General features: G+C 71.8%; 44 protein-coding genes (1 of these 44 running past the window's edge). 14 read left to right on the forward strand and 30 right to left on the reverse strand.

Annotation, left to right across the window (positions count from 1 at the left end):
• The 7 genes from NQU54_RS29475 to NQU54_RS29505 all read right to left on the reverse strand — a co-directional run.
• Positions 1-692, reverse strand: partial view of a type III pantothenate kinase gene (locus NQU54_RS29475; protein ID WP_020870373.1) — the 5' portion only. Its footprint begins 106 nt before the window's first position; the window shows 692 of its 798 coding nt (coding positions 1-692); its start codon is at positions 690-692; its stop codon lies beyond the left edge, outside the window.
• 3 nt (positions 693-695) lie between these two features.
• Complete coding sequence (gene nadC / locus NQU54_RS29480) at positions 696-1,736, reverse strand: carboxylating nicotinate-nucleotide diphosphorylase (RefSeq protein ID WP_257633700.1); 1,041 nt, start codon at positions 1,734-1,736, stop codon at positions 696-698.
• Positions 1,733-3,604, reverse strand: coding sequence for an L-aspartate oxidase (locus NQU54_RS29485; protein WP_257633701.1), 1,872 nt, complete (start codon positions 3,602-3,604; stop codon positions 1,733-1,735). Before NQU54_RS29485 ends, nadC begins: the two co-directional genes overlap by 4 nt.
• Positions 3,601-4,572 carry a pantoate--beta-alanine ligase gene (panC, locus tag NQU54_RS29490; RefSeq protein ID WP_257633702.1) on the reverse strand — a complete coding sequence of 324 codons (972 nt, stop codon included), beginning with the start codon at positions 4,570-4,572 and terminating at the stop codon, positions 3,601-3,603. Before panC ends, NQU54_RS29485 begins: the two co-directional genes overlap by 4 nt.
• A complete protein-coding gene (locus NQU54_RS29495) occupies positions 4,569-5,504 on the reverse strand; it encodes a Rossmann-like and DUF2520 domain-containing protein (RefSeq protein WP_069860872.1) in 936 nt (311 codons plus the stop codon). The genes panC and NQU54_RS29495 overlap by 4 nt, the downstream gene beginning before the upstream one ends.
• A 217-nt stretch (positions 5,505-5,721) precedes the next feature.
• Positions 5,722-6,921, reverse strand: coding sequence for an RNA-guided endonuclease InsQ/TnpB family protein (locus NQU54_RS29500; protein ID WP_257633703.1), 1,200 nt, complete (start codon positions 6,919-6,921; stop codon positions 5,722-5,724).
• Positions 6,922-6,965: 44 nt separating this feature from the next.
• Positions 6,966-7,286, reverse strand: coding sequence for a hypothetical protein (locus NQU54_RS29505; protein ID WP_257633734.1), 321 nt, complete (start codon positions 7,284-7,286; stop codon positions 6,966-6,968).
• 99 nt (positions 7,287-7,385) lie between these two features.
• Here NQU54_RS29505 and NQU54_RS29510 point away from each other — a divergent pair, with 99 nt between their 5' ends.
• Complete coding sequence (locus tag NQU54_RS29510) at positions 7,386-8,468, forward strand: DUF5937 family protein (RefSeq protein ID WP_257633704.1); 1,083 nt, start codon at positions 7,386-7,388, stop codon at positions 8,466-8,468.
• A gap of 67 nt (positions 8,469-8,535) precedes the next feature.
• A complete protein-coding gene (locus NQU54_RS29515; RefSeq protein WP_257633705.1) occupies positions 8,536-8,859 on the forward strand; it encodes an ArsR/SmtB family transcription factor in 324 nt (107 codons plus the stop codon).
• 77 nt (positions 8,860-8,936) lie between these two features.
• Here NQU54_RS29515 and NQU54_RS29520 read toward each other — a convergent pair whose 3' ends face one another.
• Positions 8,937-9,641 (reverse strand): response regulator transcription factor, encoded by a 705-nt coding sequence (locus NQU54_RS29520; protein ID WP_257633706.1) that lies wholly within the window; start codon positions 9,639-9,641, stop codon positions 8,937-8,939.
• 94 nt (positions 9,642-9,735) lie between these two features.
• Positions 9,736-10,932, reverse strand: coding sequence for a sensor histidine kinase (locus NQU54_RS29525; protein ID WP_257633707.1), 1,197 nt, complete (start codon positions 10,930-10,932; stop codon positions 9,736-9,738).
• Between the two features lie 108 nt (positions 10,933-11,040).
• Here NQU54_RS29525 and NQU54_RS29530 point away from each other — a divergent pair, with 108 nt between their 5' ends.
• Both NQU54_RS29530 and NQU54_RS29535 read left to right on the forward strand, forming a co-directional pair.
• Positions 11,041-12,063, forward strand: coding sequence for an SAM-dependent methyltransferase (locus tag NQU54_RS29530; protein WP_257633708.1), 1,023 nt, complete (start codon positions 11,041-11,043; stop codon positions 12,061-12,063).
• A 500-nt stretch (positions 12,064-12,563) separates the two neighbouring features.
• A complete protein-coding gene (locus NQU54_RS29535; protein WP_069860880.1) occupies positions 12,564-13,706 on the forward strand; it encodes an NADH-quinone oxidoreductase subunit D in 1,143 nt (380 codons plus the stop codon).
• A 51-nt stretch (positions 13,707-13,757) separates the two neighbouring features.
• Here the strand turns inward: NQU54_RS29535 and NQU54_RS29540 are convergent, their stop codons facing one another.
• The 4 genes from NQU54_RS29540 to NQU54_RS29555 form a co-directional block, all read right to left on the reverse strand.
• Positions 13,758-14,891 (reverse strand): hypothetical protein, encoded by a 1,134-nt coding sequence (locus NQU54_RS29540; protein ID WP_257633709.1) that lies wholly within the window; start codon positions 14,889-14,891, stop codon positions 13,758-13,760.
• 141 nt (positions 14,892-15,032) lie between these two features.
• Positions 15,033-15,992, reverse strand: coding sequence for an ABC transporter substrate-binding protein (locus NQU54_RS29545; protein ID WP_257633710.1), 960 nt, complete (start codon positions 15,990-15,992; stop codon positions 15,033-15,035).
• A gap of 221 nt (positions 15,993-16,213) precedes the next feature.
• Positions 16,214-16,951, reverse strand: coding sequence for an ABC transporter permease (locus NQU54_RS29550; RefSeq protein WP_257633711.1), 738 nt, complete (start codon positions 16,949-16,951; stop codon positions 16,214-16,216).
• Complete coding sequence (locus NQU54_RS29555) at positions 16,951-17,634, reverse strand: ABC transporter permease (protein ID WP_167502188.1); 684 nt, start codon at positions 17,632-17,634, stop codon at positions 16,951-16,953. The genes NQU54_RS29550 and NQU54_RS29555 overlap by 1 nt, the downstream gene beginning before the upstream one ends.
• Before the next feature lie 141 nt (positions 17,635-17,775).
• Between NQU54_RS29555 and NQU54_RS29560 the strand changes: the two genes are divergently transcribed.
• Positions 17,776-18,933: an ABC transporter ATP-binding protein gene (locus NQU54_RS29560; protein WP_257633712.1), complete on the forward strand. Its 1,158-nt coding sequence runs from the start codon at positions 17,776-17,778 to the stop codon at positions 18,931-18,933.
• A 114-nt stretch (positions 18,934-19,047) separates the two neighbouring features.
• Here the strand turns inward: NQU54_RS29560 and NQU54_RS29565 are convergent, their stop codons facing one another.
• Positions 19,048-20,190 carry an alpha/beta hydrolase gene (locus NQU54_RS29565; protein ID WP_257633713.1) on the reverse strand — a complete coding sequence of 381 codons (1,143 nt, stop codon included), beginning with the start codon at positions 20,188-20,190 and terminating at the stop codon, positions 19,048-19,050.
• A 168-nt stretch (positions 20,191-20,358) separates the two neighbouring features.
• On the opposite strand from NQU54_RS29565, the gene NQU54_RS29570 reads away from it, so the two are divergent.
• The 6 genes from NQU54_RS29570 to NQU54_RS29595 all read left to right on the forward strand — a co-directional run bounded on the left by NQU54_RS29570 (position 20,359) and on the right by NQU54_RS29595 (position 25,307).
• Positions 20,359-22,191, forward strand: a complete 1,833-nt coding sequence (locus NQU54_RS29570) for a phosphatidylglycerol lysyltransferase domain-containing protein (protein ID WP_257633714.1) — start codon at positions 20,359-20,361, stop codon at positions 22,189-22,191.
• A gap of 35 nt (positions 22,192-22,226) precedes the next feature.
• On the forward strand, positions 22,227-23,105 hold the full coding sequence (folP, locus tag NQU54_RS29575; protein WP_257633715.1) for a dihydropteroate synthase: 879 nt from the start codon (positions 22,227-22,229) through the stop codon (positions 23,103-23,105).
• Positions 23,102-23,587, forward strand: a complete 486-nt coding sequence (locus NQU54_RS29580) for a nuclear transport factor 2 family protein (protein ID WP_257633716.1) — start codon at positions 23,102-23,104, stop codon at positions 23,585-23,587. Before folP ends, NQU54_RS29580 begins: the two co-directional genes overlap by 4 nt.
• 208 nt (positions 23,588-23,795) lie before the next feature.
• Positions 23,796-24,155, forward strand: a complete 360-nt coding sequence (gene folB / locus NQU54_RS29585) for a dihydroneopterin aldolase (protein WP_257633717.1) — start codon at positions 23,796-23,798, stop codon at positions 24,153-24,155.
• On the forward strand, positions 24,152-24,745 hold the full coding sequence (folK, locus tag NQU54_RS29590) for a 2-amino-4-hydroxy-6-hydroxymethyldihydropteridine diphosphokinase (protein ID WP_257633718.1): 594 nt from the start codon (positions 24,152-24,154) through the stop codon (positions 24,743-24,745). Before folB ends, folK begins: the two co-directional genes overlap by 4 nt.
• Positions 24,746-24,806: 61 nt before the next feature.
• The gene (locus NQU54_RS29595; RefSeq protein ID WP_069860892.1) at positions 24,807-25,307 is read left to right on the forward strand and encodes a DUF3180 domain-containing protein; all 501 of its coding nucleotides are present in this window, start codon (positions 24,807-24,809) and stop codon (positions 25,305-25,307) included.
• A 66-nt stretch (positions 25,308-25,373) separates the two neighbouring features.
• Here the strand turns inward: NQU54_RS29595 and folE are convergent, their stop codons facing one another.
• The 6 genes from folE to dacB all read right to left on the reverse strand — a co-directional run bounded on the left by folE (position 25,374) and on the right by dacB (position 33,164).
• Positions 25,374-25,979 (reverse strand): GTP cyclohydrolase I FolE, encoded by a 606-nt coding sequence (gene folE / locus NQU54_RS29600; protein ID WP_167502192.1) that lies wholly within the window; start codon positions 25,977-25,979, stop codon positions 25,374-25,376.
• A 127-nt stretch (positions 25,980-26,106) separates the two neighbouring features.
• A complete protein-coding gene (ftsH, locus tag NQU54_RS29605) occupies positions 26,107-28,149 on the reverse strand; it encodes an ATP-dependent zinc metalloprotease FtsH (protein ID WP_069860894.1) in 2,043 nt (680 codons plus the stop codon).
• 243 nt (positions 28,150-28,392) lie between these two features.
• A complete protein-coding gene (hpt, locus tag NQU54_RS29610; RefSeq protein ID WP_069861363.1) occupies positions 28,393-28,932 on the reverse strand; it encodes a hypoxanthine phosphoribosyltransferase in 540 nt (179 codons plus the stop codon).
• A 61-nt stretch (positions 28,933-28,993) separates the two neighbouring features.
• Entirely contained in the window at positions 28,994-30,139 is a 1,146-nt protein-coding gene (tilS, locus tag NQU54_RS29615) for a tRNA lysidine(34) synthetase TilS (RefSeq protein ID WP_257633719.1), read from the reverse strand.
• A gap of 196 nt (positions 30,140-30,335) precedes the next feature.
• Positions 30,336-31,478: an Rv3626c family coenzyme F420 biosynthesis-associated protein gene (locus NQU54_RS29620; protein ID WP_257633720.1), complete on the reverse strand. Its 1,143-nt coding sequence runs from the start codon at positions 31,476-31,478 to the stop codon at positions 30,336-30,338.
• A gap of 87 nt (positions 31,479-31,565) precedes the next feature.
• Positions 31,566-33,164, reverse strand: a complete 1,599-nt coding sequence (dacB, locus tag NQU54_RS29625) for a D-alanyl-D-alanine carboxypeptidase/D-alanyl-D-alanine endopeptidase (protein WP_257633721.1) — start codon at positions 33,162-33,164, stop codon at positions 31,566-31,568.
• A gap of 86 nt (positions 33,165-33,250) precedes the next feature.
• Between dacB and NQU54_RS29630 the strand changes: the two genes are divergently transcribed.
• Positions 33,251-33,742: an inorganic diphosphatase gene (locus NQU54_RS29630; RefSeq protein ID WP_069860898.1), complete on the forward strand. Its 492-nt coding sequence runs from the start codon at positions 33,251-33,253 to the stop codon at positions 33,740-33,742.
• A gap of 119 nt (positions 33,743-33,861) precedes the next feature.
• Here the strand turns inward: NQU54_RS29630 and NQU54_RS29635 are convergent, their stop codons facing one another.
• The 3 genes from NQU54_RS29635 to NQU54_RS29645 all read right to left on the reverse strand — a co-directional run bounded on the left by NQU54_RS29635 (position 33,862) and on the right by NQU54_RS29645 (position 37,471).
• Entirely contained in the window at positions 33,862-35,565 is a 1,704-nt protein-coding gene (locus tag NQU54_RS29635; RefSeq protein WP_257633722.1) for a threonine/serine exporter family protein, read from the reverse strand.
• Between the two features lie 213 nt (positions 35,566-35,778).
• Positions 35,779-36,486, reverse strand: a complete 708-nt coding sequence (locus NQU54_RS29640) for a DedA family protein (RefSeq protein WP_079258114.1) — start codon at positions 36,484-36,486, stop codon at positions 35,779-35,781.
• Between the two features lie 226 nt (positions 36,487-36,712).
• Complete coding sequence (locus NQU54_RS29645) at positions 36,713-37,471, reverse strand: MerR family transcriptional regulator (RefSeq protein WP_257633723.1); 759 nt, start codon at positions 37,469-37,471, stop codon at positions 36,713-36,715.
• A gap of 125 nt (positions 37,472-37,596) precedes the next feature.
• Here NQU54_RS29645 and leuE point away from each other — a divergent pair, with 125 nt between their 5' ends.
• Together leuE and gad are read left to right on the forward strand one after the other, a co-directional pair.
• Entirely contained in the window at positions 37,597-38,292 is a 696-nt protein-coding gene (leuE, locus tag NQU54_RS29650; RefSeq protein ID WP_257633733.1) for a leucine efflux protein LeuE, read from the forward strand.
• 67 nt (positions 38,293-38,359) lie between these two features.
• Positions 38,360-39,769, forward strand: a complete 1,410-nt coding sequence (gad, locus tag NQU54_RS29655; RefSeq protein WP_257633724.1) for a glutamate decarboxylase — start codon at positions 38,360-38,362, stop codon at positions 39,767-39,769.
• Positions 39,770-39,807: 38 nt separating this feature from the next.
• Here the strand turns inward: gad and NQU54_RS29660 are convergent, their stop codons facing one another.
• The 7 genes from NQU54_RS29660 to NQU54_RS29690 all read right to left on the reverse strand — a co-directional run.
• Complete coding sequence (locus NQU54_RS29660; protein WP_257633725.1) at positions 39,808-41,343, reverse strand: hypothetical protein; 1,536 nt, start codon at positions 41,341-41,343, stop codon at positions 39,808-39,810.
• A gap of 72 nt (positions 41,344-41,415) precedes the next feature.
• Entirely contained in the window at positions 41,416-42,201 is a 786-nt protein-coding gene (locus NQU54_RS29665) for an ABC transporter permease (RefSeq protein ID WP_069860904.1), read from the reverse strand.
• A complete protein-coding gene (locus tag NQU54_RS29670) occupies positions 42,198-43,247 on the reverse strand; it encodes an ATP-binding cassette domain-containing protein (protein ID WP_257633726.1) in 1,050 nt (349 codons plus the stop codon). The genes NQU54_RS29665 and NQU54_RS29670 overlap by 4 nt, the downstream gene beginning before the upstream one ends.
• Positions 43,248-43,395: 148 nt before the next feature.
• The gene (locus tag NQU54_RS29675; protein ID WP_147966547.1) at positions 43,396-44,025 is read right to left on the reverse strand and encodes a PadR family transcriptional regulator; all 630 of its coding nucleotides are present in this window, start codon (positions 44,023-44,025) and stop codon (positions 43,396-43,398) included.
• A 155-nt stretch (positions 44,026-44,180) separates the two neighbouring features.
• Positions 44,181-44,747 carry a DinB family protein gene (locus NQU54_RS29680; RefSeq protein ID WP_257633727.1) on the reverse strand — a complete coding sequence of 189 codons (567 nt, stop codon included), beginning with the start codon at positions 44,745-44,747 and terminating at the stop codon, positions 44,181-44,183.
• A gap of 113 nt (positions 44,748-44,860) precedes the next feature.
• Entirely contained in the window at positions 44,861-46,318 is a 1,458-nt protein-coding gene (locus NQU54_RS29685) for an aldehyde dehydrogenase family protein (RefSeq protein ID WP_257633728.1), read from the reverse strand.
• A 91-nt stretch (positions 46,319-46,409) separates the two neighbouring features.
• Positions 46,410-46,816, reverse strand: a 407-nt coding sequence (locus tag NQU54_RS29690) for a DUF5753 domain-containing protein (protein WP_257633729.1), incomplete at its 5' end; no start/stop codon positions are given.

Raw genomic sequence — 46,816 nt, forward strand, 5'->3', positions numbered from 1 at the left:
AGCCCACCGGTGGCGATCACGGTGACGTCCTCCGGATCCTGGGCCAGCTCCCGCGCCATCCGGCGGACGATCCCGTCCACCTGCCCGGCGAATCCGTAGAGGATGCCGGACTGCATGGCCTCCACCGTGTTCTTCCCGATCACGCTGCGCGGGCGGGCCAGCTCGATCTTGCGCAACTGCGCCCCGCGTACGCCCAGCGCCTCGACCGAGATCTCGATACCCGGCGCGATCACCCCGCCCACGTACTCACCGCGGGCGCTGACCGCGTCGAAGGTCGTCGCGGTGCCGAAGTCGACGACCACGCACGGGCCCTCGTACAGCTCGACGGCGGCCAGCGCGTTGATGATCCGGTCGGCGCCGACCTCCTTGGGGTTGTCCACCAGGATCGGCACACCGGTCTTCACGCCCGGCTCGACCAGGACGGACGGCACATCGCCGTAGTAGCGGCGGGTCACCTCGCGCAGCTCGTGGAGGACCGAGGGGACGGTGGAGCAGATGGAGATGCCCGCGATGCCGTCGCCCAGCTCCTCGCCGAGCAGCGGATGCATGCCCATCAGGCCCTGGAGCAGGACGGCGAGTTCATCGGCGGTGCGGCGGGCGTCGGTGGAGATCCGCCAGTGCTCGACGATCTCGTCCCCGTCGAAGAGGCCCAGCACCGTGTGGGTGTTCCCGACGTCGATGGTGAGGAGCATGGGTCAACTCACCTCGGCGCCGCGCAGGTCCAGGCCGATGTCCAGGATCGGGGAGGAGTGGGTGAGCGCGCCCACGGCCAGATAGTCGACGCCCGTCTCGGCGTACGTACGGGCGCCTGCGAGCGTCAGCCGCCCCGAGGACTCCAGCGCGGCGCGCCCGGCCACCAGCTCGACGGCCTCGCGGGTCCGCTCCGGGGTGAAGTTGTCCAGCAGGATGAGGTCGGCGCCCGCCGCCAGGACCGGCGGGATCTGGTCGAGGGTGTCGACCTCCACCTCGATCGGCACGTCCGGGAACTCGGCCCGCACCGCGCCGAACGCCTCCGCGACGCCGCCCGCCGCGATCACATGGTTGTCCTTGACCAGCGCCGCGTCCGAGAGCGACATACGGTGGTTGGCCCCGCCGCCGCAGCGCACCGCGTACTTCTCCAGGGCGCGCAGCCCCGGAGTGGTCTTACGGGTGTCACGGACCTTGGTCCTCGTCCCCTCGAGGGCGTCGGCCCACGCACGGGTCGCGGTCGCGATGCCGGAGAGCCGGCACAGGAGGTTGAGCGCGCTGCGCTCACCGGTGAGCAGGTCGCGGGTGCGGGTGCGGACGCTGAGCAGCTTCTGACCGGCCGCCACCCGGTCGCCGTCCTCGACATGCCGCTCGACCTCGAACTCGTCGGTGCAGACCACGGACAGGACCGCCTCGGCGATCCGCAGCCCCGCGACGGTGCCCGCCTCCCGGGCCGTGAAGTCGCCGGTGGCGAAGGCGTCCTCGGGGACGGTGGCCACGGTGGTGACGTCCACGCCCTGGTCGAGGTCCTCCTCGATGGCCATATGGGCGATGTCCTCGACCTGCACGGGGTCGAGTCCGGCGCCGGTCAGCAGCTCGGCCAGATCGGGGTCCAGACCGCACTCCATCGGGTCGAGCCCCATGCCGTCGGCGTCGTCACCACCGCAGCCGCAGGCGTCGCCGCAGCCCGCCCCCTCACCGGGACCGCCGATCTGGAGCAGCGGCAGGGGCACGGGTGGTTGACGGTCTTCGGAAGTGCTGCTGCTCACGGGCGGGACTCCGTCTCGGCTCTGGGGGTGGTCGGTGGGGGAAACGCTTCGGAGTCCGTGGAACGGACATCGAGGGCGCCGTCCGGGCGGAGGGTGACCAGGAGGTGGCGGCGCCAGACGGCGTCGTCCCGCTCGGGGCGGTCCTCGCGCCAGTGGCAGCCGCGGGTCTCCTCACGGCGGAGCGCGGCGGCGACCAGGACCCGGGCGACGAGATGGAGGTTGGTGGCCTCCCAGGTCTCCACCCCGGGCTCGGCCGTCTTGCCGTCCCGCCTCAGCTGCGCCGCGGCGTCGTCGTGGACGCGGTCCAGCCGGTCGGCGGCGCGGGCCAGGCTCTCGGCGGAGCGGAGGACTCCGGCGCCGTGGGTCATGATGTGCTGGATCTCGGAGCGGGCCTCGGAGGCGAGCAGGGGCGCGCCGGCGGGGGACCCGAGGGCGTCGGGAGTATCGGTGGCATCCGGGTCCGACGGCCCCGTCCGCTCGTCCGGCCCCTCGGTCCGCTCGGCGGCCCCGGCGGGCTCCGCCGCGGCGGCGATGCCTTCTGTGATGTCCTCTGTGACGCCTTCTGTAATGCCCTCTGTGATGTCCTCCGCGATGCGCTCCGCGAAGACCAGGCCCTCCAGAAGGGAGTTGGAGGCCAGGCGGTTGGCGCCGTGGACGCCGGTGCAGGCGACCTCCCCGCAGGCGTAGAGACCGGGGACGGTGGTGCGCCCGCGCAGATCGGTGCGGACCCCGCCGCTCGCGTAGTGCGCGGCCGGGGCGACCGGGATGGGCTCGGACACCGGGTCGATGCCGTGCGTACGGCAGGCGGCGAGGATGGTCGGGAAGCGGCGCTCCCACATCTCGGCCCCGAAGTGGCGGGCGTCCAGGTACATATGCTCGGCGCCGCGCTCCCGCATCCGCCGCATGATGCCCTTGGCGACGATGTCACGGGGCGCCAGCTCGGCCAGCTCGTGCTGCCCCCGCATGAAGCGCACCCCGTCGGCGTCCACGAGATGGGCGCCCTCGCCCCGCACCGCCTCCGAGACCAGCGGCTGCTGGCCCTCCGCCTCCGGGCCCAGCCACAGCACCGTGGGATGGAACTGCACAAACTCCAGATCGCTGACCTCGGCCCCGGCCCGCAGCGCGAGCGCCACCCCGTCGCCGGTGGAGACGGCGGGGTTGGTGGTGGCGGAGAAGATCTGGCCCATGCCGCCGGTGGCGAGGACGACCGCGCCCGCCCGTACCGCGCCCACGCCGTCCCGCCGGCCCTCGCCCATGACGTGCAGGGTGACCCCGGCCGTCCGGCCGGCGCCGTCCTTGAGGAGATCGAGCACCAGGGCGTTCTCCACGGTGTCGATACCGGCCGCGCGCACCGCCTCGACCAGGGCCCGGGAGATCTCCGCGCCGGTCGCGTCGCCGCCCGCGTGGGCGATCCGGCGGCGGTGGTGGCCGCCCTCGCGGGTCAGCAGGATCTCGCCCGTGTCGTCGTCGGCGTCGAAGCGGGCGCCGGTGGCGATGAGCCGACGCACCGCGTCGGGCCCCTCGCTGACCAGCGTCCGCACCGCCCGCTCGTCACAGAGCCCGGCGCCGGCCACCAGGGTGTCGTCCAGATGCTGCTCGGGGGTGTCGCCCTCGCCGAGGGCGGCGGCTATGCCGCCCTGGGCCCAGCGCGTGGAGCCGTCGTCCAGGCGGGCCTTGGTGACCACCGTGACCCTGGCCCCGGCCGCGGCACAGCGCAGCGCCACGGTCAGCCCGGCGACCCCGGAGCCGACGACCACGACATCGGCCTCGATGGCCCAGCCGGGGGCGGGGGCGCGCAGGGCGGTGGCGGGGGTGGCGGCGCGCGGAGCGGGGGCGGCGGCCGACGGCCGCCCGGTCGGACGGCTCATCGGGCGGCTCCGATCCACAGGCGGATGTTGTCTATCAGGCGGGTGGCGCCGACCTTGGCGGCGACGGCCAGCACGGCCTCGCCGGTGTGCGCGTCGGAGACCTCGGTGAAGTCGGCGGGGTCGACCAGGCCCAGATAGTCCAGGGCCAGCGGCGGTTCGAACCCCGCCGCCTCGTCGAGCACCGCACGCACCGCGGACCGCACCGCGGCGGGCGACGCGACCCGTATGAGCTCGTGCTCCTCGGCGCCGGCCGGGCCCTCCCCGGCCGCCAGCAGCCCCGCGTCACGCCCCGCGAACAGCGCCCGGGACAGGGCCAGCGCGGTGTCCCGCTCCTGGGCCGACAGATAGCGGTTACGGCTGGAGAGGGCGAGCCCGTCGCCCTCCCGGACGGTGGGGACGCCGACGATCTCGACCGGGAAGTCCAGATCGCGGGTCATCCGGCGGATCAGCGCCAGCTGCTGGGCGTCCTTCTCGCCGAAGAAGGCGACATCGGGGCGGGTGATGTGGAGCAGCTTGGCGACGACGGTGAGCATCCCGTCGAAGTGGCCGGGGCGCGAGGCGCCCTCATAGCGCTCGCCCATGGAGCCCGCCGTGATCCGGATGTGCGGCTCACCGCCCGGATACACCTCCTCGGCGGACGGGGCGAAGACGATGTCCGCGCCCGCCTCGGCCGCCACCTTGAGGTCGGCGTCCAGGGTGCGCGGATAGCGGTCGAGGTCCTCGCCCGCGCCGAACTGCAAGGGATTGACGAAGACGGTGACGGTCACCAGGCCCTTGGCGCCCACCCGGGCGCGGGCGGTGCGGATGAGCGAGGCGTGTCCGTCGTGCAGCGCGCCCATGGTCATCACGACGGCCGCCCGCCCCGGTACGGCGAAGTGGGCGAACGCCGCGTCCAGCTCCGGGCGATGGCGGAACAGCTCCACATCAGGCTCCCCGGGCAGCGCCTTGGTCCACAGCTTCGGGCTCATGCCTCGCCACCTCCCCGGCCGCGTGCGTCGGTGACGTCCGAGAGCACGCCCAGCAGGTCCTCCGCGAGCTCCGGCTTGAGCAGGCCGTGGGCGAGCGCCCGGTCCGCTGTCGTACGGGCCATGGCCAGATAGCCGGCGACGGCGTGCGGGGCGTGCCGCCGCAACTCGGCGACATGGGCGGCGACCGTGCCCGCGTCACCGCGCGCGACCGGGCCGGTCAGCGCGGCGTCGCCGCTGCGCAGCGCGTTGTCCAGCGCGGCGCCGAGGAGCGGGCCGAGCATCCGGTCGGGGGCCTCGACGCCGGACTCGCGCAGCAGCTCCATGGACTGGGCGACCAGCGTCATGAGGTGGTTGGCGCCGATGGCGAGGGCCGCGTGATAGAGCGGACGGGACTCCTCCGCGATCCACTCGGGCTCCCCGCCCATCTCGATGACCAGCGCCTCGGCCGCCAGCCGCAACTCCTCGGGGGCGGTGACGCCGAACGAGCAGCCGGCCAGCCGCTGGACGTCCACCGGGGTGCCGGTGAAGGTCATGACGGGGTGCAGCGCGAGCGGCAGCGCACCGGCCCGCAGCGCGGGCTCCAGCACGCCGACGCCATAGCGGCCTGAGGTGTGCACCAGCAGCTGGCCCGGTCGCACCGCGCCGGTTTCGGCGAGGCCGCCGATCAGCTCGGGCAGCGCGTCGTCGGGGACGGTGAGCAGCACCAGCTCGGCCCGCGCCAGCACCTCGGAGGGCGGGACGATCGGGACTTCGGGGAGCAGGGCGGCGGCCCGGCGCACGGAGGCGTCGGAGACACCGGAGGCGGCGACCGGACGGTGCCCGGCCAGCCGGAGGGAGGCGGCGAGGGCGGGGCCGACACGGCCCGCGCCGACGACCCCGACCGTGAGCCGGGCAGGGCGGTCCCGAGGCTCGGGGAGTGGTTGAGCATTCACGCGACAGCGGCCTTCCGTTCCAGTCCTCAGGGGGTACCGGACGATTCCCCGCCATGCTACGCGAGTGGTTCCGGGGGGTTTGGCCGCACGCCCGGGCCTGTGGACAACTCTGTGGTCCGAAGGACAGCCCGCCCCATGCCCGGTGCCCGGTCGGCGGCCGACCGGCCGGCGACATGATCTGCCCTTGACTTCCTCCCCCTCATAGACGAGGGGGTTCCTACGGCTCGCGCTGTAGGGCTTCCTGCTTCATCACCGGCTGCCCCGTCCGGGAGGACTCCCGTTGAGGTCTTACACCGGCTCCACAGGCCGACACCGCCAGCCCGGCGGCCAGAAGGTTCTTCGCCGCGTTCACGTCCCGGTCATGGGTCGTGCCGCAAGCGCACGTCCAGGTGCGGACACCGAGCGGCATCCTCTTTTGCAGGGCGCCGCACACGGAGCACAACTTGGAGGAGGGGAACCAGCGGTCGACCGCGATCACTTCGCGGCCGTACCAGGCGGCCTTGTACTCCAGCATGCTCCGGAACTCCGACCATGCCGCGTCGGAGATCGCCCGGGACAACTTGCCGTTCTTCAGCATGTTCCGGACGGTGAGATCCTCGATCACGAGCGTTTGGTTCTCACGCACGAGTCGGGTGGTCAGCTTGTGCAGATGGTCACGACGGCGGTCGGCGATACGGGTGTAGACCCTGGCGACCTTGCGGCGCGCTTTGGCCCGGTTGGCGCCGTCGCCCCTGGCCTTGCGGGCGAGGTCGCGCTGGGCACGGGCGAGGCGGGCGCGGTCGCGCCGCTCGTGCCTGGGATTGGTGATCTTCTCACCCGTGGACAGGGTGAGCAGGTGGTCGAGTCCGGCGTCGATACCGACCGCCGAGCCGCCGGCGGGCAGCGGCTGGACGGTGGGGTCCTCGACGAGGAGGGAGACGAACCAGCGCCCGGCCGCGTCCTGGGAGACGGTCGCCGTGGACGGGAGCGCGCCTTCGGGCAGGGGACGGGACCAGACGATGTCCAGCGGCTGGGCCATCTTCGCCAGCGTCAGCTTCCCCTCCCGGAACCGGAAGGCGCTGGAGGTGTACTCGGCGGACTTGCCGGACCTCTTGCGCGACTTGAACCGCGGATACTTCGACTGCTTGGCGAAGAACGCGGTGAACGCGGCCTGGAGGTGCCGCAGGGCCTGCTGGAGCGGAACCGAGGACACCTCGTTGAGGAAGGCCAGTTCCTCGGTCTTCTTCCACGCCGTCAGCATCGCCGACGTCGCGTTGTAGTTGACCCGCTCCTGTCGCAACGTCCACGCCTCGGTACGGGCCGCGAGCGCCATGTTGTAGACCTTCCGCACGCATCCGAACGTGCGCGACAGCTCCGCCGCCTGCGCATCGGTCGGATAGAAGCGGTACCGATACGCCCGCTTCACGTGAGTGGCCATGACTCACAAGCTAGCACATCAGCTTGTGACTGCCTGACGAACTGTCAGTGACGGCCGACGACGTCACGGCCGCGGTCGACGCCTTCCTCGCACGGGTCCGGAAGCTCATGAACGGGGACGGCGGACCGGCGCCGCAGGGCGGCCAGGCCCTCCCGTAGCTCCCTTACGGCGCGCAGGGTGTCCGTAAGGCGGCCATGGCGGCCGCGGCGGCGGGCCGCGCGGCCGGCCACCGCGGCCCGGACGCCGCGGTACTCCCGCAGTTCCCGGAGGGTGCGCCAGTCGTGCCGGCCCGGTGCGGGCGGGGCGGGTTCGCCGCGCCGGGCGGCCCGGTACAGGTCGAGTGCGTACTGCTCGGTGAGGGACATGGCTCGACGGTCCGCCCGGCCCCAGGCTCCGGTCACGCCGTTTGACGATGGACGTCAAACGAGGGCGGCACGGGTGACGGGCTCCCGCACCATGGGCTCATGGCCAATGTCATCGACATCGCCGGGCTGCCGTCCGAGCGCATCGTCTTCAGCCCGTCCCCGCTCGCCGAGCTGGGCGCGGCGCTGCATGTGCTGTCCGAGCCCGCCCACCACCCCGGGCTGCACGGCTGGGCCACCGCCACCGCCTCCGGGCTGAAACCGGATCTCGCGGACCGGCTCTGCGAGGCGGACTTCCTGTGGCGCTCCGCCCGCTCCGATCTGCTGCTCCCGGCCGCCCCCGGGGCGACGCTCGCGGAGGAGCTGGACGCGCTGGACCGGATCGACGACGAGACTTTCGTGGCGGCCGCCTTCGAGATCGCCTGCTCCACCTCGTACTCCCGGCAGACCCCCTCGCCGCTGGTCGACGCGGGCGAACGGGCCCGGGTCCGCGAGATGGCGGCCGCCCGGGGGCCGCGGCAGGCGGCCTTCACCGACCGCATGCTGGAGGACCCGGACGGGCTGCGGGTGTGGTTGCGGCGGCTGCTGGAGGACTGCGACCGGGCGTTCTTCGCCGACACCTGGCGGCGGGTGCGGATCCAGCTGGCCGCCGACGCCCGCCACAAGGCCGAGCTGCTGCACCACAAGGGGCCCGCGGAGGCGCTGGTGGCGGCCTCCGCCGCGCTGTCGCTGTCGGAGGACGGGGGCAGCATCGTCGTCGACAAGCTGGCGGGCGGCCGTACGAGGGCGTACGGCGACGGCATCACCTTCATCCCGACCACCTTCGGCTGGCCGCATCTCATCGTCGTGCACGCGCCCGGCTGGCGCCCGGTGATCCAGTACCCGGTGGCCACCCCCGAGCTCCCGCCGCCCGCCGCCCTGGAGCTCGTCCAGTGCCGCCTGGAGGCCCTGGCCCACCCGATGCGGATGCGGCTGTGCCGCACCCTGGCCCGCGGCCCGCACACCACCGGTGAGCTCTCCGAGTCGTACGGCATCACGCCCCCGGAGGTCTCCCGCCATATCGCCGTGCTGAAGAAGGCCGGTCTGCTCACCACCCGCCGCCGCGGCCGCTATGTGCTGCACCAGCTCGACCTGGCGTCGGTGGCCCGGCTGGGCAGCGACTTCCTGGAGGGCGTTCTGCGGTAGCTCCGCCTAAAATATTCAACCGAGCGCGAACGGAGCGGGGCCATGAGCGCCGAGGAGCGGAGCAGCGATGAGCGACCGAAGCCACCGGACCGCACCCGCGCACACCCACCCCGACGATGTGGCCGTGCGGACCGCGCTCGCGGCGCTCGCCGACCCCGTACGGCTCCAGCTGGTCCGCGAGCTGGCCGCGGCGGCCGACTGGGAGCACGCCTGCGGCACCTTCGACGTGCCCGTGGGCAAGGCGGCCCTCAGCCACCACTTCTCGGTGCTGCGCGCGGCCGGGCTGATCGAGCAGCGCGACATGGGCCCCAGGCGGGTCAGCCGGCTGCGCCGCCCCGAGTTCGACCGGCGCTTCCCCGGACTGCTCGACCTGGTGCTGCGCGAACGGTAGGACGGGGCGAGGACGGGCGGCAGGGCGAGCGTCCGCCGAAGCGGTAAGGCGGCCGCGTCAACCGTAAGGACGCCGCCTCAGCGAGCCGATCCGGCCGGCCCCGCCGGGCCCCCGGCCCGCACCAGCCCCGTCTCGTAGGCCATCACCACCACCTGCACCCGGTCCCGCAGCTCCAGCTTGGTGAGGATGCGCCCCACATGGGTCTTCACGGTGGCCTCGGACAGCACCAGCCGCGCCGCGATCTCGCCGTTCGACAGCCCCTGCGCGACCAGCAGCACCACCTCGCGCTCCCGGTCGGTGAGCCGCTCGAGCCCCGGACGGGCCCGGCCCCCGGAGCCACCGGCCCCGCCACCCGGCAGCATCGGCGCGAACCGGTCCAGCAGCCGGCGCGTCGTACTGGGCGCGACCACCGCGTCACCGCTGTGCACCGCGCGGATCGCCGCGAGCAGCTCACCCGGCGGCACATCCTTGAGCATGAAGCCGGCCGCCCCGGCCTTCAGCGCCGAGAAGGCGTATTCGTCCAGGTCGAAGGTGGTCAGGATGATGACCTTCGGCGCGTCCTCGCGTTCACATATCCGCCGGGTCGCCTCCACCCCGTCGAGTTTGGGCATCCGGACGTCCATGAGGATGACGTCGATCGCCGTGGAGCGCACCGCCGCCAGCGCCTCCACCCCATCGCCCGCCTCGGCGACGACCTCCATATCGGGCTGGGCCGCGAGCACCATCCGGAAGCCGGTGCGCAGCAGCACTTGGTCATCGACGAGCATGACGCGGATCGACATCCGGACGGGTCCCTTCCCTCTGGCCTGACGGCCGGCTCCCTCTGGACGGGCAGCCATCCCACAGCACCTACGCCTGAAGCACCTACAGAATCGCTCAACGGACCGGCTTCAGCGGCAGCAGTGCGCTGATCCGGAAGCCGCCGCCCGGCCGGGGGCCCGCGTCGAGCGTGCCGCCCACCATGCCGACGCGCTCCCGCATCCCGATCAGACCGTGGCCGCTGCCGTCGGCGCCGCCGTCCTGGTACATCTCGCGCTGCGCGCCCCGTCCGTCGTCCTCGACCAGCAGCCCGAGCCCGTCGTCGAAGTAGGTGAGGCGGACACTGGCGCCCACGTCCGGCCCGCCGTGCTTACGGGTGTTGGTGAGCGCCTCCTGCACGATGCGGTACGCGGTCAGCTCGACCCCGCTGGGGAGCTGGCGCGGGCTGCCCACGACCTTGAAGTCCACCGGCAGCCCGGCGCCGCGCACCTGCTCCACGAGCTCGTCGATCTGCTCCACGTCCGGCTGCGGGACGTATTCGTTCTCCTCGCCCGGCTCCCCGGTGCGCAACACACCCAGCAGCCGCCGCATCTCGGCGAGCGCCTGGCGGCCGGTGCCCGAGATCGTCTCCAGCGCCTGCCGGGTCTGTTCGGGCGAGCTGTCCAGGACGTACGCGGCGCCGTCCGCCTGCACCACCATCACCGACACGTTGTGCGCCACCACATCGTGCAGCTCCCGCGCGATCCGGGCGCGCTCGGCAGCCACCGCGACCTTCGACTGCGCCTCGCGCTCCTTCTCCAGCCGGGCGGCCCGCTCCTCGAGCTGGGCGTAGTAGGCGCGGCGGGTGCGGATCGAGTCGCCGAGCACCCAGGCCAGCACGAACGGGATGGAGACGAAGACCGCCGAGACGACATCCTCCCACCAGCCCTGCTGGGAGTGCGGCCAGCGGAGGGTCGCGAGGGGGGCCGCGCCGAACGCCATCGCCAGCGCGAAGCGGGAGGCCGGGCGCGAGGAGGTGACCGCCACCGTGTAGACGATCACCAGCATGGCGAAGTCGGTCGGATTGGGCTTGAGGTTCGTGGCCATCTGGGCGAGACCGCACAAGATCGCCAGCACCAGCATCTTCTCGGGGGCGCGGCGACGCAGCGCGATCGTCGCCCCCAGCGCCAGGATGATCAGCACGCCCACGGCGCGGGGGCCCCGGCCCATCGACGCCTCCGAGAGCCACAGGAAACCGAAGCCGACGAGGAGGACGGCCCAGAAGGTGTCCACCCCTGTCGGATGCCTGCGGAGAAATTCGTAGAGGCGCTGCACGTCACCCAGCGTAGGCACCGCTGAACCCTCTCGGGTCAGCCCGAGGGGCGATCCGTACCGCCCGGTCCTACTCCCCAAGGTGGAGACCACTCCGCATAGCGTGGCGGTGTGGCGAGTGAGAAGCATGAGTGGAGCGGATGGCGTACGGCGGCCGAACGGGCGCTGTACGGAGCGGGCGGCTTCTATCGGCGCCCGGAGGGCCCGGCAGGGCATTTCCGCACGTCGGTGCATGCCTCCCCGCTCTTCGCCCGGGCCGTGGCGGAGCTGCTTGGCCGAGTGGACGAGGCGCTGGGGCGCCCCGCCGAGCTGGCGCTGGTGGACCTGGGCGCCGGCCGCGGTGAGCTGCTCACCCGGGTGCTCGCCCTGGCCCCCGGGCTGCCGCACGGGCGGGGCCGGCGGCTGCGCCCCTACGCGGTGGAGCGGGCGGAGCGGCCGACGGGCCTGGACCGGCGGATCGCCTGGCTCGACGCCCCGCCGGACGGCTGCGCGGGGCTGCTGTTCGCCAATGAGTGGCTCGACAACGTCCCGGTGGACATCGCCGAGACCGACGAGGACGGGGTGCCGCGCCGGGTCGAGGTGGATCTCACATCCGGGGACGGCACCGAGCGGCTGGGCGACCCGGTGAACGGCGAGGACGCCGCGTGGCTGGCCCGCTGGTGGCCCCTGGCGGGCGCCGAACCGGGGCTGCGCGCCGAGATCGGCCATCCGCGCGAGACGGCCTGGGCGCGGGCCGTGGGCTCCCTGCGGGCGGGGTTCGCGGTCGCCGTCGACTACGCCCATGAACGCGCCGCCCGGCCCCCCTTCGGCACGCTGACCGGCTTCCGCGAGGGGCGCGAGGTCCGGCCCGTCCCCGACGGCTCCCGCGATCTGACGGCGCATGTCGCGATGGACGCGTGCGCCGCCGCGGCCGGGCCCGGCTCCGGGCTGCTGACCCAGCGCGAGGCGCTGCGCGCCTTGGGCCTCGACGCCCGCCGCCCCCCGCTCGCCCTGGCCTCCACCGACCCCACCGCCTATGTCCACGCCCTCAGCGCGGCGGGCGAGGTCGCCGAGTTGACCGATCCGGCCGGTCTGGGCGCCTTCACCTGGCTGCTCCACACGGTGGATCTGCCGCACGACCCGCTCCGGCCGTAGCGGGTGTCCACGGGGCTTGACGCCCGCGGCGGGCCGTTTCCCCTACCCGCCCCTTCCCACAACCGGGGCTCCGCCCCAGACCCCGGGCCCTACCACGCAGCACATCGGTACACGGCTCCCCCGCTGGGCGGGACTCCACCACCGGACGCGGCTCCGCCGCCGGACGGGGCTCCACCCCGGGACGGGGCTCCACCGCCCGGCAGGGCTGGGCCACCCGACGGGGCTCCACCACCCGGCGGGACTCCACCACCGGACGGGGCTCCACCGCCGGGCAGGACTCCGCCACCGGACGGGGCTCCACCCCGGGACAGGGCTCCACCGCCCGGCAGGGCTGGGCCACCCGACAGAGCTCCACCACCCGGCGGGGCTGGGCCACCCGGCAGGGCTAGGCCACCCGGCAGGGCTCCGCCCCTGGACCCCGGGGTCCAGGGGCGGAGCTCCTGGTACGGGAAGGGGCGGGTAGGGGAAAGGCCCGCCGGGCAGCTGAGAGACTGGTACGCATGACGGAGACGACGGTCGGCATCGGCGGCGCCGCGGAGAGCACCGACATGGTGCTCAACATCGGCCCACAGCACCCCTCCACCCATGGAGTGCTACGGCTGCGGCTGGTCCTCGACGGAGAGCGGATCCGCAGCGCCGAACCGGTGATCGGCTATATGCACCGGGGCGCGGAAAAGCTCTTCGAGGCGCGCGACTACCGCCAGATCATCATGCTCGCCAACCGCCACGACTGGCTCTCCGCCTTCTCCAACGAACTCGGCGTCGTGCTCGCCGTCGAGCGGATGCTGGGCATGGAGGTCCCGGAGCGCGCGGTGTGGACCCGTACGCTGCTCGCCGAGCTCAACCGGGTCCTGAACCATCTGATGTTCCTCGGCTCCTACCCCCTGGAGCTGGGCGGCATCACGCCGATCTTCTACGCGTTCCGGGAGCGCGAGGACCTCCAGCACGTCATGGAGGAGATCTCCGGCGGCCGGATGCACTACATGTTCAACCGGGTCGGCGGCCTCAAGGACGACCTCCCGGCGGGCTGGCTGGGCCGCGCCCGGCAGGCGGTGGCCGAGGTCCGTTCGCGGATGGGCGTGTACGACGACCTGGTGCTCGGCAACGAGATCTTCCGGGGCCGCACCCGCGACGTCGGCGTGCTGGCCCGCGAGACGGTGCACGCGTACGGGGTCAGCGGCCCCATCGCCCGGGCCTCGGGCGTCGACTTCGACCTGCGGCGCGACGAGCCGTATCTGGCCTACGCGGATCTCCAGGACGTCCTGCGAGTCGCCATCCGCCAGGAGGGCGACTGCCTCGCCCGCTTCGAATGCCTGCTGGAGCAGACGCACAACTCCCTGGCGCTGGCCGACGCCTGTCTGGACCGGATCGACGAACTCCCGCCGGGGCCGATCAACCAGCGGCTGCCGAAGGTGCTCAAGGCGCCCGAGGGCCACACCTACGCCTGGACCGAGAACCCGCTCGGCCTCAACGGCTACTACCTGGTCTCCAAGGGCGAGAAGACGCCGTACCGGCTGAAGCTCCGCTCGGCCTCGTACAACAACATCCAGGCGCTCACCGAGCTGCTGCCGGGCACCCTGGTGGCCGACATGGTGGCGATCCTGGGGTCGCTCTTCTTCGTCGTCGGCGACATCGACAAGTAGACATCGACGAGCCGCCGATGAGCCCGCGGGCGAGCCGCGCGGGCGATCCCCTTACGAGATCGCGCTGCGCAGCTCCCCGAGGTCGATCTGCTCCGTTTCGTCGTGCGCGGTCAGGTCGATGACCTCGCCCACGGCGCCCTTCCTGGTCTCCGCGATGGTCTCGTCGCCGATGACGTCCGCGAGGTCCTCCTCGGCGGCCGGTTCGGGCTCCCGCTTCTGCTTCTTCGGGTGGTGCTTCTTCTGGGTGCCGAAGTAGTCGAAGCCGCTCTCCGAACGGGAGGCGGCCCGGCGTGCCGCGGCATACGGCACCACCGCCGAGGCGGCCGTACGGGCATGGGCGCGCGGCTCCTGGGGGCCGTCGCCGTCCTGCCCGCCGGCCGCCGGGGGCTTCCCCAGCGTGGCGGCACCGTCCTTGCCCCGGTTCTCGCGCCGGCCCTTACGGTCGTCGCGCTCCGGGGCCGTCTCCGGGGCCTGCTCCGAGTCGTTCTCCGGGTTGTTGTCCCGGTTGTTGTCCGGGTTGTTGTCCGAAGCCCCGGTCCGGGCGCCCTCGGCGGCGGCCTGCTCGCGCCGCTCCTTCTGCCGCCGGGCGCTCTCCCTGAGCCGGCTCAGCGCCTCGTCGGCCTTGGCGTACGCGGCGGGCGACGGCACGATGAGCAGGGCGGCGGACTCGTCCGGCTCATCCGGTGCGGCGGCCTCGGCGGCCCCGGCCTCCAGCGCCTTCGCCGGGGACGCGGCCTCCAGCGCGAGCCTGCGGCGCCCCTCCAGGGCGCTGGCCCGCTCGGTCTCGGCCGTGGCGTAGCGGCGCAGCAGTTCGGCGTGTTCGTTGCGCAACCGGGCGAGTTCGGCGCGCTTGGCGCGGAGCCGGGTGTTGAGCGCGGTGCGGAGCTCGCTCGTCTTCTCGGCGTCCGCCTCGAGCTCCGCGATCCGCTCCTCGTACTTCATCTCCTGGCGCGCGGTCTCGCTCGCGGCCTCCGCGACCCGGCGGCCGGCCGAGCGGTCCCAGCGGCGCAGCAGAACGGCCCCGACGACCGCGGCGCCGGCCGCGGTCGCGGCAAGCCCACGGATCACGACCGTATCGCCGACCAGCCAGGCACCGGCGGCGCAGGTTATTGACACGACCGCGACCGAAGCGGAGGGGAGGAGCCTGTGCAGGGGTGGGGATTGGCGGTGGCGTCCACGTGGCATGGCCCGAAACTTACCGTGCAAAGGGGTCGCTTGGGTGCCCGCCGGGCCAGATCTGTTGTCAATCCGTTGGCAAATGCGGCGGTTGTGTGCCCGTGATCCCTTGCCGAGCCCTCCCGAGCCCTCGCCGACGGGGATTTGATCCTACTTCACCAGTCCCTTGTCCTTGAGGTAGTCGGCGGCCACATCCGTCGGCTTGAGCCGCTCGGCGTCAACTTTCTTGTTGAGTTGCCTCAGATCGGCGGTCGTCAGCACCTTGGTGAGCTTGTTCAGGGTGTCCGCGATCTTCTGCGAACCGGCGGACTTCGCATTCACCACGGGAAGTACGTTGTCGGCATTCTGGAGATTTTTGTCATCGTCGAGCAGGACGAGCCCGAACTGATCCAGTGTGCTGTCCGTGGTCGTGGTCAGGACCATCTGGTCCTTGCCGTCCTTGACCGCCTGCTTGGCCTGGACGCTGCCGATGTCCAGCGGGTCGATCCCGGCGATGTCGATGCCGTACCTCTTCTCCAGACCCGGCTGGCAGAAGGGCCGCTGGGGGCATTCGTCGCCCGCCGCCAGGGTGACCTTCTGCTTCGACTTCCCGAGGTCGGAGAGCGTCTTGAGATCATGTTTCTCGGCGAACTCACGGCTGACCGCGAAGGCGTTCTGGTCCACGGCCTTGCCCGCGTCCAGCACCTTCAGCCCGCGCGGTTCGGCGAGCTTCTTCAGCGCCGTGACCGTCTTGTTGACGTCCGAGGAGGCCACCGGGGCGGCATTCGGCCCGTTCTTCTTCTGGTTCAGGAATTCCGCCAGCGTCGCCGCGTACTCCGGCACGACATCCATCTGGCCCTTCTCCAGGGCCGGTTCATACAGCTCACGGGCGTCCACCGTCTTGATGGAGGTGGAATAGCCGGAGTCCTTCAGAAGACCCGCGTACAGCTCCGCGAGGATCTTCGACTCGGAGAAGGAGGCGGACCCGATCACCAGCGAGCCCTTGCCCGGTTTCCCGGAGCTGTCGCCGCCGCCCGACTTCTCCAGGCTGTCCCCGCCGCAGGCGGTCAGTCCGGCAGTCAGTGCGGCGACCCCCGCCACGGCGGCAGCCGCCCGATAGATCTTGCTCATGGTTCCCCATCCGTAGTTGTGGCCGCAGTTGTGGCCGCGTTGTCGGCGTTGTCGGCGCCTTCCGCGGTATCCGCGCTTCCCGCGCTTTCCGCGCTTTCCGCGTCGTCCGCGATATATGCGTCATCCGCGCTCCGCACGGTGTCCGCGTTGGCCGTCCGCGTTGTCCATCCTGGGGTCCGCACGCATCGCGTCCGGCCGCGGGAGGGCCCGGCCCGCGGGTGCTACGTCGTGAGCGCCGGGGAGGCCGGTGCCTGATCGGCGGGCGGGCGACGGGCCGCGGCCGACCGCCGCCCCGTCCTGCGCCGCATCGGGTCGAGCGCCAGCCCCAGCACCACGAAGACCCCCTCGACGACCAGCGCCAGGGCCGCGACCAGCACCGCACCGGCCACCACCTGGGGGGTGTCGGTGAGCCGGAAGCCCGCGGTGATGATCCGGCCGAGACCGCCGCCGCCGGGCAGCGCGGCCAGCGTCGCGGTGGCCACGACCTGCACGGCGGCCGTCCGTACGCCCGTCATGATGAGCGGGAACGCCAGTGGCAACTCGACCCTGCGGATCAGCTGGCCGCCCGTCATCCCCATGCCACGGGCCGCCTCCACGACCTCGCGGTCCGCCTCGCGCACCCCGACATAGGCGTTGGTGAGCAGCGGCGGGATGGCGAACAGCACCAGCGCGATGATCGTGGGCCACTGGCCGTGCGTCCCCAGCGGGCTGAGCAGCAACAGCACCAGTACGGCGAAGGTGGGCACCGCGCGCCCCGCGTTGGAGATGTTGACCGCGAGCGCGCCGCCCTTGCCGATATGGCCGAGGGCCACGGCGATCGGCAGCGCCACCAGGCACGAGATCGCCAGGCAGGCGAAGGTGAGGAAGAGGTGCTGGCCCAGCCGGTGCCACACCCCGTCGGGGCCCACCCAGTGCGAACCGGTGGCCAGCCAGGTCCACGCCTCGGTGACGATGTCCATCAGGTGGTGCCCTTCCGACTCTTGCGTGCCCACGGCGTCAGCAGCCGCTGGATGGCGAGCAGCAGCAGATCCGCCACGACCGCCAGCGCCACGCACAGCACCGAGGCGGTGAGCACCTCGGCCTTGAAGAAGCTGCGCATGCCCTCGTAGATGAGGTTGCCGAGGCCGCCGTATCCGATGATCGCACCCACCGTGGTGAGCGAGACCGTGGAGACGGTGGTGATCCGCAGCCCGGCCATCAGCGCGGGCAGCGCGAGGGGCAGTTCCACGCCGAAGAGCAGCCGCAGCGGGCCGTACCCCATGCCCCGGGCCGCCTCCCTCGCCTCCTCGGGCACCGAGGCGAGCCCGGCCATGATGTTGCGCACCAGGATCGTGAGCGAATAGAGCACCAGACCGGTGATCACCACCGCGACCGAGACCCCGAACACGGGCAGCAGCAGCGAGAACATCGCCAGCGAGGGCACCGTGTAGAGGATCGTGGTCAGCCCCAGCACCGGACCCGCCACGGCCCGCCAGCGGCGGGCCAGCAGCGCCAGCGGAAAGGCGACCAGGAGACCGATCGCCACCGAGGCGAGTGTGATCCATACATGTTCGAGCGTCGCGTCCGTCAGCTCTTGACCGCGTGTGCGTACATACTCACCGCATATCCACTCGTTACTGATCAGACAGTTCCCGTCGGCCATACGCTCACCTCCCCCGTCGGGTCGCGGGCCGGTTGCTCATCACAATTTCCAGGTGACCCTAACCCCGGGAGATGACAATCTCGTCCGATCGCCACACAACAGCAACAATCTCTGCCACGAATGCGGCAACAATGGGGAGCCATGATCCGTTTCGAACATGTCACCAAGCGCTACGGCGATGGCACGACGGCCGTGGACGACCTCTCCTTCGAGGTGGCGGAGGGTGAGCTGGTCACCCTGGTCGGCCCCTCGGGCTGCGGCAAGACGACGACGATGAAGATGGTGAACCGGCTCATCGAGCCGACATCGGGGCGGATCCTGGTGGACGGCGAGGACATCGCCGAAGCGGATCCGGTCACCCTGCGCCGCCGTATCGGCTATGTCATCCAGCAGGTCGGGCTCTTCCCGCACAAGACCGTGCTCGAGAACACCTCCACCGTGCCGCATCTGCTGGGCTGGCAGCGGAAGAAGGGGCGGGAGCGCGCCGCCGAGCTGCTCGACCTGGTCGGCCTCGACCCGTCCGTCTACGGCAACCGCTACCCCGACCAGCTCTCCGGCGGCCAGCGGCAGCGCGTCGGGGTGGCCCGCGCACTGGCCGCGGATCCGCCGGTGCTGCTGATGGACGAGCCGTTCGGTGCGGTCGACCCGGTCGTTCGCGAGCGCCTTCAGACCGAATTCCTGAGACTTCAGTCACAGGTGCGCAAGACGGTGCTCTTTGTGACCCATGACATCGAGGAGGCGGTCCGGCTCGGCGACCGCATCGCGGTCTACGGCTCGGGGCGGATCGAGCAGTTCGACACCCCCGCCACGGTGCTGGGCGCGCCCGCCACCCCGTATGTGGCCGACTTCGTCGGCGCGGACCGCGGGCTGAAGCGGCTGTCGGTCACCCCCATCGAACCCGGCGACCTGGAGCAGCCGCCCGTGGTCCACCTGGACGACCCGCTCTCCAAGGCGGCCGCCAAGCTGACCGCGGAGGGGGCACGCTGGGCCGTGGTCCTGGACGACGCGGAGCGGCTGCACGGCTGGATCCCGGCGGAGGCGGCCGACGGCGACCGGGGGACCGTACGGGACCACGCCCGGCGGATGGAGGCGTGGCTGCCGGTGGGGGCACCGCTGAAGCAGGCGTTCAGCACGATGCTCCAGCACGACGCGGGCTGGATCGCGGTCCTGGACGAGGACCGCTTCCTCGGCGTCCTCACCCCGGCCCGGCTCCATGAGGCCCTGCGCCGCTCGATCGACGCCGACGCGGGCGGTATCGCGCGGGGGGACGTCCAGCTCCAGACCGTCGCCGACGTGTAGGTCCGCAGGGGCGCGGGGCCGTGTCGATGTGCGGCTCCGCCGCGGCTGTGTCGATGTGCGGCTCCGCCGCGTGGGCGACCAGCCACGACGGCGCCGCAGACGATCGACGGCAGCTCAGGGCACTTCCAGCGGAGCGCTTAGGCGGCCGCCGAGCCATTCCAGGGCGGCGGGGACCTCCCGTTTCCAGGTGTTGAAGTTGTGGCCGCCGGTGCTCAGGATGATCGACGAGATCCGGGTCGGCTCCCCGCGCCGGTTCAGCCGCTTCACCTTGTTCACGAAGCGCACGGTGTCCCGGTAGTTGTCCTCGCCGTGCCGGCTGCTGGACACCAGGAGCGACACCGGCGGCGCGGGCTTGTGGTCCAGCCGCCACATCAGGTCGTTCTCCCGCTTCAGCCGCTCGCTGCCGCCGAAGAGATCGCCCGTGGTCGCGTCGATCGGGGCCTGGTACGACGGGGAGAGCCCGACCGCCGCGGAGTAGGCGTCGGGGTGACGCATCGCCATCTTCAAGGCGCAGTAGCCGCCGGTGGAATTGCCGATGACGCCCCAGTTACGGGCCCGTTTGCCCACCCGGTAGTGATCGGCCACGGCCTTCGGCAGGTCCTTGGTGAAGAACGTCTCGGTCCGCGGCCCGCCGGGCACGTCCACGCATTCGGTGTCGCGCGGCGGGGCGACAGTCGGCCGCATCATCACCAGGACGAGGGGTTGCATCCTCCCCGATTTGACCAACTTATGGGAGTTCTGGGGGTATTTCAGGCCATTGATAAGAGCTTCGGCGGTGCCCGGGTATCCGGTGAGCACCAGTGCGGCGGGGAAGGTCCGCCGGGCGTACTCCGGCCGGAAGTACTCCGGCGGCAGATAGATGTACGCGGGGCTCGCGATCCCGGAGACCGGCCCCCGGATGTTCACCTTCTCCAGGCGTCCGGCGACCTTGGGCGCCGAGTCGCCCGCCACGGCCAGGCGCCGGGTGTCGGTGACCCGCACCCGGGTGCCCGGGGTGTCATGGTCCACCACGACACCCGGATCGTCCTGCGTACCGAAGAGGTCGGACCAGGAACCATAGAATCCGAAGGACTGATTGGCGAACAGTCCGAACGCCACGAACACGGACAGCTGCGTCCCCAGTAGCATGCCGACCCGGCCGAGCACGGGAGCCACTCCGCGCCCGGCCAGCCGGGGCCACAGCCATATCGTGGCCGCGAACAGCAGCAACGCCGCGACGGCCGCCGCGATCACGATGATGTTGCTCGTGAGACCCATCACTATCTTTCTGCCGGGCGGCCGGCCCCCCGTGCCGCCGGGGGAACCTCCCAGCCGTAACCGGGGAATGAACCCCGTTCCTTTGAACGCCGTCTTACAGGGCGCAAATCGCGCGGATGCCGCGCAACAGAACCGAAGATTCTCTTGACCGAAGCGACGGGAATACATATGTCTGACAGTCAAGATGCCGAAACATCCGGGAAGGTTCCCACCCGGATACGGCGCCTGCTGCGCGGCCCCAGGCCGGAGGCGGTACCCACCGTCGTCGGCACCGCCTGCACGCTCATCGGGCTGATGGACATCGTCTTCCCCCGGCTGCGCCACAGCAGGGTGCACGCCCTGGCCGAGCTGCTGCCCGGCGCCGTGAGCTCCCTGGCGGCCGCCGCCTCGATCGTGGTCGGTCTGCTGCTGCTGATGCTGGCCCACGGCCTCAAACGGCGTAAGCGGCGGGCCTGGGTCGCGGCGGTGGGGCTGCTGCCCGTCGGCGCGGCCGCCCAGCTGCTCTACCGGCACTCGGTCATCGGCATGGTGCTCTCCATCGTTCTGATGGCGGTGCTGATCCGCTACCGCGCCGAGTTCGCGGCGCTGCCGGATCCGCGCAGCCGCTGGATGGCGCTGGCCAACTTCGTAGTCATGGGCGCGGTCAGTGTCACCCTGGGACTGCTCATCGTCCGTTCGCATCCGGACACCATCGAAGGAAGTCCGTCGCTCAGCGAACAGCTGGAGCATGTCCTCTGGGGCCTGTTCGGCTTCGAGGGGCCGGTCGACTACCGCCACGGCGCGGACTACACCGTCGGCTACTCGCTCGGCGCGCTGGGCCTGCTGACCGTCGCCACCACCCTCTATCTCGCCTTCCGCCCCGAACACCCCGCCGCCCGCCTCACCCCCGGGGACGAGGAGCGGCTGCGGGACCTGCTCGCCGCCCACGGGCGCCGCGACTCGCTCGGCCACTTCGCGCTCCGCCGCGACAAGGCCGTGGTCTTCTCCCCCACCGGCAAGGCCGCGGTCTGCTACCGCGTGGTCTCCGGGGTGATGCTCGCCAGCGGCGACCCGGTCGGCGATGTGGAGGCATGGCCCGGCGCGATCGCCCGCTTCATGGAGGAGGCGCGGGCCCACTCCTGGACCCCGGCGGTGATGGGGTGCAGCGAGACCGGCGGCGAGGTGTGGACCCGGGAGACCGGCCTGGACGCGCTCGAACTCGGGGACGAGGCCATCGTCGATGTGGCGGACTTCACCCTGTCCGGGCGCGCCATGCGCAACGTACGCCAGATGGTCAAGCGGATCGAACGGGCCGGCTACGAGACCCGGGTGCGGCGCGCCGCCGAGCTGGACCCCGAGGAGCTGGACACCATCCGTCGCGCCGCCGCCGACTGGCGGGACACCGACACCGAGCGCGGCTTCTCGATGGCGCTGGGCCGGATCGGTGACCCGGCGGACGGGGACGCGGTGATCGCCACCGCCCACAAGGCCGCCGACGAGGGCGCCGAGGAGGGTCCGTACGGGGACCTCAAGGCCGTTCTGCACTTCGTGCCGTGGGGCCGGGACGGGATGTCCCTGGAGCTGATGCGGCGCGACCGGAGCGCCGACCCGGGCATGAACGAGCTGCTGATCGTGGCCGCGCTGCGGGCCGCCCCCGGGCTGGGCGTGGAGCGGGTGTCGCTGAACTTCGCGATGTTCCGCTCGGCGCTGGCGCGCGGCGAGAAGCTGGGCGCGGGCCCGGTGCTGCGCGGCTGGCGGGCGCTGCTGGTGTTCCTCTCCCGCTGGTTCCAGATCGAGTCGCTGTACAAGTTCAACGCGAAGTTCCAGCCGCGCTGGGAGCCGCGTTTCGTGGTCTTCCGCAACACCCGCGACCTGCCCCGGATCGGCCTGGCCGCGATGCAGGCCGAGGGCTTCGTCTCGCTGGCCCTGCCCCGGCTGCTGCGCCGCGGCCGGCGCCCCGAGCCCCGGCCCTGCGCCCATCGGGACGTGGACGAGGGCCGGGCGCTGCAACAGGCGGCCTGATCCAGAAGGCGCCCCCCTGCGCCTAGGCTGGGCACATGAGCACGTTGCATGGGCGGGGCCGGGTGGCCGGATTGCCGGATTGGGACCGGTGCGCGGTGATGGGCGTGGTGAACGTCACTCCCGACTCCTTCTCCGACGGCGGCCAGTGGTTCGACACCGACCTGGCCGTCAAGCACGGTCTCGATCTTCTCGCCGCCGGGGCCGACCTGGTGGACGTCGGCGGTGAGTCGACCCGGCCCGGCGCGGCCCGCGTCGACGAGGCCGAGGAGCTGCGCCGGGTGATCCCCGTGGTCCGGGAGCTGGCCGCGGCCGGGGCCGTGATCAGCGTGGACACCATGCGGGCCGCGGTGGCCGAACGGGCCGTGGAGGCCGGGGCCCGGCTGGTCAACGACGTCAGCGGGGGCGGCGCCGACCCCGCGATGGTGCCCATGGTGGCCGCGGCGGGGGTGCCGTTCGTGGTCATGCACTGGCGCGGCGAGTCGATCGACATGAACAACCGAGCGGTGTACGCGGACGTGGTCGGCGAGGTGGTCGCCGAGCTGCGGACCGGCCTGGAGCGGGCGGTCGCGGGCGGTATCGACCCCGAGCGGATCGTGGTCGACCCGGGGCTGGGCTTCGCCAAGAACGCCGGGCACGACCTGGCACTGGTGGCCCATCTGGCCGCGCTGCGCGAGCTGGGCCGGCCGCTGCTGGTGGCGGCCTCCCGCAAGCGGTTCCTGGGCCGCGTCCTGGCCGGCGACGAGGGCAGCCCGCCGCCCGCCCGGGAGCGGGACGCGGCCACCGCGGCGGTCTCCGCGCTCGCGGCGCGCGAGGGCGCCTGGGCCGTCCGGGTGCACGAGGTACGGGCCAGCGCCGACGCGGTGCGCGTGGCGCGGGCCATCGAAGCGGCCGAGACCACGGCGGGAGCGCTGTGACTTCCCTTACGGACAACGAGCGTGTGGCGCTGGTGAACACCGCGCTGTACGACGCGATGGAGCAGGGCGACCACAGCACCCTTCAGCGGCTGTGGCTGGACTCCCCCGACACCGAGGTGTCCTGTGTCCACCCGGGCTGGCCGGTGTTGCGCGGCCGGGGCGAGGTGCTCCGCTCCTACGCGCTGATCATGGCCAACACGGACTACATCCAGTTCTTCCTGACGGATGTCGAGGTGTCGGTGATGACCGACACCGCCCTGGTGACCTGCACCGAGAACATCCTCAGCGGCGCCCCCGCGGAGGAGGAGGGCCAGCTCGGCCCGCTGGTGGGCCAGCTGGTCGTGGCGACGAACGTGTTCCGCCGGACGGAGGACGGCTGGAAGGTGTGGTCGCACCACGGCTCCCCGGTGCTCGCGGAGAGCGACGACGACGAGCCGGGCGGTCCCGAAGGCCCCGCCGACGACGGGTTGCTGCCGGACTGAGGTCACCCCGTTCGAGCCCCGCGAGGCGGGGGTAGAAGGCTGTGGCGCGGAGTGTCGGCAGCGGGCACCGCCCACCCCATGGGCGAGTGCCGTCGGAGCCCGCAGGTAGATTCGAGGCAGGTACCCCCGCATACGGCAGGGGACGGGTGGTGCGTTCCGGCCAGGACGGGACGTGCCCGCGTACCGACGACCAGCAGGAGTGATTCAGGTGGATCGTGTCGCGCTGCGCGGCCTGAAGGCTCGCGGGCACCACGGTGTGCTACCCCACGAGCGCGAGGAGGGCCAGGACTTCGTCGTGGACCTCGTGCTCGGCCTGGACACTCGGCCCGCCGCGGCTGACGACGACCTCGGCAAGACCGTCCACTACGGCGTGGTGGCGGAGGAGGTCGTGCACGTGGTGCGGGGTGAGCCGGTCGATCTGATCGAGACGCTGGCCGAGCTGATCGCGGACCGGTGCCTCGAGCACGACGTGGTGCGGGAGGTCGAGGTCGTGGTGCACAAGCCGCAGGCCCCGATCACCGTGCCCTTCGACGACGTGACCATCACCATCACCCGGAGCCGAGTATGAGCAGCAGCGACCCGACCGTGCAGCCCGTTCCCACCTCCGTGGTGGAGCAGGTGGACGCCGCCGATGTGACGTTGAGCAACCCCAAACGGGCGGTGATCTCGCTCGGCAGCAACCTGGGCAACCGCCTGGAGACCCTCCAGGGCGCCATCGACGCGCTGGAGGACACCCCGGGCCTGCGGGTCAAGGCCGTGTCGCCGGTGTACGAGACGGACCCGTGGGGCGTGGCGCCCGGCGCCCAGGCCACGTACTTCAACGCGGTGGTGCTGATCAAGACGACGCTGCCGCCGTCCTCGCTGCTGGAGCGCGGTCATGCGATCGAGGAGGCGTTCGAGCGGGTGCGGGACGAGCGCTGGGGCCCGCGCACCATCGACGTGGACATCGTGGCGTACCAGGACGTGGTGTCCGACGACCCTCAGCTGACCCTGCCGCATCCGCGCGCCCATGAGCGCGCCTTCGTGCTGGTGCCGTGGCACGACGTGGACCCGCAGGCCGAGGTCCCCGGGCGCGGGCCGGTCGCGGGGCTGCTGGCCGCGATGGGCCAGGAGGGGGTCCGGGTCCGCGTCGATCTGGAACTGCGACTGCCGGAGTAGACGTTGATCCGGATAGGTTCCGGACACGTTGGCACGTACTGAATTGAGGGGCGACCGCTCGGTGAAGCAACTTCGGATCGGGGTGCTGGTCGGGCTGTTCGCCGTGGCCGGCGTGGTGTCGTGGGCGGGTGCCCGGCTGTGGGACACGTTCGGATCGCTGCCCAGCGTCCCGGTGGCCGCGCCGATCGTGCTGGCCCTGATCGCGGTCGTGCTGACCGCCACCGCGCTGTCGCTGCGGTCCCGGCTGCGCGCCCAGCGGGAGCGCGAGCCCGACGCCAAGGGCGTGGACCCGATGGTGGCCGCCCGTGCGGTGGTCTTCGGGCAGGCCAGTGCGCTGGTGGCGGCGCTGATCGCGGGGATGTACGGCGGTGTGGGCGTCTTCCTGGCCATGGATCAGCTCGATGTGCCCGCCCGCCGCGATCAGGCGATCTACGCCCTGGGCTCGGTCCTCGCGGGCGCGGGGGTGGTGGCGGCCGCGTTCTTCCTGGAGCGGGTCCTCAAGCTGCCCGAGGACGACGACAACGACGGCGGCAACGGCCCGAGCGCCACGGCCCGCGCCTGAGGCCCACCGGGGCGCGGCAGAGGGCCACCGCTGGGCTCGATGCGTCGCCGAGGCGTGTGGCGCCGCTCAGCGGGCCATGATGAGGCTCATGGCCTCGGCCCGGGTGGCCGGGTCGCGCAGCTGACCGCGGACGGCCGAGGTGAGGGTCTTGGCACCGGGCTTGCGCACCCCGCGCATGGTCATGCACATGTGCTCGCACTCGACGACCACGATCACCCCGCGCGGCTCCAGTATCCGCATCAGGGAGTCGGCGATCTGGGTGGTCAGCCGCTCCTGGACCTGGGGGCGGCGGGCGAAGACATCGACCAGCCGGGCCAGCTTGGACAGCCCGGTGATCTTGCCGTCGTGGGACGGGATATAGCCCACATGGGCGACGCCCACGAAGGGCACCAGATGGTGCTCACAGGAGGACATCACCTCGATGTCCTTGACCAGCACCATCTCGTCATGGCCCAGGTCGAACGTGGTGGTGAGGACGTCCTCGGGCTCCTGGTGCAGCCCCGCGAAGATCTCCTTGTACGCACGGGCGACCCGGCCCGGCGTATCGCGCAGCCCTTCCCGGTCGGGGTCCTCGCCGACGGCGATCAGCAGCTCGCGGACCGCGTTCTCGGCGCGCTTCTCGTCGAAGACGCCAATGGGGCTCTCGCCGTCCAGCGTCACCGGGTCGGTCATGGAGCTGCCTCGTTCCTCACATACACACACGAACGCGTAAATGCCGCGTCCCACCAGGCTAGAACCTGGTGGACGCGGCATTCATTCCGGGGCCACCGGGGACGGACACCGCCCCCGGTGGCGGGGGTCAGTGCTCCGAGCCGGAGCCCGAGCCCTCGGGGTGCTCGGGGCTGTCCTCCGGGGTGGTGGCCTTGGTCAGCGAAGCCGCCGAGGTGGGCTGGGCACCGTTGGCCGGGGCGAGCTCCTTGGGGGAGAGCACCGGCGGACGGGTCGAGGGCGTACGCCGCGAGGAGCCGGTCCACGCCGGGCGGGCCGGGCGCTTGACGATCGGGGCGAAGATCTCGGCGATCTCCTCCTTGTTGAGCGTCTCCTTCTCCAGCAGCGCCAGCACCAGGTTGTCCAGGACGTCCCGGTTCTCGACGAGGATCTCCCACGCCTCGTTGTGCGCGGCCTCGATGAGCTTCTTGACCTCTTCGTCCACCAGCGCGGCGACCTCTTCCGAGTAGTCGCGCTGGTGAGCCATCTCACGGCCGAGGAAGGGCTCGGAGTTGTCGGAGCCGAACTTGATCGCGCCGAGCCGCTCGGTCATGCCGTACTGCGTGACCATGGCGCGGGCCGTGGTGGTCGCCTTCTCGATGTCGTTCGACGCGCCCGTGGTCGGGTCGTGGAAGACGAGCTCCTCGGCCGCCCGGCCGCCCATCATGTAGGCGAGCTGGTCCAGCATCTCGTTGCGCGTGGTCGAGTACTTGTCCTCGTCGGGCAGGACCATGGTGTAACCCAGGGCCCGGCCTCGGGAGAGGATCGTGACCTTGTGCACCGGGTCGCTGTTCGGAGACGCCGCCGCGACCAGGGCGTGACCGCCCTCGTGGTACGCGGTGATCTTCTTCTCCTTGTCGCTCATGATCCGGGTCCGCTTCTGCGGCCCGGCCACGACTCGGTCGATCGCCTCGTCCAGGAAGTGGTTGTCGATCAGCTTCTTGTCGCTGCGGGCCGTCAGCAGGGCGGCCTCGTTCAGCACGTTCGACAGATCGGCACCGGTGAAGCCGGGGGTGCGGCGGGCGACGGCCGACAGGTCGACGTCCGGGGCGACCGGCTTGCCCTTCTGGTGGACCTTGAGGATCTCCAGCCGGCCCTGCATATCCGGGCGGTCGACGGCGATCTGCCGGTCGAAGCGGCCCGGGCGCAGCAGCGCCGGGTCGAGGATGTCGGGCCGGTTGGTGGCGGCGATCAGGATGACCCCGCCCTTCACATCGAAGCCGTCCATCTCGACGAGCAGCTGGTTCAGCGTCTGCTCGCGCTCGTCATGGCCGCCGCCCATACCGGCACCGCGGTGCCGGCCGACGGCGTCGATCTCGTCGACGAAGACGATGGCCGGGGCGTTGGCCTTGGCCTGCTCGAACAGGTCGCGGACCCGGGAGGCACCCACACCCACGAACATCTCGACGAAGTCGGAGCCGGAGATCGAGTAGAAGGGGACACCCGCCTCGCCCGCGACGGCGCGCGCGAGCAGCGTCTTACCCGTACCGGGCGGGCCGTAGAGCAGCACACCCTTGGGGATCTTGGCGCCGACGGCCTGGAACTTCGCCGGCTCCTGGAGGAACTCCTTGATCTCCTGGAGCTCCTCGACCGCCTCGTCGGCCCCCGCCACATCGGTGAAGGTCGTCTTCGGCGTGTCCTTGGTGATCAGCTTGGCCTTCGACTTCCCGAAGTTCATCACCCGGGAGCCGCCGCCCTGCATCTGGTTCATCAGGAACAGGAAGACCACGACGATCAGTACGAACGGGAGCAGCGAGAGCAGGATCCCGACGAAGGGGTTCTGCTTCGACGTCGAGACGTTGTACCCATCGGGGATCCCATTGGGCTTCTGAGCGTTGGCCTGAAGAGTCTTGGCCAGATCGACGCCCTGGTCACCGATGTAGGTGGCCTGGAGCTTGTTACTGCCCGAGATCTTGGCGACGTTGTCCTTGAGCTCGATCTTTACCTTGTGCTCGTCGCCGGTCGTCAGTTCGGCGGACTGGACCTGGTTCTGGTTGATCGCCTTGACGACCTGACTGGTGTCCACCGACTTGTAGCCGCCGGACGAGCCGACGACCTGCATCAACACGACCACGGCGAGGACGGCCAGCACGATCCACATGACCGGCCCACGGAAGTAGCGCTTCACGTCCATCCATACGGGGCGAAGCCGCCCCGTCCCTCCTGCCACAGTGAGGCACGGCACCTTGGAGGGGCGCCTGTGCGTGCGGTGTATTTGCGGTGTATGAGCTGTGTAATCCTCAGTCTCGAAAAAGACTGACCTTCGGACGGTACCCCAGCATTGTCACCCGACGCCGCCGTGGACTGTTAACAAAACCGCCTTCCCCTGCTCCAACGGCGGAAAACCCCGCCAGGTTCCCAGGGGCCGCGGCGCCCGTCAGCCGCCGTAGACGTGGGGGGCCAGGGTGCCGACGAACCGCAGGTTCCGGTACTTCTCGGCGTAGTCCAGGCCGTAGCCGACGACGAACTCGTTGGGGATGTCGAAGCCGACCCACTTCACCTCGATGGCGACCTTGGCCGCCTCCGGCTTGCGCAGCAGGGTGCAGACGTTCAGCGAGGCCGGCTCGCGCGAGCCCAGGTTAGACAGCAGCCACGACAGCGTCAGTCCGGAGTCGATGATGTCCTCGACGATCAGGACGTGTTTGCCCTTGATGTCGGTGTCCAAGTCTTTCAGGATACGCACCACACCGGAGGACTGGGTGCCCGCGCCGTAGGACGACACGGCCATCCAGTCCATGGTGACGGGCGACGACAGGGCACGCGCCAGATCCGCCATCACCATGACCGCGCCCTTGAGCACGCCGATGATCAGCAGATCCTTGTCCGCGTACTCCTCGTCGATGGCGGCGGCCAGTTCGGCCAGCTTCGCGTTGATCTCTTCCTCGGTGATGAGGACCGACTTGAGGTCGGTGCCCATGTCCTTGTCGTCCACCCGCGCCACTCTCGTTCGACTAACCGGCTCAACTGGCTCGGGCGGATCAGCCCTGCCGGATGACCAGTCTGCCACCCTCCCGGCGGACCTCGACGCGGCCGGGGAGGTTGATGGCCCGCTGCCCCCGCCAACCGGTGATCAGCCGGTCCACCTCTTCGATATGGCGGGCGAAGAGCGAACCGGCGGGGGCGCCCGCGGCGATGGCGGCGCGGCGCAGCACCCGGCGGCGGACGGCGGTGGGCAGTCCGCGCAGGCCGACGGTGTCGAGGTGCACGGCCTGCGCGCCACCGGCCGCCGCCGGTGCGGTGGTCATCACATCGGCCTCGGCGCGGGCGGCCCAGGCGTCGAGGGCGTCGGCGTCGTCGCGGGAGAGCTGGGCGGTGCGGGCGAGCGCCTCGACGACGCCCTTGCCCAGGGCCTTCTCCAGGATGGGCAGCGCCTCGTGGCGGACCCGGGAGCGGGTGTAGGACGGGTCCACGTTGTGCGGGTCGTCCCAGACGGGCAGCGACTGGGCCAGACACGCCTCGCGGACGGTGTGCCGGTCCAGCTGGAGGAAGGGGCGGCGGTAGCGGCCGCCGGTCCCGGAGACCCAGGCCATACCGGACAGCGAGCGGATGCCGGAGCCGCGGGCGAGCCCCAGCAGAACCGTCTCGGCCTGGTCGTCACGGGTGTGGCCGAGCAGCACGGCGGTGGCGCCGTGGCGCTCGGCGGCGGCGTCCAGCGCGGTGTAGCGGGCGTCCCGCGCGGCGGCCTCGGGGCCGCCGCCCCGGCCGACGGCCACGGCGATCGCCTCGACCGGCGCCAGGCCCAGGGCCCGCATCCGGTCGGCGACCTCGGCGGCGCGGGCGTCGGACCCCTGCTGGAGGCCGTGGTCGACGGTGACCCCGCCGGCGCGCAGACCGGCCCGCGGGGCCTCGAAGGCGAGGGCGGAGGCGAGTGCCATGGAGTCGGCGCCGCCGGAGCAGGCGGCGAGCACGAGGGGCGCGTCGGGGCGGGGAGCGGAGCCGCGGAGGGCGGCGGCCGGACGCGCCGGAGCGGGGGCGGAGGCCGGGGAGGGAGCCGGGGGCGAGGTGGGAGCGGAGGCCGGGGAGGGGGTGGCGGCCGAGGGCGAGGCCGAGTGGGCGACGAGGATGTCGTGGAGGACGCGGCGGACCGCGAGGCGTATCGCGGCGACCGCTGGATGGGGACCCATGTCCGTTTCCCATCTGTCATTCGAGGGGGTGCCTCGGGGGTGCGAGGGGGACTGTTCGTCACGCTGTGTATGTCGATGGTGACAGAAGCGAGCTGTTCCCCGAGCATCGCACGCCTACCCGTCGCCAACGGTCCCTCGGACGAGTGATTAAAGGGGGCGTTCGTCCGTTTCCGCGTGTGCCGGGGGTGTGCCGGTTCTAGGACTCCGCCCTACGGTGCACCCGCGCGACCCACTCCCCGGGTTTGCTGATCTCCGCCTTGGTCGGAAGGGTGTTGGGCGAGGTCCAGACCCGGTTGAAGCCGTCCATGCCGACCTGGTTCACCACGGCCCGTACGAATCGCTCTCCGTCACGGTACTGCCGCAGCTTGGCGTCGAGCCCCAGCAGCTTGCGCAGCGCCTGGTCCAGCCGGCCCGCGCCGCTCGCCCGGCGCTTCTGGAACTTCTCCCGGATCTCCGCGACGGTCGGCACGACCTCCGGCCCCACCCCGTCCATCACATAGTCGGCGTGGCCCTCCAGCAGCGACATCACCGCGGTCAGCCGGGCCAGGATCTCGCGCTGGGCCGGGGTCTGGACCAACTCGATGATGCTGGGCGCCCCCCGCCCGTCCTCGTCGTGCCCCTCGTCCCCGGGGCGGCCGCCGCCGCTGAGGGACTGGACGGCCTCGCGGACCCGCTCCAGCAGGGTGGCCGGGTCCACGTCGGTCTCGCCGAGGAACGCCTGGATCTCGGACTCGATGTGATCGCGCAGCCACGGTACGGCGGTGAACTGGGTGCGGTGGGTCTCCTCGTGCAGCGAGACCCACAGCCGGAAGTCGTGCGGGGCCACGTCGAGCTCACGCTCCACATGGACGATGTTGGGCGCCACCAGCAGCAGCCGCCCGCCGCCCGGGGAGCCGGGCAGATCGCGGGTGGCGGGCGCGAAGGTCTCGTACTGGCCGAGCACCCGGGAGGCGAGGAAGGACAGCAGCATTCCCAGCTCGACCCCGGTCACCTTGCCGCCCACCGCGCCCAGCACGGCCCCGCCGGGCAGCCCGCCGCGTCGGTCCTGCACCTTGCCGAGCAGCGGTTTGAGGATCTGCCGGAAGCCCGCCACATTGGCCCTGATCCAGCCCGCGCGGTCCACGACGAGGACAGGGGTGTCGGAACCCGGGCCGCCGGAGACGGCCATCCGGGTGAAGGCGCGGACGTGCTCCTCCGAGGACTTGGCGTGCCGGCGCAGCTCGGCGACGACGGCACGCGCCTCGTCGCGGCTCACCTCGGGCCCCGGGCGCACCAGCCGGGTCGCGGTCGCGACCGCGAGATTCCAGTCGACCATCTCCACACCACCGATGCTCGTCATGGCTTCACGGTACGTGGCCCGCGCCCCATCCGGGAGGACACCAGGGTCCGCACAGGCGGCCGCCCGGCGTCCGGAGCACCCCCGCGCTCAGCGGCAGCCGCAGTTGGCGAGGGCCGAGGCCATCCGGTCCAGGGCGCGCTGGGCGCCGTTGGCGTCGGTGGTTCCGTTGGTCATGAACGCGAAGACCAGCAGCCGCCCGTCCGCGTCCACGACCGAGCCCGCGAGGCTGTTGACCCCGGTGAGGGTGCCGGTCTTGGCGCGGACCACGCCCCGGCCGACCGCGTCCTGGGCGTAGCGGGTGCGCAGGGTGCCGGAGAAACCGGCCACCGGCAGCCCGGTGAGCAGCGACCGCAGTTCGGGGTGGTCGCGGTCTGCGGCGCGCACCAGCACCTGGGCGAGCAGCCCGGCGGACACGTGGTCGGCGCGGTCCAGCCCGCTGCCGTCCGCGATCCGCGCACCGCCCAGCGGCAGCCCCAGCTTCCGCAGCCGCTGGGTCACGGCCTTCGCCCCGCCCTCGAAGCTGGCGGACCGGCCGGCGGCGAGGGCGGTCTGCCGGGACAGGGCCTCCGCGATGTCGTTGTCGCTGGTGGTCAGCATCCGCTCGACGAGCGAGGACAGCGGCTGGGAGCGGACGGAGGCCACCGTCCGGGCGCCCTTGGCGGCCTTGCGCGACCGGGGCTCGTCCTTCACCTCGACCCCGCGGTCGCGCAGCATCGACGCGAAGGTGGCGGCCGCGTCGGCGGCCGGGTCCTCGGCGCGCGGGGCCGGGCCGTGGTCGCTGTCGTCCTTACGGCCTTCATCGGCCATCAGGGGGACGACGGGCGAGAGGTTCTCGTTGGGGCCGATCGGGTGGAGCTTCGCCCCGGAGTACAGCGATGTGTCGTAGCCGAGCCGGTAGGGGCCCGCACCGCGCTTCTTCAGGGCGCGGGCGGTGTCATCGGCCAACTGGCGCAGTGCGGCGGGGTGGTCGTCCCCCTTGACGGCCCGTGCGGTGAGCGTGGGGTCGCCGCCGCCGACCAGCACGATGTCGTTCTTCCCGGCGCCCGCCACGACGCTGGTCCTGATGCGGTGGTCCGGGCCGAGGGCGGAGAGGGCCGCGGCCCCGGTCGCGAGCTTGATCGTCGAGGCGGGGATCGTGGCCGTGCCCGCCTTGGCGCCGAACACCTGCTGACCGCTGGTCACATCCATCACCGCCACCGAGCGCTCATCGCCCAACGCGGGGTCGTCAAGCAGCGGTTCGAGCGTGTCGGCGAGCCCCGCCCCGGTGGGCGGCGGCACGGCGTCCGCACCGCTGTCCGGCGACCGGGGCGCGGACCGCGCGCCGAGCGCGGCCAGCACGGGCGCCGCGCTGGGCGCGGACTCACCCGAACCGCCGTCCCGCCCGTCGCCCGGGGCCCGCCCGTCGGCGGCGCGGGCCCGTTCGGCCGTCCGCTGACCGGCGTCCCAGGGCCCGGCCACGAGCACCGACACCACGGCGACCACCAGACCGGTCGCGGCGGAGACCGCCACCAGCTGCCAGGTCCGCTGCTGTTCCCGGGGCGTGCGCCGCCACTCGCGCCGGACGCGGGCGCGTACGCGGTTCCACTCACGCAGCCCACGGCCGCGCACGCGGTCGAACTCGCGTCGCCCGCGGCTCAGCCGGTGCCTCAGCCACTCCCTGACCTGCCACGATCGGGCTTCAGGCACGACCGACCAGCCCCTTTCGCCACCACACACCTGCGTGGGGGACACTTAATCACCAGACGTATGTGTTGATCATGGAGGAGCCACCCGTGGAGTTCGACGTCACCATCGAGATCCCGAAGGGTTCGCGGAACAAGTACGAGGTGGACCACGAGACGGGTCGCATCCGCCTTGACCGGCGACTCTTCACGTCGACCAGCTACCCCGCGGACTACGGCTTCGTCGAGAACACCCTCGGCGAGGACGGCGATCCGCTGGACGCACTGGTCATTCTCGACGAGCCGACGTTCCCCGGCTGCCTGATCAAGTGCCGTGCCATCGGCATGTTCAGGATGACGGACGAGGCGGGTGGCGATGACAAGCTGCTTTGCGTACCGGCCTCGGACCCCCGGGTGGAGCACCTGCGTGATATTCACCACGTTTCAGAGTTCGATCGCCTGGAAATCCAGCACTTCTTCGAGGTCTACAAGGACCTTGAGCCGGGAAAGTCGGTCGAGGGGGCCGATTGGGTGGGCCGCGCCGAGGCCGAGGCCGAGGTGGAGGCGTCCATCAAGCGTCTCGAGGCCGCGGGCGGCCACTGAGCCCCCCGTTCCGAGTTCTTGAGTCCTGATCACGCCGGGAGGGCGGGGCACCGTGTCGGGTGCCCCGCCCTCCCGCGTATCCGGGACATCGGCGGCCGCCGGGGCGGGCGCCGCCCCGGTCAGAAGCCCCTCGTGCGCTTGGCGGCGCGGCGGTCGGCGGGGGCGGTCGCTCCGGGCGTCTTCAGGAAGAGGCGCGCGGCCTCGCTTCCCAGGTTCACCCCTATGGCGATCGCCAGGGCCAGTGCCGCCGCCTGGGTGAGGTGCGGAATGCCGCGGTCCAGGTTGCCCTGGGCCAGGGCGAGCAGCCCGAAGTAGGTCGCGCTACCGGGCAGCAGCGGCCCTATCGCCGCCGTGACGTACGGCAGCGCCGAGGCGTATCGATAGCGCGAGAGCAGCTGCCCGAAGAGGCCGACCACACCGGCGGCGACGGTCGTGGCGGCCACGGGCGGGACGCTCGCGGTGTCCGCAAGCGCTCCGTAGACCACCCAGGCGACCCCGCCGTTGAGCGTGGCGAACAGCACGGTGTGACGTTCCTGCTGGAGCAGGATGCAGAAGGTCAGCGCGAGCAGCATCGCCGCCAGGATCTGGATGTACGGCCGCTCCACATGGCGCAGCGCCGCCTCCGGGTTGAGCTTGGCGTCGAGCTGGAGGCCCCCGTAGAGCACCGTGAGCACCCCGCACACGATGCCCACGATCAGATAGCCGACCTCCAGAAGGCGCGCCGCCGCGGTGATGTAATAGCCGGTCAGCCCGTCCTGGACGCCCGCGACCAGCGCCCGCCCCGGGATCAGCGCGAACAGCCCACCGGTGATCACGGCGGACGCCTGGAGCCCGGAGTTCGCGAGGCTCAGCGCCACCCCTATCGCGGCGGGCGGCATCGCCGCGGCCACGAACTGGTAGAACTCCGGAAGCCCGCGCCCGGAGGCCAGCCACGCCAGCCGGTCGCCCAGCATCGCACCGAGGGCCGCCGCGAAGAAGACCGGCCAGTCACCGCCGACCAGCATGCTCGCCGCGCCGGCCAGCCCTCCACCGGCCACGGTGAGCGCCCAGCCGGGGTAGGGGTGGCGGTTACGGCGTATCTCGGCCAGCCGCCGGTACGCCTCCTCCAGGGTGAACTCCTCCTGCGAGGTGATGTCGTCCACCAGCCGGAAGACCGCGGAGAGACGGGTGTAGTCGGTGCCCCGGCGCCGTACGGTCCGGCTGGCGGTGACCGGGTCGTCGACCAGCGAGGGCTGGTAGCTCACCGACAGCAGGGTGAAGGTGACGGTCGGCTCGCAGCGGTCCAGCCCGTAGGCGTGCGCCACGCCGAGCATCGCCGCCTCGACGTCCTCGGCCCCCTCGCCGCCCGCGAGCAGCAGCTCGGCGATGCGGAGGGTGAGGTCGAGCACACGCGGCACGGCAGGACCCGTGTCGTCCTGCCGCTCGATGCGCTCGGGGGCCGGGCGCTCGCTGATCGGCATGCGCAGCATCGTGCGCATCCGGTCCTGCCAGGGGGCGTCCTTGGTCAGCCGGATGACGGGGAGGCCGTTCGGCGGGGTGATGGCGGGGAAGCCGCCGGTGGTCTGGTTGTTTGAAGGGGTGATCACCCCTGCGGGCGGTACGAAGGCCGAGCCCTCGGGTTCGGCGGGAGCATCCGCGGTCAGCCCCTCGGGGACGGCGAACTCCGAGGTCGGGTGCTCGTCCTCGGGTGGCGGCGGCAGGGGTATGCCCAGGGGCGGTGTGAAGGCGCTGTGTGCCTCGTCGGACAACGGCTTCTGGTTCTCCCCCGTGTCCGCGTCCGCCGCGCTCGTCCCACGCGGCACCTGCTGACGATCCGACCTCACGTCTCCTCGCTCCTCACCAGCCCTCCCCGTTCGATTCCCGGCGGCCGAGGATGCAGCATCGGCGGCCACCGGAGCCCATTGTGCGGGGCGGTGACCGCCGAGGGGGAGTGGGGGCGGTGTGTGGCGGGTGTGAAGCCCGCTGGAAGGAGCGGCGGAGAGACGGCGGAGAGGACGCGTGGCCCCGCGGGGCGGGGCGCCCCGCGGCCCCTGCGGTCAGCGCTTGGCGTGGCGCCCGCGCGGCCCCTGGGAGGGGGCTCCGGCGGCCGGTCCCTGGGGCTCCGGCTGGGCGGCGGCCTCCTTCTTCGCCTTGCCGCGGGCCCGGAGGAACTCGATCACGATCGGGACGATCGACAGCAGCACGATCGCGATCAGCATCAGCTCGATGTGCTGATGCACGAAGTCGACCTTCCCGAGCGCCGACCCGAGCAGGGTGACGCCGGTGCCCCACAGCACGCCGCCGATGACGTTGAAGATGATGAACGAGCGGTAGTTCATCCGGCTCACGCCCGCGATGATCGGCGTGAACGTCCGCACGATGGGCACGAAGCGGGCGAGGATCAGCGACTTCGGGCCGTGCTTCTCGAAGAACTCATGTGCCTTCTCCACGTTCTCCTGTTTGAAGAGCTTGGAGTCGGGGCGCCGGAAGAGCGCCGGTCCCACCTTCCGGCCGAAGAGATATCCGACCTGGTCACCGACGATCGCGGCGATCGCCACGGCCACGCACACCAGCCACAGCTCCTGCTTGATCACATCGGTGGTCACCAGCAGACCGGTGGTGAAGAGCAGTGAGTCGCCCGGCAGGAAGAAGCCGATGAGCAGGCCGGACTCCGCGAAAACGATGGCCAGGACGCCGAGCAGACCGAAGGTTTCGATCAGATAGTCCGGGTCCAGCCACTGAGGGCCGAGCGCGAGGGTGTACACGGGTGTGAGGCTCCTGGGTCGAGGGAAGCAGGCTCGTGCGCGGCCCGGCCGCAGGGTCGGGGCGGACTGATTGGTCTTCGCAGTGTGCCGCCCAAAGCTATCAACGCCGTGTGCGTGCCCTTGGTTCCCACCGCCCGGGAGGCCCCCCATCGGCCCCACCGTCCAGGGATGCCCCTAGCGGTCGCCCTCCGGGGATGCCCTTGGCGGTCACCGCCCAGGGATGCCCCTAACCGTGCCGCTCCGCGTTGGCGAGGATCGCGTCCCGGAGATAGGCGGCCAGCCCCGGCCCGGCCTTGTCGATGTTCTCGGTGAAGCGGTGGTCCGAGACATACATCCGGCCCAGACAGGCGTGCAGCTCATGGCCGCACTCGTAGTGGTTCCGGCAGATCCCCTGCCGGTGCTCCTCGGCGAGGTCCATCGCCGCCTCGGACTCCGGCGGGGTGCCCGCGGCCATCAGCGCGAGGAAGCGATTGCCGAGCTCGTCCGCCTCCTCCTGGATCCGCTTCCAGTCCTCCTTGGTGTACGAGGCCGTCCTGCGCTGGGACTCCTTGTACGCCTCGGTGCTCCCCCAGCGCTGCTCGACCTCCTCCTGGTAGTCGTCCGGGTCGAAGTCCCCGAAGACCTCGAACTTCTCCTCGGGGGTCAGATTGATGCCCATCTTCCGCGCCTCCATGGCCCGTTCGACGGCGGCGGCCATCTTCTCCAGCCGCTCGATCCGGTCGGTCAGCAGCCCGTGCTGACGCCGCAGGTGGGCCTGCGGATCGATATCCGGGTCGTCGAGCAGCACCGCCACCTCCTCGAGCGGAAAGCCGAGCTCCCGGTAGAACAGGATGCGCTGGAGCCGGTCGAGGTCGGCGTCGTCGTAACGCCGGTGCCCGGCCGCGCTGCGGGCGCCGGGGCGCAGCAGCCCGATCTCGTCGTAGTGGTGCAGCGTGCGCACCGTGACGCCGGCGAAGCCCGCGACCTGTCCCACGGAGTAGCTCATGGCCTGGTCCGCTCTCCTTCAGTTCGGTACGGGTTCCACGGTGCGTCCTCACGTCGCGTGAGGTGCAAGTCCGGATGGCGAAATCCATTGGGCGGCGTGGAGAGGCCGCTGTCATCCTGCCGATTGTGCTGGGGATAACTGATCTTTCGACGTATCTGGCCGGTCTGGCGCTGATCGTCCTGTTGCCGGGTCCCAATTCGCTGTATGTGGTGTCGGTCGCGGCCCGCCGTGGCCCCCGTACCGGCTATCGGGCGGCGGCCGGGGTGCTGTGTGGGGACGCCGTGCTGATGGCGCTGTCGGCGGGCGGGGTGGCCTCGCTGCTGCACGCGAGCCCGATGCTCTTCGCGGTGGTCAAGTTCGCGGGCGCGGGCTATCTGACCTGGCTCGCGGTGGGCATGCTGCGCGGGGCGCGGACGCTGTGGCGCCGCCGGCCGGGCGCCGCGGAGGCGGCCCGGAGCGCCGCGGCGGAGCGGGGCGCGGACGGGGCCGTGGACGCGGCCGACGGATCCGCCGAGGGTGAGCGCCCATACCGCCGGGCGCTGGTCATCAGCCTGCTGAACCCGAAGGCGATCCTCTTCTTCATCTCCTTCTTCGTGCAGTTCGTGGATCCGGACTACGCCCATCCGGCGCTGTCCTTCGTGGCGCTGGGCGCCTGGGCGCAGCTGTTCAGCATCACCTATCTGTCGGTGCTGATCTTCAGCGGTACGTATCTCGCCGCCACCCTCCAACGGCGCCGGCGGCTGCGGGCGGGGCTCTCGGCGGCCGCGGGCACGGCGTTCCTCGGCTTCGCGGCGAAGCTGTCGCTCAGCAGCGCGGGATAGCGGGCCGGGCGCGGGGACACGGCGCGGGACCGGGGCATAGGGGAGATATGCGCCTAATTTAACGAAGGTGGCACTTCATAAAGGCACTCCCGGCCCACGCCGGGACGAACGCTCCGAGTTCTCCACCAACCCGGTCTACGACGAGGCCAATCCGGTCAGCGGGATGACCGGCAAACCCCCGCGCCACTGCCTCCCCGACGGGCCGATGGCGCCCACGACCGCGTATCAGTTCGTCCATGACGAGCTGATGCTGGACGGCAACGCCCGTCAGAACCTCGCCACCTTCGTCACCACGTGGATGGAGCCGCAGGCGGGCAAGCTGATGTCCGACTGCCTCGCCAAGAACATGATCGACAAGGATGAGTACCCGCGCACCGCCGAACTGGAACGGCGGTGCGTGGCGATGCTCGGCCATCTGTGGCACGCACCCGACCCGGACGCCGTCGTGGGCTGCTCCACCACGGGGTCGAGTGAGGCGTGCATGCTGGCCGGAATGGCCTTCAAGCGGCGCTGGGCCAAACGGAACCCGGTGAGCTATCCGGCGACCGCCCGCCCCAACCTGGTCATGGGGACCAATGTCCAGGTGTGCTGGGAGAAGTTCTGCGACTTCTGGGAGGTGGAGGCGCGGCAGGTGCCCATGGAGGGCAACCGGTTCCACCTCGATCCCCAGGCCGCCGCCGAACTGTGCGACGAGAACACCATCGGCGTCGTGGCGGTCCTCGGCTCCACCTTCGACGGCTCCTACGAACCCGTCGCCGAGGTGTGCCGGGCGCTGGACGACCTCCAGGAGCGCACGGGCCTGGACATCCCGGTGCATGTGGACGGCGCCTCGGGCGCGATGATCGCGCCGTTTCTCGACCCGGACCTGCGGTGGGACTTCCAGCTGCCGCGGGTCGCCTCCATCAACACCTCGGGCCATAAGTACGGCCTGGTCTACCCCGGGGTGGGGTGGGCGCTGTGGCGTACGGCGGAGGTGCTGCCCGAGGATCTGGTCTTCCGCGTCGACTACCTCGGCGGCGACATGCCGACGTTCTCGCTCAGCTTCTCCCGCCCCGGCTCCCAGGTGGCCGCCCAGTACTACACCTTCGTACGGCTGGGCCGGGCGGGCTACCGCGCCGTCCAGCAGGAGGCCCGGGATGTGGCGTGCTCGCTCGCCGAGCGGATCGAGGCGTTCGGGGACTTCACCCTGCTGAGCCGCGGCGATCAGCTGCCGGTGTTCGCCTTCACCACGGCGGATGGGGTCGGCGCCTTCGATGTCTACGACGTCTCCCGGCGGCTGCGCGAACGCGGCTGGCTGGTGCCCGCGTACGCCTTCCCGCCCAACCGGCAGGACCTGTCCGTGCTGCGGGTGGTGTGCCGCAACGGCTTCTCGGAGGACCTCGCCGATCTCTTCCTGGCGGACCTGGGGTCGCTGCTGCCCGAGCTGCGGTCACAGCCCGCGCCCACGGGGAAGACCGTCACGGCGTTCCACCACTGAGGCGCCGGGGCCGCCGTCGGCTCCGGAGGTGGCGGCGGTCAGCCCGTCTGGGCCGGGGCCCGGAGCAGCTCGGCCCGGCGCCGGACCGCCTCCAGCGCACCGGGTCTGCGGCCGGGCACCCTCCCCCGCAGCTCGATCAGCAGCGGGGCGAGGGCCCCGGCCCTGACCCGGTCCTGGACGAACTGCCACTGGTGGTGCGCCCGGTCCACGGCCCCCTCGACCTCGGGGTGCCCGGCCGGTTCCCCGTTGCCCAGCCGCGCGTCGGCCACCGCGAGCCACAGCTCGCAGGCGCGGGCCGGGTCCCCGGCGATACGGGAGAGATCGGCGCGGACCTCCAGCCAGTGGATCGCCTCGTCGGAACGGGGACCGGCCGTCCGGAGTGCCTCCTGCTCCCAGGCGGCCGCCATCGAGGCCGCCTCGCTGTGCCGCCCCGCGTTGGCCGCCTCGAATATCGCGATGTGTGTCGCGAAGAGCGGATCGGACACGGGCGCCTGGCCGGGCGGCGGGGGCACGGGGGCCTGACCGGGCGGCGGGGGCACGGGGGCGTGCGTCGGCCGGGGCACGCGCAGCGACGGGGGCGCCGGCAGGGGATCGGCGGGGCGGAACGATTCTGGAGGGCCCGGCGGCATGGGCGGCGGGGCGGTCACCGCCGGTCCGGTCGCGCCAAGGGGTCCGGTCGCCCCGGCCGGTCCAGTCGCCCCGGCCGGACCGGCCGCTCCTGTCACCCCCGCCTGCCCGGCCGATATGGCCTGCTCGGCTGCTCCGGTCGGCCCGGCCGATACGGGCTGTGCGGCCGATACGGGCTGTGCCCCTGCTCCGGTCCGCCCCGTCCGCACGGCCCACGGGGCGGCCCCCGGGGCAGGGGCGGCGTCCGGGACCGGGTACGGCTCGCCCGGCCCGGCGCCGTCCAGCAGCAGTTCGGGGCCGGTGCCCAGCCCCGCCTCCACCGCGGCCCGCTGGTGCAGCAGCGCGAGCGGCGGTCGTTCGGCGGCGGCCCGCAGCAGCCCGGCGAACGCCCGGCTGTAGTCCGGCGTCGCCGTCTCCCGCCTGGGCGGGGCGGGCGCCACCGTGCCGTACAGCGTCAGCCCGGCGGCGAGCGCGGACGGTCCGGCGGCCCGCAGCGGCTGCCAGGCCGTCTCGTCGGCCACCAGATCGGCGACCACGACGGTGCTGCCCGGCGGCCGCCCGCCGAGCTCGGCCGCCAGCCAGTGCCAGGGCAGCGCCGTGTAGCGCGCGGTCCTCGGCGTCGTACGGGCCAGCGCCAGATGCGGCAGCCGCTGCTTCGCGTCGAGGGTGAGCTGGCCCGCGAGATGGACCAGCACCGGGCCCGGATGCGCGGCCGCGGTCCGCAGATGTGTCAGCACGGTCTGCGGGTCGACCGGGTCCACGAGTTGGACGACGCTGGCGCCGCCGGGCGTGCCCAGCAGCGCCGCCGGTGGTACGGCGGCGAGCTGGGGCAGCGCGGCGGCCGCGTCCATCAGTCGCTGTTTGCCGGCCGGGTCGGCGGCGAGCAACAGGGCGTATCCGGGCCCGCTCACCGTCTCCGCCCCCGTGCGCGACCTGTCGTTCCCCATACCCGCACCGTATCCGCAACCGGCGACGACCGGAGGGGGCGCGACCGCGCGGCGCCCGGATCCGGGCCGCCATCAGCGGCTGAGGCGGCCGTAACGCCGCACGGCGAGCGGGAGGAAGACCGCGATCAGCCCCAGCGGCCAGCAGACCGCGAGGAGTTGGGCGTGGTCCGCGGACCAGGAGCCGCCACCGCCACCGGGACCGCCGAACAGATCGCGGATCGAGGTGGCCGTCGCCGACATCGGGTTCCAGTCCGCGAGGGCGCCGAGCCAGCCGGGCATGGTCTCGGGCGAGGCGAAGACATTGGAGAGGAAGCCCACCGGCCAGACCAGGATCTGCACGGCCTGCACCATCTCCGGGCGTCCCGCGGCCATGCCCAGGTAGATGCCGAGCCACAGCATCGCGAACCGCAGCCACAGCAGCAGCCCCACGGCGAGCAGCCCGTCGCCGAGCCCGCCGTGCCAGCGCCAGCCCATCGCCAGACCGACCCCGAGGAGGACGAACAGCCCGAGCGCCGACTGGAGCATGTCCAGCACGCTGCGCCCGACCAGGACCGCCGAGCGGGCCATCGGCATCGAGCGGAAGCGGTCGATGACGCCCTTGTTGAGGTCCTGGGTGATGGCGAGCATCGTCCCTTCGAGGCCGAACACCATGGTGAGCGCGAGCGTGCCCGGCACCAGGTAGTCCTTGTAGTCGCCGCCGCCAGGGACGGTCATCCCGCCGCCGAGGAAGTAGGCGAACATGAGCAGCATCATCACCGGGAAGACCAGCTGAACAGCCACCTGGACGGGCTGCCGGGCCCAGTGGGCGAGTCCGCGGCGGGTCATGGTCCAGGAGTCGATGAAGGTCGCGGTCGTCATACGGAGCTCTCCTCCTCGGCCGTCTGCTCCTTGGCCGTGCGAGCCGTGTCCGTGGCCGTGCTGGCCGTGCCTGTGTCCACCGTGGAGGTGTCCGCCCTGGCCGGCTCCCCGGTGAGGTGCAGAAAGACCTCGTCGAGGGTGGGGCGGCGCAGCACGATGTCCTCCGCCTCGATCCCGGCCGAGGCCAGGGCCCGTACGGTCTCGGTGAGCGCCGCGACCCGGTCGGTGACCCGTGCGCCGAGCCGCCGCCGGTCGGGGTCGGTCTCGACCTCGGCGGCGTGGGTCACCATGCCCACGACCGAGGCGGCGGCGGACAGTTGGCCCGCGTCGCGCAGCACCACCTCGATGCGGTCACCGCCGAGCCGGGCCTTGAGCTCGTCGGCGGTCCCGTCGGCGATGGACCGGCCGCCGTCGATCACGCAGACGCGGTCGGCGAGTTGGTCCGCCTCCTCCAGGTACTGGGTGGTGAGCAGCACGGTCGTACCGCCGTCCACCAGCGAGCGGACCGCGTTCCACACCTCCGTACGGCCCCGGGGGTCGAGCCCGGTGGTCGGCTCGTCCAGGAAGAGGATCGGCGGCCGCATGATGAGGCTCGCCGCGAGGTCCAGTCTGCGCCGCATACCGCCGCTGTACCGGCCGACGGCCTTGGTACCGGTGGATTCGAGGCCGAACCGCTCCAGCAGTTCGTCCGCGCGGGCCGCCGCCCGGCGGCCGCCCAGGTGGTAGAGGCGGCCGAACATCTCCAGGTTCTGCCGTCCGCTCAGCTCCTCGTCCACCGCGGCGTGCTGGCCGACGAGGCCGATGCGGTAGCGGACCTGGTCGGGGTCGCGCAGCACGTCGTACCTGGCGACCTCGGCCCGGCCGCCGTCGTGCCGCAGCAGGGTGGCCAGAATCCGTACGCAGGTGGTCTTGCCCGCGCCGTTGGGGCCGAGCACGGCGTGCACGGTGCCCTGCGGGACGGTCAGGTCGAGTCCGGCGAGGGCCTGTTTGTCCCGGTAGGTCTTCCGTAGCCCTTCGACGACGATCGCGGGATCGCTGTCGGCCAAGGTCTTCCCCTCTCCCTCTGCACTTCTCCGCACCGCGTAGTCAAGTTTGACTACGTGCGCCCGGAAGGTACTGCCCGAGGCGGTCTCTAGTCAAACTTGATTAACACCAGCGGCCACCGTCAGCCGCCCTCGGCCGGCATGGATTTCCTCAGTCCTTATCGGGCGCGGCGTACGGGTTGGGGACGCCGTCCGGCAGGACGTCTACCGAGCGCTCCCCCTCGCCCGCCATCACATACGCCCCGCCCTCGAGCCGCTCGATCAGCCCACGGGTCCACTCCGCGCCGCTGTCCGCGGAGTGCACCCAGAACTTCATGATCTCGCCGATATGACCCCACTCCTCGGGGGTGCCCTCCGGCGGCGTCCAGTGCCGGGTCACCTCGGCCCGCCACTCCTCCAGCGCCGACACCCGCCGCTTGAGCAGGTCGATCGCCTCGGCCCGGGGCAGGTCGACGATGAATCCCACCCCGGCCGTCAGCTCGTCGACCTTCTGGTCATGGCGCAGCAACGCCTCCCGCAGCAGCCGGAAGAACTCCTCCTCGCCCGCCCCGGTCAGCTCGTACTCGGTCCGGGGCGGCCCACCGACCGTGCTCGGCGCCACGTCGTGCGCGAGCATCAGGCCCTGCTTCGCCATCTGCTTCAGGGCGTGGTAGATCGACCCGGGCTTGGCGTTGGACCACTCATGCGCACCCCAGAACTCCAGGTCGTTACGGACCTGATAGCCGTGCGCCCGCCCGTGCTGGCGCACGGCCCCCAGCACCAGCAGCCGGATCGCTGACATGCCCGCTCTTCTCCATCCTGGTCCCGCTCCCCGCGGTGACCAGGCTAGGGCCTGCCGTCAAAGGGGGCCGCCCTGGTCCCGACGCCCGGCACGGCCGCTCGCGGCCGGGCGCCCCCCTTGACGACAGGCCCTGGGCCGTCAGCGGCCCCGGCGGATCACCGCTCCAGGATCGACCAGTCGGGCTCCGGCGCCGCCCCCGTCTCGAAGACCAGGTCGAAGGCGCCCTTGCCGTCGATCGTCTCGCGGATGATGTCGGCGTGACCGGCGTGCCGGGCGATCTCCTCGATCAGGTGCAGGACCGCCCAGCGCCAGGTGCGGGTGCCGCCCTCGTCCCAGGGGAGCCGGAGCGCCTCGAACGTCTCGTCCATCGACGGCAGGGCCCGTACGGCCTCCTCGGTCTCGCGCGCCACCTCGTCGTACAGGGCGAGCAGCGCCTCCACCGTCTCGTCCTCGGTGGGCTCGAAGGTGTGCTCCCACTCGGCCATCTGGTCCCTGGGGTCCCCCGCCTTGCCCTGGAGGACGCGCAGCCAGCCGCGCTCGCCCGTGACCGCGTGCTTGAGCAGCCCGGCCAGCGAGAGCACGCTCGCGCTGGGCACGCTGCGCACCTGCTCCTCGGTGAGGCCGTGCACCGAGCGCCGGATGCCGCCGCGCTGCGCCTCCAGGTACGCGAGCAGCGCGCCCCGCTCGTCCTGACATGCCTCGGGGCTCACGATCACGGGCATGGCTGCCGCCTCTCATCTGGAGGGCGCCCGGGTCCGGCGCCCTTCGATGAACCCCACGCTAGGAAGGCTTGCGGTCAGCTTCTGTCCGCGAGCCGCCCCCGCTCCTCCCCGCCTCAGAACGGGAACTGGCTCCGGCCGTGCTGGATGGAGATCCACTTGGTGGTGGTGAAGTCCTCGATCATCGACTCCCCGTTGAGCCGACCGAGACCGGAGTGCTTCTCGCCGCCGAACGGCACGATCGGCTCGTCGTGGACCGTGCTGTCGTTCACATGGATCATGCCGGTGTGGACCCGCTGGGCGAACCGCACCCCGCGCTCGATGTCGCTGGTGTGCACGGCGCCGCTGAGCCCGTAGTCCGTGTCATTGGCGATCCGCACGGCCTCGTCGTCGCCGTCGAACGGAATCAGCGTCACCACCGGGCCGAAGACCTCCTGGCCGAGGATCGCCGACCCCTCCGGGACCCCGCTGAGCACGGTCGGCCCCATCAGGCTGCCCTCGGTGCGCCCCCGGACCAGCGCGGTGGCGCCCTCGGCGATCGTCTGGTCGACGAGCTGGGCGATCGCCTCGGCCTGGCCCTCGTTGATCAGCGGGCCGATATGGGTGGCGGGGTCGCCCGGGTCGCCCACCTTCAGCGTCTCCACCTTGGCCACGAACCTCTCGGTGAACTCCCGCTCGATCGCCCGGTCCACCAGCACCCGGTTGGCCGCCATGCAGACCTGCCCCTGGTGGACGAAGCGGCTGAAGACGGCCGCGTCCACCGCGTAGTCCAGATCGGCGTCGTCGAGCACGACCAGCGCGCTGTTGCCGCCCAGCTCCAGGACCGTGCGCTTGAAGTGGGAGGCGGCCACGGTGGCGACGTGCCGGCCGACCTTGTCGGAGCCGGTGAAGGAGAGCACCTTCGGTGTGGGGTGCTCGATCAGGGCGTCGCCGATCTCCGCGATGTCGGTGATCACGACATTGAGCAGCCCGGCGGGCAGCCCGGCCTCCTCGAAGATCTTGGCGACCAGGCCGCCGCCGCAGACCGGGGTGTTCTGGTGGGGCTTGAGGACGACGGCGTTGCCGAGCGCCAGCGCGGGGGCGACCGACTTCAGCGACAGCAGGAACGGGAAGTTGAACGGGCTGATCACGCCCACCACGCCCACCGGCAGCCGGTAGAGGCGGTTCTCCTTGCCGTCGACCGGCGACGGCAGGATGCGGCCCTCGGGCCGCAGCGCCAGGTGGATCGCCTCGCGCAGGAACTCCTTGGCGAGATGCAGCTCGAAACCCGCCTTCACATGGGTGCCGCCGCACTCCGCGATGATCGTCTCGGTGAGCTCCTTCTCACGGTCCTCGATGATCCGCAGCACCCGCTCGAAGACCGCCCGCCGGGCATAGGGGTTGGAGCCGCCCCACTCCGGCTGCGCCCGCTCGGCCGCCCGGTAGGCCAGGTCCACCTCCTCGACGGTCGCCACGGTGATGGAGGCCAGCTTCTCCCCGTTGTAGGGGTTGAAGTCGACGATGTCCCAGGAACCGCTTCCGCCGCGCCACTCGCCGTCGATGAACTGAAGGGCCAACTCGGAGAAGTAGGACATGTCATCCCTATCTGCTGGCCGCGGTGTCGATCACCGACGGCCGCGCACGTGTGGGGGGATATTCCTGACGTCACGTCATCCTACTGACGGGTCAATCCTCGTGAAGGAGCCCGTGGAGCAATTCCCGGCTGTCCCCGGGCGAGAGGCTGTCCGCGCTGAGCCGCTCCAACACCCGCTCGTACTGGGCGACTTCATCCCGCTTGTCGAGGTAGAGCGCGCTGGTGAGCTGCTCCAGATAGACGATGTCGGGCAGGTCGGACTCCGGGAAGCGCAGCCGGGTGAACGCCCCGCTCTCCCCCGCGTGCCCGCCGAAGGCGAACGGCATCACCTGGAGCGTCACGTTCTGCTGCTCGGAGACCGTGATCAGATGGCGCAGCTGGGCGGCCATCACACCGCGCCCGCCGTACGGGCGGTGCAGCGCGGCCTCGTCCAGCACCACATGGAACGCCGGGCCGCGCTCGGAGACCAGCAGCTTCTGCCGCTCCAGCCGCAGCGCCA

Origin of the sequence: Streptomyces malaysiensis subsp. samsunensis (genome assembly GCF_024519315.1) — a bacterium.
Taxonomy (GTDB): domain Bacteria; phylum Actinomycetota; class Actinomycetes; order Streptomycetales; family Streptomycetaceae; genus Streptomyces; species Streptomyces malaysiensis.

Bases quoted from the DNA above. Each gene is read 5' to 3' on its own strand.
- NQU54_RS29520 (WP_257633706.1), bottom strand. From the start codon at position 9,641: ATGTCGATCCGCGTCATGCTCGTCGATGACCAAGTGCTGCTGCGCACC.
- NQU54_RS29685 (WP_257633728.1), bottom strand. From the start codon at position 46,318: ATGTCCTACTTCTCCGAGTTGGCCCTTCAGTTCATCGACGGCGAGTGG.
- panC (WP_257633702.1), bottom strand. From the start codon at position 4,572: ATGAGCCCGAAGCTGTGGACCAAGGCGCTGCCCGGGGAGCCTGATGTG.
- folK (WP_257633718.1), top strand. From the start codon at position 24,152: ATGAGCAGCAGCGACCCGACCGTGCAGCCCGTTCCCACCTCCGTGGTG.
- NQU54_RS29565 (WP_257633713.1), bottom strand. From the start codon at position 20,190: ATGGGTCTCACGAGCAACATCATCGTGATCGCGGCGGCCGTCGCGGCG.
- NQU54_RS29510 (WP_257633704.1), top strand. From the start codon at position 7,386: ATGGCCAATGTCATCGACATCGCCGGGCTGCCGTCCGAGCGCATCGTC.
- NQU54_RS29550 (WP_257633711.1), bottom strand. From the start codon at position 16,951: ATGGACATCGTCACCGAGGCGTGGACCTGGCTGGCCACCGGTTCGCAC.
- NQU54_RS29555 (WP_167502188.1), bottom strand. From the start codon at position 17,634: ATGGCCGACGGGAACTGTCTGATCAGTAACGAGTGGATATGCGGTGAG.
- NQU54_RS29505 (WP_257633734.1), bottom strand. From the start codon at position 7,286: ATGTCCCTCACCGAGCAGTACGCACTCGACCTGTACCGGGCCGCCCGG.
- NQU54_RS29665 (WP_069860904.1), bottom strand. From the start codon at position 42,201: ATGACGACCGCGACCTTCATCGACTCCTGGACCATGACCCGCCGCGGA.
- NQU54_RS29535 (WP_069860880.1), top strand. From the start codon at position 12,564: ATGACGGAGACGACGGTCGGCATCGGCGGCGCCGCGGAGAGCACCGAC.
- NQU54_RS29570 (WP_257633714.1), top strand. From the start codon at position 20,359: ATGTCTGACAGTCAAGATGCCGAAACATCCGGGAAGGTTCCCACCCGG.
- NQU54_RS29500 (WP_257633703.1), bottom strand. From the start codon at position 6,921: ATGGCCACTCACGTGAAGCGGGCGTATCGGTACCGCTTCTATCCGACC.
- NQU54_RS29540 (WP_257633709.1), bottom strand. From the start codon at position 14,891: ATGCCACGTGGACGCCACCGCCAATCCCCACCCCTGCACAGGCTCCTC.
- folP (WP_257633715.1), top strand. From the start codon at position 22,227: ATGAGCACGTTGCATGGGCGGGGCCGGGTGGCCGGATTGCCGGATTGG.
- NQU54_RS29515 (WP_257633705.1), top strand. From the start codon at position 8,536: ATGAGCGACCGAAGCCACCGGACCGCACCCGCGCACACCCACCCCGAC.
- NQU54_RS29645 (WP_257633723.1), bottom strand. From the start codon at position 37,471: ATGAGCTACTCCGTGGGACAGGTCGCGGGCTTCGCCGGCGTCACGGTG.
- NQU54_RS29675 (WP_147966547.1), bottom strand. From the start codon at position 44,025: ATGTCAGCGATCCGGCTGCTGGTGCTGGGGGCCGTGCGCCAGCACGGG.
- NQU54_RS29680 (WP_257633727.1), bottom strand. From the start codon at position 44,747: ATGCCCGTGATCGTGAGCCCCGAGGCATGTCAGGACGAGCGGGGCGCG.
- NQU54_RS29485 (WP_257633701.1), bottom strand. From the start codon at position 3,604: ATGAGCCGTCCGACCGGGCGGCCGTCGGCCGCCGCCCCCGCTCCGCGC.
- NQU54_RS29620 (WP_257633720.1), bottom strand. From the start codon at position 31,478: ATGACGAGCATCGGTGGTGTGGAGATGGTCGACTGGAATCTCGCGGTC.
- NQU54_RS29560 (WP_257633712.1), top strand. From the start codon at position 17,776: ATGATCCGTTTCGAACATGTCACCAAGCGCTACGGCGATGGCACGACG.
- NQU54_RS29660 (WP_257633725.1), bottom strand. From the start codon at position 41,343: ATGGGGAACGACAGGTCGCGCACGGGGGCGGAGACGGTGAGCGGGCCC.
- hpt (WP_069861363.1), bottom strand. From the start codon at position 28,932: ATGGGCACCGACCTCAAGTCGGTCCTCATCACCGAGGAAGAGATCAAC.
- NQU54_RS29545 (WP_257633710.1), bottom strand. From the start codon at position 15,992: ATGAGCAAGATCTATCGGGCGGCTGCCGCCGTGGCGGGGGTCGCCGCA.
- folE (WP_167502192.1), bottom strand. From the start codon at position 25,979: ATGACCGACCCGGTGACGCTGGACGGCGAGAGCCCCATTGGCGTCTTC.
- ftsH (WP_069860894.1), bottom strand. From the start codon at position 28,149: ATGGACGTGAAGCGCTACTTCCGTGGGCCGGTCATGTGGATCGTGCTG.
- tilS (WP_257633719.1), bottom strand. From the start codon at position 30,139: ATGGGTCCCCATCCAGCGGTCGCCGCGATACGCCTCGCGGTCCGCCGC.